The organism is Streptomyces sp. NPDC058678, from assembly GCF_042714835.1.
GTDB lineage: Bacteria > Actinomycetota > Actinomycetes > Streptomycetales > Streptomycetaceae > Streptomyces.
Genome location: NZ_JBHXSG010000060.1, coordinates 1 through 42,381 on the forward strand (window position 1 = coordinate 1; position 42,381 = coordinate 42,381).

The 42,381-nt window shown below is 68.3% G+C and carries 37 protein-coding genes and 10 pseudogenes; 32 read left to right on the plus strand and 15 right to left on the minus strand.

Features of this window, described 5'->3' with window-relative positions:
* Nucleotides 1–230: 230 nt before the first annotated feature.
* Nucleotides 231–974, minus strand: a complete 744-nt coding sequence (locus ACFWWR_RS37605; RefSeq protein WP_384308231.1) for an IclR family transcriptional regulator — start codon at nt 972–974, stop codon at nt 231–233.
* Nucleotides 975–1,479: 505 nt separating this feature from the next.
* On the opposite strand from ACFWWR_RS37605, the gene ACFWWR_RS37610 reads away from it, so the two are divergent.
* Nucleotides 1,480–2,496 (plus strand): aminotransferase class V-fold PLP-dependent enzyme, encoded by a 1,017-nt coding sequence (locus ACFWWR_RS37610; protein WP_384308107.1) that lies wholly within the window; start codon nt 1,480–1,482, stop codon nt 2,494–2,496.
* A gap of 91 nt (nt 2,497–2,587) precedes the next feature.
* On the opposite strand, the gene ACFWWR_RS37615 is transcribed toward ACFWWR_RS37610, so the two are convergent.
* Nucleotides 2,588–3,334, minus strand: a complete 747-nt coding sequence (locus ACFWWR_RS37615; protein ID WP_384308234.1) for an IclR family transcriptional regulator — start codon at nt 3,332–3,334, stop codon at nt 2,588–2,590.
* Between the two features lie 262 nt (nt 3,335–3,596).
* On the opposite strand from ACFWWR_RS37615, the gene solA reads away from it, so the two are divergent.
* From solA to ACFWWR_RS37695, 16 genes are all read left to right on the plus strand, one after another.
* Entirely contained in the window at nt 3,597–4,739 is a 1,143-nt protein-coding gene (gene solA, locus ACFWWR_RS37620; RefSeq protein WP_384308110.1) for an N-methyl-L-tryptophan oxidase, read from the plus strand.
* A gap of 5 nt (nt 4,740–4,744) precedes the next feature.
* Nucleotides 4,745–5,734 (plus strand): succinylglutamate desuccinylase/aspartoacylase family protein, encoded by a 990-nt coding sequence (locus ACFWWR_RS37625; protein WP_384308113.1) that lies wholly within the window; start codon nt 4,745–4,747, stop codon nt 5,732–5,734.
* Nucleotides 5,735–5,866: 132 nt separating this feature from the next.
* On the plus strand, nt 5,867–6,940 hold the full coding sequence (locus tag ACFWWR_RS37630) for an extracellular solute-binding protein (RefSeq protein WP_384308116.1): 1,074 nt from the start codon (nt 5,867–5,869) through the stop codon (nt 6,938–6,940).
* The gene (locus ACFWWR_RS37635) at nt 6,933–8,078 is read left to right on the plus strand and encodes an ABC transporter ATP-binding protein (protein WP_384308119.1); all 1,146 of its coding nucleotides are present in this window, start codon (nt 6,933–6,935) and stop codon (nt 8,076–8,078) included. Before ACFWWR_RS37630 ends, ACFWWR_RS37635 begins: the two co-directional genes overlap by 8 nt.
* A gap of 5 nt (nt 8,079–8,083) precedes the next feature.
* Complete coding sequence (locus ACFWWR_RS37640; protein WP_328778066.1) at nt 8,084–9,007, plus strand: ABC transporter permease; 924 nt, start codon at nt 8,084–8,086, stop codon at nt 9,005–9,007.
* Nucleotides 9,004–9,873, plus strand: coding sequence for an ABC transporter permease (locus ACFWWR_RS37645; RefSeq protein WP_384308123.1), 870 nt, complete (start codon nt 9,004–9,006; stop codon nt 9,871–9,873). The genes ACFWWR_RS37640 and ACFWWR_RS37645 overlap by 4 nt, the downstream gene beginning before the upstream one ends.
* A complete protein-coding gene (locus tag ACFWWR_RS37650) occupies nt 9,870–11,279 on the plus strand; it encodes an aminotransferase class III-fold pyridoxal phosphate-dependent enzyme (protein ID WP_384308126.1) in 1,410 nt (469 codons plus the stop codon). The genes ACFWWR_RS37645 and ACFWWR_RS37650 overlap by 4 nt, the downstream gene beginning before the upstream one ends.
* 25 nt (nt 11,280–11,304) lie before the next feature.
* Entirely contained in the window at nt 11,305–12,258 is a 954-nt protein-coding gene (locus ACFWWR_RS37655) for a succinylglutamate desuccinylase/aspartoacylase family protein (protein ID WP_384308129.1), read from the plus strand.
* Nucleotides 12,255–13,709 carry an aldehyde dehydrogenase family protein gene (locus tag ACFWWR_RS37660; protein WP_384308132.1) on the plus strand — a complete coding sequence of 485 codons (1,455 nt, stop codon included), beginning with the start codon at nt 12,255–12,257 and terminating at the stop codon, nt 13,707–13,709. The genes ACFWWR_RS37655 and ACFWWR_RS37660 overlap by 4 nt, the downstream gene beginning before the upstream one ends.
* A complete protein-coding gene (locus tag ACFWWR_RS37665; protein ID WP_384308135.1) occupies nt 13,706–14,644 on the plus strand; it encodes an aldo/keto reductase in 939 nt (312 codons plus the stop codon). Before ACFWWR_RS37660 ends, ACFWWR_RS37665 begins: the two co-directional genes overlap by 4 nt.
* Nucleotides 14,645–14,689: 45 nt before the next feature.
* Nucleotides 14,690–15,355: a haloacid dehalogenase type II gene (locus tag ACFWWR_RS37670; protein ID WP_384308138.1), complete on the plus strand. Its 666-nt coding sequence runs from the start codon at nt 14,690–14,692 to the stop codon at nt 15,353–15,355.
* A 50-nt stretch (nt 15,356–15,405) separates the two neighbouring features.
* Entirely contained in the window at nt 15,406–16,689 is a 1,284-nt protein-coding gene (locus ACFWWR_RS37675) for an NAD(P)/FAD-dependent oxidoreductase (protein WP_384308141.1), read from the plus strand.
* Between the two features lie 112 nt (nt 16,690–16,801).
* The gene (locus ACFWWR_RS37680) at nt 16,802–17,206 is read left to right on the plus strand and encodes a RidA family protein (protein WP_384308144.1); all 405 of its coding nucleotides are present in this window, start codon (nt 16,802–16,804) and stop codon (nt 17,204–17,206) included.
* Nucleotides 17,203–18,330 carry a DegT/DnrJ/EryC1/StrS family aminotransferase gene (locus tag ACFWWR_RS37685; protein ID WP_384308147.1) on the plus strand — a complete coding sequence of 376 codons (1,128 nt, stop codon included), beginning with the start codon at nt 17,203–17,205 and terminating at the stop codon, nt 18,328–18,330. The genes ACFWWR_RS37680 and ACFWWR_RS37685 overlap by 4 nt, the downstream gene beginning before the upstream one ends.
* A gap of 503 nt (nt 18,331–18,833) precedes the next feature.
* Nucleotides 18,834–20,246: an aspartate ammonia-lyase gene (gene aspA / locus ACFWWR_RS37690; RefSeq protein WP_384308150.1), complete on the plus strand. Its 1,413-nt coding sequence runs from the start codon at nt 18,834–18,836 to the stop codon at nt 20,244–20,246.
* Nucleotides 20,247–20,357: 111 nt separating this feature from the next.
* On the plus strand, nt 20,358–20,711 hold the full coding sequence (locus ACFWWR_RS37695) for a cupin domain-containing protein (protein WP_384308152.1): 354 nt from the start codon (nt 20,358–20,360) through the stop codon (nt 20,709–20,711).
* A gap of 121 nt (nt 20,712–20,832) precedes the next feature.
* On the opposite strand, the gene ACFWWR_RS37700 is transcribed toward ACFWWR_RS37695, so the two are convergent.
* Complete coding sequence (locus tag ACFWWR_RS37700; RefSeq protein WP_384308155.1) at nt 20,833–21,051, minus strand: hypothetical protein; 219 nt, start codon at nt 21,049–21,051, stop codon at nt 20,833–20,835.
* A 139-nt stretch (nt 21,052–21,190) separates the two neighbouring features.
* Here ACFWWR_RS37700 and ACFWWR_RS37705 point away from each other — a divergent pair.
* Together ACFWWR_RS37705 and ACFWWR_RS37710 are read left to right on the plus strand one after the other, a co-directional pair.
* Nucleotides 21,191–21,307: pseudogene (locus ACFWWR_RS37705) on the plus strand (IS5/IS1182 family transposase); the annotation flags it as partial.
* Between the two features lie 95 nt (nt 21,308–21,402).
* The gene (locus ACFWWR_RS37710; protein WP_384308158.1) at nt 21,403–21,684 is read left to right on the plus strand and encodes a hypothetical protein; all 282 of its coding nucleotides are present in this window, start codon (nt 21,403–21,405) and stop codon (nt 21,682–21,684) included.
* A gap of 275 nt (nt 21,685–21,959) precedes the next feature.
* Here the strand turns inward: ACFWWR_RS37710 and ACFWWR_RS37715 are convergent, their stop codons facing one another.
* The 3 genes and pseudogenes from ACFWWR_RS37715 to ACFWWR_RS37725 all read right to left on the minus strand — a co-directional run bounded on the left by ACFWWR_RS37715 (nt 21,960) and on the right by ACFWWR_RS37725 (nt 23,582).
* Nucleotides 21,960–22,721: a ZIP family metal transporter gene (locus ACFWWR_RS37715; protein WP_384308161.1), complete on the minus strand. Its 762-nt coding sequence runs from the start codon at nt 22,719–22,721 to the stop codon at nt 21,960–21,962.
* 229 nt (nt 22,722–22,950) lie between these two features.
* A pseudogene (locus ACFWWR_RS37720) lies at nt 22,951–23,261 on the minus strand (DNA-directed RNA polymerase subunit alpha C-terminal domain-containing protein); the annotation flags it as partial.
* A gap of 9 nt (nt 23,262–23,270) precedes the next feature.
* Nucleotides 23,271–23,582: a hypothetical protein gene (locus tag ACFWWR_RS37725; RefSeq protein ID WP_384308164.1), complete on the minus strand. Its 312-nt coding sequence runs from the start codon at nt 23,580–23,582 to the stop codon at nt 23,271–23,273.
* Nucleotides 23,583–23,662: 80 nt separating this feature from the next.
* On the opposite strand from ACFWWR_RS37725, the pseudogene ACFWWR_RS37730 reads away from it, so the two are divergent.
* Nucleotides 23,663–23,902 (plus strand): annotated as a pseudogene (locus ACFWWR_RS37730) (ATP-binding protein); the annotation flags it as partial.
* A 74-nt stretch (nt 23,903–23,976) separates the two neighbouring features.
* On the opposite strand, the gene ACFWWR_RS37735 reads toward ACFWWR_RS37730, so the two are convergent.
* Nucleotides 23,977–24,852 carry an aldo/keto reductase gene (locus ACFWWR_RS37735; protein WP_383878189.1) on the minus strand — a complete coding sequence of 292 codons (876 nt, stop codon included), beginning with the start codon at nt 24,850–24,852 and terminating at the stop codon, nt 23,977–23,979.
* A gap of 147 nt (nt 24,853–24,999) precedes the next feature.
* A pseudogene (locus ACFWWR_RS37740) lies at nt 25,000–25,329 on the minus strand (IS5/IS1182 family transposase); the annotation flags it as partial.
* Nucleotides 25,330–25,587: 258 nt separating this feature from the next.
* Here ACFWWR_RS37740 and ACFWWR_RS37745 point away from each other — a divergent pair.
* From ACFWWR_RS37745 to ACFWWR_RS37755, 3 genes and pseudogenes are all read left to right on the plus strand, one after another.
* Nucleotides 25,588–25,893, plus strand: coding sequence for a hypothetical protein (locus ACFWWR_RS37745; RefSeq protein ID WP_383878191.1), 306 nt, complete (start codon nt 25,588–25,590; stop codon nt 25,891–25,893).
* Between the two features lie 477 nt (nt 25,894–26,370).
* On the plus strand, nt 26,371–27,543 hold the full coding sequence (locus tag ACFWWR_RS37750; protein WP_384308167.1) for an MFS transporter: 1,173 nt from the start codon (nt 26,371–26,373) through the stop codon (nt 27,541–27,543).
* A 942-nt stretch (nt 27,544–28,485) separates the two neighbouring features.
* A pseudogene (locus tag ACFWWR_RS37755) lies at nt 28,486–28,869 on the plus strand (sensor histidine kinase); the annotation flags it as partial.
* Nucleotides 28,870–29,554: 685 nt separating this feature from the next.
* Here ACFWWR_RS37755 and ACFWWR_RS37760 read toward each other — a convergent pair.
* The 3 genes from ACFWWR_RS37760 to ACFWWR_RS37770 form a co-directional block, all read right to left on the minus strand.
* Nucleotides 29,555–29,971, minus strand: coding sequence for a universal stress protein (locus tag ACFWWR_RS37760; protein ID WP_384308170.1), 417 nt, complete (start codon nt 29,969–29,971; stop codon nt 29,555–29,557).
* Nucleotide 29,972: 1 nt separating this feature from the next.
* On the minus strand, nt 29,973–31,466 hold the full coding sequence (locus tag ACFWWR_RS37765) for an APC family permease (RefSeq protein ID WP_384308173.1): 1,494 nt from the start codon (nt 31,464–31,466) through the stop codon (nt 29,973–29,975).
* A gap of 1,082 nt (nt 31,467–32,548) precedes the next feature.
* A complete protein-coding gene (locus ACFWWR_RS37770; protein ID WP_384308175.1) occupies nt 32,549–32,842 on the minus strand; it encodes a hypothetical protein in 294 nt (97 codons plus the stop codon).
* A gap of 433 nt (nt 32,843–33,275) precedes the next feature.
* On the opposite strand from ACFWWR_RS37770, the gene ACFWWR_RS37775 reads away from it, so the two are divergent.
* The 5 genes and pseudogenes from ACFWWR_RS37775 to ACFWWR_RS37795 all read left to right on the plus strand — a co-directional run.
* Nucleotides 33,276–33,929 (plus strand): condensation domain-containing protein, encoded by a 654-nt coding sequence (locus ACFWWR_RS37775; RefSeq protein ID WP_384308178.1) that lies wholly within the window; start codon nt 33,276–33,278, stop codon nt 33,927–33,929.
* Nucleotides 33,845–34,054: a M15 family metallopeptidase gene (locus tag ACFWWR_RS37780; protein WP_384308181.1), complete on the plus strand. Its 210-nt coding sequence runs from the start codon at nt 33,845–33,847 to the stop codon at nt 34,052–34,054. The genes ACFWWR_RS37775 and ACFWWR_RS37780 overlap by 85 nt, the downstream gene beginning before the upstream one ends.
* A 139-nt stretch (nt 34,055–34,193) precedes the next feature.
* Complete coding sequence (locus tag ACFWWR_RS37785) at nt 34,194–34,481, plus strand: transposase (protein WP_384308183.1); 288 nt, start codon at nt 34,194–34,196, stop codon at nt 34,479–34,481.
* Between the two features lie 173 nt (nt 34,482–34,654).
* A pseudogene (locus tag ACFWWR_RS37790) lies at nt 34,655–34,747 on the plus strand (hypothetical protein); the annotation flags it as partial.
* Between the two features lie 221 nt (nt 34,748–34,968).
* A pseudogene (locus ACFWWR_RS37795) lies at nt 34,969–35,337 on the plus strand (DDE-type integrase/transposase/recombinase); the annotation flags it as partial.
* Between the two features lie 27 nt (nt 35,338–35,364).
* Here the strand turns inward: ACFWWR_RS37795 and ACFWWR_RS37800 are convergent.
* Nucleotides 35,365–35,568 (minus strand): annotated as a pseudogene (locus ACFWWR_RS37800) (IS5/IS1182 family transposase); the annotation flags it as partial.
* A 540-nt stretch (nt 35,569–36,108) separates the two neighbouring features.
* On the opposite strand from ACFWWR_RS37800, the gene ACFWWR_RS37805 reads away from it, so the two are divergent.
* Entirely contained in the window at nt 36,109–36,444 is a 336-nt protein-coding gene (locus tag ACFWWR_RS37805; protein WP_384308186.1) for a hypothetical protein, read from the plus strand.
* 457 nt (nt 36,445–36,901) lie between these two features.
* Here ACFWWR_RS37805 and ACFWWR_RS37810 read toward each other — a convergent pair whose 3' ends face one another.
* Complete coding sequence (locus ACFWWR_RS37810) at nt 36,902–37,564, minus strand: HAD family hydrolase (protein WP_384308189.1); 663 nt, start codon at nt 37,562–37,564, stop codon at nt 36,902–36,904.
* 261 nt (nt 37,565–37,825) lie between these two features.
* Between ACFWWR_RS37810 and ACFWWR_RS37815 the strand changes: the two are divergent.
* Both ACFWWR_RS37815 and ACFWWR_RS37820 read left to right on the plus strand, forming a co-directional pair.
* Nucleotides 37,826–37,951, plus strand: a pseudogene (locus ACFWWR_RS37815) (hypothetical protein); the annotation flags it as partial.
* A gap of 62 nt (nt 37,952–38,013) precedes the next feature.
* Nucleotides 38,014–39,396, plus strand: a complete 1,383-nt coding sequence (locus ACFWWR_RS37820) for a transposase (RefSeq protein ID WP_384308192.1) — start codon at nt 38,014–38,016, stop codon at nt 39,394–39,396.
* A 73-nt stretch (nt 39,397–39,469) separates the two neighbouring features.
* On the opposite strand, the gene ACFWWR_RS37825 is transcribed toward ACFWWR_RS37820, so the two are convergent.
* Together ACFWWR_RS37825 and ACFWWR_RS37830 are read right to left on the minus strand one after the other, a co-directional pair.
* Nucleotides 39,470–39,694, minus strand: a complete 225-nt coding sequence (locus ACFWWR_RS37825; RefSeq protein ID WP_384308195.1) for a hypothetical protein — start codon at nt 39,692–39,694, stop codon at nt 39,470–39,472.
* Nucleotides 39,695–39,765: 71 nt separating this feature from the next.
* Nucleotides 39,766–40,614, minus strand: coding sequence for an RNA polymerase sigma factor SigF (locus ACFWWR_RS37830; protein WP_384308198.1), 849 nt, complete (start codon nt 40,612–40,614; stop codon nt 39,766–39,768).
* 1,349 nt (nt 40,615–41,963) lie between these two features.
* On the opposite strand from ACFWWR_RS37830, the pseudogene ACFWWR_RS37835 reads away from it, so the two are divergent.
* A pseudogene (locus ACFWWR_RS37835) lies at nt 41,964–42,381 on the plus strand (hypothetical protein); the annotation flags it as partial.

Genomic DNA, 42,381 nt, shown 5'->3' on the forward strand with positions numbered 1-42,381 from the left:
GTGGAAACCGGGGACGCCACCGTAGGACGGAGTCCCCGGTTTCCACACCGGGCGGAGCTGTCTCCGATGCCGGGTGCGGCGTCCAGGCGGAACGAGCGTGAGCTCTTGGGTGTCCGGCTTGTCGTGGAGGCAGGCACCGGTTTCTCGGCTCCACCTCGATGCGGAACAAAGCGCGGCACCTGCGCGGCACCTGCCCCTGTTCCGACCAGGGGCGCGCAGGGGAGCGGCTGTCAACCCAGGCGGCGAGCGGTGATCTCCGCTGCGGTGTCGGCGACCAGCCGGCCCAGCTCGGGCAGCCGGTCCGGCGAGAAGCGGGAGTCGGGAAGGGAGACGGCCACGGCGGCCAGCGGGCTGGCGTCGCCGTCCAGGACGGGCGCGGCGATGGCGCAGACGCCGGCCAGGTACTGGTTGCGGTTGACGGCGTAACCGTCCTTGCGGACGCGCCGCAGTTCGGCGCGCAGTTCCGCGGGGTCGGTGGGGGTGGAGTCGCTGTAGCTCTCCAGTCCGCGGGTGACGATCTCGTCGATGTCCGCCTCCGGCAGATGGGCGAGGACGGCGTGTCCGGTGGCGGTGGCGTGCAGGGGCGAGGTGTCGCCGATGGCGTGGTAGGTCCGTACGGCATGGTCGCAGTCGACTCGGTCGACGACGACCATGCACTGGGGTGCGTCCGGTACGCAGAGGTGGATGGTCTCGTTCACTGTGTCGCGGAGGCGGACCATGGGTTCGCGTGCGGCGGCGTAGAGGCTGGATCCCTGGAGGGCGGCGGGTCGTACGGCTAGGACGCGGGCGCCGATCTCCCAGCGGGTGGTGTCCTTGCGGTTGGCGCGCAGCCAGCCGGCTTCGGCCAGGGTGACCAGGGTGCGCTGCACGGTCGACTTGGGCAGCCCGAACAGCTTGGTGAGTTCCCCCACGGTCACCGGTTGATGTTGGGCGACCGCCTCCAGCATGCGCAACGACCTGGTCACGCTCTTCATTTCCATCTGGTTTCCCCCCGTTGGTCCTCGAAATTTTCGGACGACACCCTCTTGACTCCCTCCCGGGTGGCTGCCATTCTCGTGCCAGATTTCAGCATAACATGCCACTATGTGGCATGGCGAGGGCGAGAGGGCTGGCCTCGCTCACTGAGAAGTTCCTCGGCACCTTGTACCTCGCGATGCCGCTGCGAGGACGGCGGTCACGCCCTGACCGCGCCGTCTCGCGCATCGCGCGGGGCCGTCCCGCGCCCAGGTCTTCCCCCGGGCCGGGCGCGGGGCTGCGGCTTCCTCGGCGGCCCTGTCACAATGTTCAAGACCATGGAGGTGCCCTCGTGGGCAGCCCTGATACCGCTGGTGACGACTTCTGGGAACGCGTCCGTGCGGCCTACCCGGAGCAACGGCCGTTGCTGAACCTGAACAACGCGGCCGTGAGCCCGCCGCCGTTGGTCGTGGAGCAGGTGACGATCGACGCCTACCGGCTGGTCAGCCGGAATCCCGACTCAATATGTGGCAGAAGCTCGATCCCGCGCTCCCCGACGTCAAGGCACAGTTGGCGCAGCTGATCGACTGCGAGCCGGACGAGATCGCGCTCAACCGCAACTCCACCGAAGGACTGTGCACGGCGATCTTCGGGATTCCGCTGTCGGCGGGCGACCAGGTGGTGGTGTCGGCGTGGGACTACCCGAGCGTGCTCGCGGCCTGGCGGCAGCGGCAGGAACGCGAGGGCATCGAGGTGGTGACGGCCGACTTCGATCTGATGGACAGCGACGACGACGTTGTGGCGGCGTACACCGCGGCCCTCACCTCGCGCACGCGGGTGCTGCAGCTGACCCACATGTACCACTGGACGGGTCAAGTCGCGCCGGCCGAGAGGCTGTGTCGTCTGGCGAGGGAGAACGGCACCCTCACGGTGGTCGACGGTGCTCAGATCTTCGCGCAGCAGCCGGTCAGCTTCCGCGAGATCGGCTGCGACTACTACGTGACCAGCCTGCACAAATGGATGGGCGCGCCGGTGGGCAACGGCATGCTCGTGGTCAGGCGGGACCGGATCGACGACACCTGGCCCCTGCTGGCCCCCTTCGACCCGCCGCCGCTGCGCGTCGACAAGTTCGACCACTGGAATCTCGGCACGTACAACTCGGCCCTTCAAGCGGGGATCGCGCCGGCCGCCCGGCTGCACCGGGAGATCGGTGTCCAGAGGATTCATCAGCGGCTGCGGGAGTTGACCCGCTACTGGGTGGATCTCGCCCGGGACATCCCCGGATTCCGGCTGCACACGCCGCTGGACACCGAGAACCTGGGCGCTGTCACCCTGTTCTCGATCGACCACCTCGACAACAGGGCCGTGGAGCGGGAGCTGAGAGACGTCCACCAGGTCCATACGAAATACCGCGAGGTACGGCATCTGCGGGGGCTGCGCGTGTCACCGCACATCTACATGCGCAAGGACGAGCTCGACCGCTTCGTCGCGGCGCTCTCAGAGGTGGTCCAGAAGGAGTACTCGGCGCGCGGGCTCCGCTGACCTCCGGGTCGGCTGATGGTTCGCCGCCCGGCGGGTCGCTCCGCCTGCGCGGCTGCCTGGCCGCGTGCCGGGGCCAGGCAGCCGTCCCTTCTCAGCCGCCCAGGCGGCGCGCCGCGATTTCCGTCGCCGTGTCAGCGACGAGGCGGCCCCACTTGGGCAGCCGGTCCGGCTCGAACCGGGAAGCGGGCATCGAAACGGCCACCGCCGCGAGCGGCGTGCCGTCCGTGTCCAGGATGGCTGAGGCCACCGCGCACACGTCCGGCCGGTACTGGTTGAGATTCACCGAGTAACCGTCCCCCCGCACGCGGTCCAGCTCCGCCCGCAGTCCGGCGGCATCGGTCGGCGTGGAGTCGTTGAAGCGCTCCAGTCCACGCTCGACGAGTTCCTCGACGTCCGCCCTCGGCAGGTGCGCGAGGATCGCCCGCCCGGTGGCGGTGGCATGCAGCGGCGAGGTGTCGCCGATGTTGATGAACGTCCGTACCGCCTGGTCACAGTCCACGCGGTCGACCACCACCACGCACTGCAACGCGTCCGGCACGGAGAGGTGGATGGTCTCGTTGACCGTGTCGCGGAGGCGGACCATGGGTTCGCGTGCGGCGGCGTAGAGGCTGGATCCCTGGAGGGCGGCGGGGCGTACGGCGAGGACGCGGGCGCCGATCTCCCAGCGGGTGGTGTCCTTGCGGTTGGCGCGCAGCCAGCCGGCTTCGGCCAGGGTGACCAGGGTGCGCTGCACGGTCGACTTGGGCAGCCCGAAGATCTTGGTCAGTTCGCCGACGGTCACAGGCTGGTGCTGCGCGACTGCTTCCAGGACGCGCAGAGACCTGATCACGCTCTTCATTTCCATCCGGTTTCCCCCTGTTAATCCTCGAAATATCTGGTCGACACCCTCTTGACTCCCTCAGGAGCGGCTGTCATTCTCGTGCCAGATCCTAGCACATCGTTCCACAATGTGGCACGGGCTAGCAGAGGGCAATTACGAAGTCCCCTTCCCCGGACAGTGCAGACGTGGTCATCGACCCGGCGCCGCGGTCCATCCGGAATCCAAGAGTCCGCAACCGGGCGTTCAGCATCCACGCCCCGGGAGACGAAAGGAACCCCTTGTGTCTGCCAAGAAGCGCGTCGCCGTCGTAGGCGTCGGAACGATGGGCAGCCAGGCCGCCTGGCGACTGGCCGCCCGCGGAGCCGAGGTCGTCGGGTACGACCGCTTCGCCCCGGGCCACGACCGCAGCGCCGCCGGCGGCGAGACCCGGATCTTCCGCAGCGCGCACTTCGAGGACTCCCGGTACGTCCCGCTGCTCAAGCACGCCGACGCCCTGTGGGAGCAGCTCCAGCAGGACACCGGCCGCGAACTGCGCCGGCTGACCGGATGCCTGCTGATGGGGCCGACCGAGCACCAGCAGATGGCCACGGTCCTCGAGTCCATCGCCGAGCACGGCCTGGACCACGAGGTGCTGGACGCCGAGGCGCTCGCCAAGCGCTTCCCGCAGTTCCGGATCGAGGACGGCGACGCGGCCGTACTCGACCGCCGCGCGGGCTTCATCCGGCCTGAACTGACGATCCAGACCGCCGCCCGCCGCGCCGAAGAACTCGGCGCCCGCATCCACCGCTACACCACGGTCCGCGAGATCGTGCCCGTCGCGAACGGTGTCGAAATCCGCACCGATGAGGGCAGCGAGCACTTCGACACCGCCGTCGTCACGCCCGGCCCGTGGGTGAACGACCTGCTCCCTGACCTGCCGTGGGAGGTGGACATCCGCCGGCTGATCAGCGCCTGGTACGTGCCCACCACGGACGCCTGGTTCGGCGAGGAGCGCCCGGCGTTCATCCGTACGGCACCCACCCACTGCTACGGCCTGCCCTCCCCGGACGGCGTCTCCGTCAAGCTCGGCCTGTCCCGTGCGCTGCACCGCCCGGCCGGCGACCCGAACCAGCTGGACCGGACCGTGCAGCCGGAGGAGCTGGAGGTCTTCACCGAGCTCATCGGCCGGTACATGCCGGACCTGAACCCCGACCCGACCCGGCTCTCCGTCTACATGGAGGGCTACACCGAGAGCAGCCGTCCGCTGGTCGGACCGCTGCCAGGCGGGCAAGGGAATGAGCATGTTGTCCTTCTTGCCGGATTCTCCGGCCACGGTTTCAAGCTCTCGCCCGCCTTCGGCGACATCGCGGCCGACCTGGCGCTCGACGGCGCCTCGCCGCAGCCCATCGACTTCATCTCGACCCTCGACCGGACGGAAGCGTAACGACGATGACCACGAACACCCCCCTCCTCGTCGGCACGCTCAGCGCCGAGCCCGGCAGCAAGACCCGCGGCACCCTGCCCGCCGACCTCGGCACCCTCACCGTCGACATCCCGCTCACCCTCGTCAACGGCACCAACCCCGGGCCCCGCGTCCTCATCACGGCCGGTGTGCATGGCGGCGAGTTCAGCGGCATCGACGCGGCCACCCGGCTCGCCGCCCTACTGGAGCCCGGCGAGGTGCACGGCCAGGTCGTCATCTGCCCCGTCGCCAACCCCCCGGCCGTCTACGAGGGACGCCTCGGCGTCTCCCCGGTCGACGGTGTGAACATCAACCGGGTCTTCCCGGGCGACCCGGAGGGCGGTCCCACCGAGCGTCTCGCGGCGTGGCTGTTCGCCAACCTGGTGGACGGCGCCGACGCCTACGTCGACCTGCACTCCGGCGGCATCGACGAGGTCCTGAAGAACTTCGTCGGCTACCGCCTCACCGGCGAGCCGGAACTGGACGCGAAGACCGCGGACATGGCCGGCGCCGTCGGCATCGAGGACGTCATCTTCGGACTGAACGCCGACGGCGGCAACAGTCACGCGGCCGCCGCCCGCCAGGGCGTCCCGGCGATCCTTGTGGAGACCGGCCAGCTCGGCGAACGCGACGCGGACACCGCCCGTCGTCTCGTCGACGGTCTGTACGGGGTACTGGGCCGGCTCGGCGTCCTGGAGACCAAGCCCCAGGACGACCCGGCCGTCCGCGCCTGGGTCTGGGCCGCCGGCGTCGTCTCCGAGGCGACGGGCCTGTGGTACCCGGAGTTCGGCGTCGGCGACGACGTGACGGACGGACAGCTCCTCGGCCGGGTCATCGACCCGGTCGACGGCACCGAGCACAGGGTCCACGCCCCGGCCACCGGGCGGATCTTCTACGGCATGCGCGGCCTGACCGTCGCCCCCGGCGCCGAACTGGCCGCCATCGCCGCCCCCGCGCCGCGGGACACCGGCCACTGAGACCCCACCCCCCAAGCCCCCCGCACGGCAAGAACCGCACCAGCCCGCACCCCCCGCGCACATCCCCTCCTTTCTCCCCTCGTACCGCACCCTCAGGAGTCTCCGGTGAAAGATGTTCGGATAGACCGCAGAGTGTTCCTTCGCGGAGTCGGCGGCGTCGCCGCAGGCATCGCCGCGACCTCGCTCACCGCCTGCGGCACCGGCAGCAGCCGCTCCGTCGGCAGCGGCGGCAAGAGCTCCAAGACGCTCGTCGTCCGCGACAGCGGCGGCACCTACGGCGAGGCCAACCAGAAGGCGATCTACGAGCCGTTCACCAAGGAGACCGGCATCCAGGTCAAGGTGGTCAACATCGCCTACGCGCAGATGCTCGCCCAGATCAAGCAGGGCCGTCCGCAGTTCGACGTGATCGACGACTCGATGGCCGACTACGTCCTGTTCAAGAAGGAGGACGCCACCGAGGAGCTGGACTTCGACCGGCTGAAGAACTTCAAGAACGCCGGCATAGTCAAGTCCCTTGTGACCTCCAACGCGGTCGGCAAGAACTACTGGGCCAGCGTGATGGCGTACCGAACGGACGCATTTGGGGGGAAGAAACCTTCCTCCTGGGCCGACTTCTGGGACACCGGATCGTTCAAGGGCAACCGTGCCCTCCAGGCGCTTGACGCCGACTACCCGGAGCTGGAATTCGCCCTCCTCGCCGACGGCGTGGCGCTGGACCAGCTCTACCCGCTCGACGTGGACCGGGCCTTCCGGGTTCTCGACGAGATCAAGGGCTCCGTCCGGAAGTTCTGGGACACCGGCGCGCTGCCCGGCGTGCTGCTGGGACGCAAGGAGGTCGTCGCCTCCAGCGTGTGGCACGGTCGCCTGGACGCGCTGATCAAGGGCGGCGCCCCGCTCGCCTACCAGTGGAACGGCGCCCGCCGGCAGAGCAACGCGTGGGGCATCCCCAAGGGCGCCTCCAACCTCGACGCCGCCTACCAGCTCATCGACTTCTCGCTCCGGCCCGAGGTGCAGGCGGCCTACGCCGAGATCTACCCGATGGCCCCCACGGTGCCGGCCGCCTACAAGAAGCTCTCCACGACCGCCGCCGAGAACCTGGCCAGCTCGCCCGGGCACCTGGAGTCCGGCTTCGACCTGGACGTCGAGTGGTGGATCAAGAACCAGGACGCCGTGTCCAAGCGCTGGCAGGAGTGGACGCATGCCTGACATCGACCTGATGCCCTCGCGGACCGCGCCGGCGCCGGCGACCGGCACCGGAAAGCCCTTGTCAGTGAAGGCACTGCGCAAGACCTACGGCGGCGTCACCGCCGTCGACGAGGTCTCCATGGAGATCGCCGCCGGCGAGTTCGTCACCTTCCTGGGTTCCTCCGGCTCCGGCAAGACCACCACTCTGATGATGATCGCCGGGTTCTGCGAGCCCGACTCCGGCAGCATCGTCGTCGGCGGCCGGGACGTGACCCGCCTGGCCCCGCAGAAGCGCGGCCTGGGCTTCGTCTTCCAGCAGTACCTGCTCTTCCCGCACATGACGGTGTGGGAGAACGTCGCTTTCCCGCTGCAACTGCGCGACATCCCGAAGGCGGAGCTGCGCCGGCGGGTCGGCGAGACCCTGGAGATGGCCGGACTGTCGGCCATGGCCCGCAGGCGACCGCGCGAGCTCTCCGGCGGCCAGCAGCAGCGCGTCGCCCTGTGCCGGGCACTGGTCTACCGGCCCCCGGTGATCCTCATGGACGAACCGCTCGGCGCCCTCGACAAGAAGCTGCGCGACCAGCTCCAGACCGAGATCAAGCGCATCCAGCAGGAACTCGGCCTGACCGTCATCTACGTCACGCACGACCAGGAAGAGGCCCTCGTCCTCTCCGACCGCATCGCGGTCATGCGGGACGGGCTGATCGACCAGTTCGACACCCCGCAGGAACTCTTCGAGCGCCCCCGCACCCCGTTCGTCGCCGACTTCCTCGGCGCCGCCAACTTCCTCCCGGGCCGCCTGGAGGACCAGTCGGCGGAGCACACCCTCGTGCGGCTGGACACCGGTGGTCTGATCACGGCCCGCTCGCAGGCCGTCCCGGACGGCGCACGGGTACGGGCCGCGGTCCAGCCGGGCCGGCTCGCGCTGTGTCCGCCGGGCGACGGGTTCTGTACCGGGACCGTCGAGACGGTCACCTACGTCGGCACCCTCGTCCGTGTCACCGTCCGCCCCGTCGGCGGCGCGGCCACCGAACTCATACGCCTGGAGCTGCCCGCCGGACGCGCCCCCGCACTCGGCGAAAACGTCGGCCTGACCGCGGACCCCGCCAACGTCAGTGTCTTCCCCGACGTGCTCCCCGACCCGGAAAGCGGGGGGTGACAACCATGGCCGTGCTGGCTCCCGCACCGAGCTCCATCGCCCCTGTGCCCCACAAGAAGCGACGCACCCGCGTTTCGCTGTCCGACCGGCGCACCCGCTTCGGACTGCTCAACGCCACACCCGTCGTCGTCTACCTCCTGATCCTCTTCGTCTATCCGATCTTCAGCACCCTGATGCTGAGCCTCAAGGGCGACAACGGCGGCTTCACCCTGCACTGGTACGCCGACGCCTTCGCCGGCGCCAACCTGGAGATCCTGCTCACCACCCTGCGGATCTCGGCCGAGACCTCCCTGCTCGCCCTGGTCGTCGGCTTCGCACTGGCCTCCGCGATCTCCCGGCTCAAGCCGCTGTGGGCCGGCCTCGCAATGCTCGTCGTGGTCGTCCCGCACTTCATCAGCGCCCTGGTGCGCACCTACGGCTGGATCATCCTGCTCGGTGACAACGGCGTCGTGAACAACACCCTGACGGATCTTCACTTCCCGGGCGCGCCCTTCGAGTTGCTCTACAACGAGATCGGCGTCGTCATCGGCACCACCGCCGTGATGCTCCCCTACACAGTCCTGCTGCTCTACGCCGTGATGAAGGGCATCGACCGGCGGCTGCTCGCCGCGGCGGCCAGCATGGGCGCCGGACGGATCACCATCTTCCGTCGCGTCTACGTCCCCCTGGTGGCCCCCGGCCTGGTCAACGCGGGCGTCCTGTCCTTCATCCTGTGCCTCGGCTACTACCTCACCCCCGCCCTGATGGGCGGCGAGAAGCAGACGATGGTCGCCTCGCTCATCGACGAGCAGGTCATGAAGCAGAACCAGTGGAACGGCGCCTCCGCACTCGGCATCATCCTGCTACTCCTCACCTTCGCCGGACTACTGCTGCTCAGGCTGCTGAAGTCGGCCGGCGAGGCCCTTCGGAACCGGGGTACGGCGTCATGATCGAGCTCCGCTCCACCCTGGCCGGCCGCATCACCCTGGCCGTGCTGGCGACCCTGATCCTGGTGTTCCTGGCCCTGCCGATCATCGTCATCGTCGTCACTTCCTTCGGCAAGGACGCCTTCGGCAACTTCCCGCCGGCCGCCTGGACGTTCGGCTGGTACAAGCAGCTGTTCGTCGAGGGCAGCAAGTGGCCGGCCGCGCTCTCCCTGAGCGCCCTGATCGCCGCCATGACCACGGTCTTCTCGCTCGTCCTCGGCATGACCGCGGCCACGGCGCTGGTCCGCAGCGAACTGCCGCTGCGGACGGCGGTCTACGGCCTGGTCCTCGCCCCGCTGGTGATCCCCCAAGTGGTCATCGCTCTCGGCCTGTTCCTGCTCTTCGAGCCGGCCTCGATGCTCGGCAGCCCGGTCGCCATCGCCCTCGGTCACACCGTGCTCGCCTCACCGATCGCGGTGATGATCCTCATGGCCACGCTCAAGGGCATCGACGAACGGCTGGAGGACGCGGCCGCCAGCATGGGCGCCGGCCGGCTGACCGTCTGGCGCAGGATCACCCTGCCGTTGGCCATGCCCGGAATGGTCGCGGCGGGCATCTTCTCCTTCATCACCAGCTTCGACGAGTTCTTCATCTCGCAGTTCCTGTCCTCCGTGGACACCGTGACCCTGCCGGTCCAGGTGTTCAACGTCCTTCAGTACGACGTCGATCCGTCGGTGACCGCGGTCAGCGCGATCCTCATCGCGGTCGCCGTCGTGGCCCTCGGCCTCGTCGGCGTGGTGCGCAAGCTCAGCGGCTTGGGCAAGCAGGGCGGCCTGCTGCCCACCGAGCCCGCCGTGGGCCTTGCCGCCGGAAGTGAGACCGCATCATGAGCACGAGCACGAGCACGAGCACGAGCACCCGCACCCCGGCCGGTGAACTGTCCGCCACGGCGGCCAGACACCTGCTGCTGAACATGACCCCCAACGGCTCGCTGGGCCCCGAGGGAGAGAACCTCTTCGTCGTCCGGCGCGGCGAAGGGCCGTACGTGATCGACGCCGACGGCAGGCGCTACATCGACGGCCTCTCCGGCCTGTACTGCTGCCAACTCGGCTACTCCTACGGCCCCGAGTTCGCCGAGGCGGCGGACAGGCAGCTGCGCGAGCTGTGCTTCAGCCCGCTGTGGTCCTCCTCCGCGCACCCGGCGGCCATCGAGCTCGCCGAACGCCTGTCCCTGATCGCCCCTGTCGACGTCGAACACACCTTCTTCGCCGGCGGCGGTGCCGAAGCCGTCGAGACGGCCTGGAAGATCGCCCGCCGCTACCACTCCCTGCGCGGCGAACCGGGCCGGGTCAAGGCGATCGCCCGGCGCGGCGCCTACCACGGCCTGACCGTCGGCGCCCTCTCCCTCACCGACGACCCCGGCCTGACGGATCCGTACGGACCGCCGGCCATCGACACCCGGTTCGTGTCCAACACCAACCGCTTCGGACTGGCCCCCGAGTTCGCCGACGACAGGACCTACACCGCCCACCTGCTTACCGAGCTGGAGGCCGAGATCCTGGCCGAAGGCCCGGAGACCATCGCCATGCTGATCGCCGAACCGGTGCAGAACCGGGGCGGGTGCATCACACCTCCGGTGGGTTACTGGGAGGGACTGAGGGCGCTGGCCGACCGGTTCGGCTTCCTGCTGGTCGCCGACGAGGTGATCACCGCCTTCGGACGGCTGGGGGAGTGGTTCGGCGGGGACCGCTACGGCGCCCGCCCGGACATGGTCACCGTCGCCAAGGGCATCACCGCCGGATACGCCCCCATGGGGGCGACCCTGGTCAGCACGCGCGTGGCCGAGGTCATCAACCGGCCCGGTGCGGTCCTCAACCACGGCTACACCTTCGCCGGCCACCCGCTCAGCGCGGCAATCGCGCTGCGCAGCCTGGAGATCATGGAACGGGACCGGATCCTGGACAACGTCCGAGGGCTCCAGGACCACCTCGCGGTACGGATGGCGTCCCTCGCCGACCTGCCCATTGTCGGCGACGCCCGCGGCGCCGGATTCTTCTACGCCTGCGAACTCGTCGGAGACCTCGACGGCGGCGGCTTCAGCGACCGCGCCCGGGCCGACCTCGTCGCCGACCTGATCCCGCGCCGCCTGCGCGAGGCCGGACTCCTGGCCCGCGTCTACAACCGGTCGGCGCCGCTGGTCCAGATCGCGCCCCCGCTGATCAGCGACCGCCCACTCCTCGACCGGATCGCCGACATCCTCGCCGACACCCTCGTCGAGGCGTCCGCCCGCCTGTGACCCACCCGTTTTCGAAAGGAACGACATGTACTCCATCGGTCCGCTGACCGTTTCCCCCGGCGAACGCGCCCAGGGCCTCATCCCGGTCGGCACCAGCAGCTACGGCGTCGAGCTAGGCATCCCGCTCATCGTCGTCAACGGCGCCCAGGACGGCCCGGTGCTGTGTGTGGACGCGGGCGTGCACGGCGACGAGTACGACGGCCAGGAAGCCATCCGCCGCGTCCTCGCCGACATCGACCCGGCCACCCTGCGCGGCACCCTCGTCGGCATCCCCTGCATGAACACCCCCGCCTTCGAGGCCGCCGCCCGCACCAGCGGCCTGGACTACCTGAACCTCAACCGGATCTTCCCGGGCGACGCGGACGGCTCGTACTCCCTGCGGCTGGCCGCCACCTTCGTCGAGCAGGTCGTCCCCGCCATCGACGCGCTCGTCGACCTGCACACCGGCGGCACCTTCGGCGAAATCGCCCCGCTCGTCATCCTCCAGGGCGGCTACGAGGAGCTCGCCGCGGACCTGGCCCTCGCGGCCGGTCACGAGCTGGTCTGGAAGGGCGGCAAGTGGGGCGGCACCGTCCGCCACCCCACCCTCGCGGCGGGCAAGCCCGCCATCACCATCGAGGCGGGCGGCGGCACCTACCGCGAGGCCAACGTCGAGCTGCACATCGACTCGATCCACAACATCATGCGGCAGCTGAAGATGATCGACGGCGAGGTGAAGCTGCGCGACAGCTACACCGCCACCTCCGGCACCTTCGCCCGTTCCGCGGCCGGCGGATTCTTCCTCGGACACGCCGAGCCGGGGGAGACCTGCAAGGAGGGCGACCTGATCGCCCACATCGTCGACCACTACGGCAACACGCTGGAAGAGGTGATCGCCCCGCAGGACGGCATCGTGCTCTGGGTGCGCCGGATCCGGACCGTCCGTCCGGGCGACGAGGTCGTCATCTTCGGTGAGGTGCAGGGGGAGATACGGCCATGAGCGGCGACACCCAGTTGCTCCTCGTCGACGGAAAGCAGATACCCGCCGCCGACGGCCGCACCTTCACCGTCCTCGACCCGTCCGACGGCACGGCCATCACCACGGTGGCGCTGGCCGGCAAGGCGGACGTGGACCAGGCCGTGGCCGCGGCCAGGGCAGCGTTCACGGCGCCCGAATGGGCCCGGATGCGGGCAGCCGACCGTGGCCGGCTCCTGTACCGGATCGCCGAGGCCATTCGCTACCAGGGCGAACGGCTGGCGCGGCTGGAGAGCCAGGACACCGGCAAGCCGCTCAGCCAGGCCAAGGCCGACGTCGAGGCCGCCGCCCGCTACTTCGAGTTCTACGCGGGCTTCGCCGACAAGCTGGGCGGTTCCACGATCCCGCTGGGCCCGGGGCTGCTCGACTACACCGTGCGCGAGCCGATCGGCGTCTCCGGCCAGATCATCCCGTTCAACTACCCGCTGCAGAACACCGCGAGGGGCTCCGCTCCGGCGCTGGCCGCGGGCTGCACGGTGGTGCTCAAGCCCTCTCCCGAGGCGCCGCTGACCCCGCTGGAGATCGGCAGGATCGCACTGGAGTGCGGGCTTCCGCCGGGTGTCCTCAACGTCGTCCCCGGCGACGGCGGGACGGGAGCGGCCCTCGCCGGACACCCGGGCATCGACCAGGTCACCTTCACCGGATCAGTCCCCACCGGCATCAAGGTCGCGCAGGCCGCGGCCGCCAACGTGGTGCCGTCGGTCACCGAGCTGGGCGGCAAGTCGCCGTTCGTCGTCTTCGCCGACGCCGACTTCGACCTGGCCCTGAAGGCGATCCTGGGGGCCTCGTTCAGCAACGCGGGACAGATGTGCTCGGCCGGGACGCGCCTGCTTCTTCAGCGTGGCGCGGAGGAGTTCCTGGACCGGCTGGTGGAGAAGATCGCCACCCTGCGCGTCGGCCCCGGCCTGTCCGACCCGGACATCGGCCCGCTGGTCGCCGCCCGCCAGCGCGACCGGGTGCTGGGCTACCTCGACCTGGCGCGCGAGGAGGGCGCGACGGTCCGTGTCGGTGGCGGCGCGCCGTCCGACCCGGCTTTGGCCGACGGCTACTACATCGAGCCGACCGTCCTCACCGGCCTGACCAACCAGGCCCGTTGCGCCCGCGAGGAGATCTTCGGCCCCGTCGTCACCGTCATCGACTTCGACGACGCGGACCAGGCCCTGGACATCGCCAACGACAGCCCGTACGGCCTCTCCTCCTACGTCTGGACCCGCGACATCGACAAGGCGATGCGCCTCGCGGAGGGCATCCGCGCCGGCCAGGTCTCCGTCAACGCCACCGGCGTCGGCACCGGCGTCGAGCTGCCCTTCGGCGGCTACAAGCACAGCGGCTGGGGCCGGGAGAAGGGCCTCGAAGCCCTGGCGAGCTACACGCAGACGAAGAACGTCTGCATCGGGTTCGGGAGCCGGTCATGAGGTACCGCACCCTGGGCGAACGCGGACCGACCGTCTCCGTCGTCGGAGTCGGCGGCAACAACTTCGGCTCCCGCCTGGACGAGGACGGCACGAAGGCCGTCGTCCACGCGGCCCTCGACGCCGGGGTCACCCTGTTCGACACCGCCGACATGTACGGCGGGTTCGGCGAACAGGGCGGCACGCGCGGTGACGGCGAACGGCTGCTTGGCGCCGCCCTCAAGGGCCACCGCGACGACGTCGTCCTGGCCACCAAGTTCGGCATGGAGATGGGGCCGGAAGCCGATCAGTACGGTCGGCGAGGTGCCCGCGCCTATATCCGGTACGCCGTCGAAGCCTCCCTCCGCCGTCTCGGCACCGATCGCATCGACTTGTACCAGTACCACGAGCCGGACGGCGTCACCCCGCTCGACGAGACGATCGCCGCCCTGCGGGAGCTCGTCGACGAGGGCAAGATCGGGTACATAGGCTGCTCCGCTCTCCCGGCCGAGGACCTGAGCGACGCCTTCGTGTCCACCCAGGCCCGCTACCACCTGCTCGACCGCAGCGTGGAGGAGGACCTGATCCCGGCCTGTCTGCGTCACGGCCTCGGTCTCCTGCCGTACTACCCGCTGGCCAACGGCCTGCTCAGCGGCAAGTACCGGCGCGGCGAGCAGCCCCCGCCCGGCAGCCGGCTGTCCTGGCGGCAGGGCTGGCTCACCGACGCCGCCCTCGACCGAGTCGAGGCGCTCACCGCGTACGGCGCCGAACGCGGCCTGACCCTCCTCCAGGTCGCCGTGGGCGGACTGGCCGCCCTGCCCGCCGTCGGCTCCGTGATCTGCGGCGCCATGAACCCCGGACAGGTCACCGCCAACGCGGCGGCGGCCGACTGGATCCCCGACGCGGCCGACCTGGCCGCACTGGACGCGATCGTCATCCCTGGCGAACAAGTCGTCTGAAACACCCGCCCTTCTCCACAGCACCCAGAATCGAGGCTTGACACCATGCGAGAGATCGTCACCTTCGACGCCTACGGCACCCTGGTCGACTTCCAGCTCGGCCCCACCACCCTCAAGGTCCTGGCCGACCGGCTCGACCTGGACAACCTGGACGTCGACGAGTTCCTCGACGACTTCCGCGTCATGCGCTTCCAGGCCGTCCTCGAGGCGTACCGCCCCTACCACGAGATCCTGCACTCCAGCCTGCGGATGGCCATGCGCCTGCACGGCCTGGAGTACCGCACCTCCGACGGCGACGCCCTCGTCGAGGCCGTCCCCACCTTCGGTCCCTTCCCGGAGGTCCCGGAGGCCCTGCGCGCCCTGAAGAGCAGGTACGAGATCGCCATCATCACCAACAGCGACGACAACCTGATCGCGCGGAACGTCGAGAACATCGGCGTCGAGTTCGACTACGTCATCACCGCCCAGCAGGCCGGCGCCTACAAGCCGGACTTCCAGACCTTCGAGCACGCCTTCAAGACCATGGGCGTCGAGCCCTCGCAGGTCATCCACACCGCCCAGGGCTGGGAGTACGACCACATCCCGACCCGCGACCTCGGCCTGAAGCGCCGTGTGTGGATCAACCGCTTCGGCCGCCCCGGCAGCGCCGACTACCAGCCCTACGACGAGCTGACCGATCTGTCGGGCCTGCCGAAGCTGCTCGGCTGCTGACAACACGGCGACACGGCGACACAGGACAGAGAACACAGAGGACGCACGCCATGAAGCAGATCCCTTACTGGCTCGACACCGCTCCAGCCCTGCCCGACCGGTCCGGAAAGGACCTGCCCGACGAGGCGGACCTGGTGGTCATCGGCGGCGGCCTCACCGGCCTGTCCACCGCGTATCACGCCGCCCGCAAGGGTGCCCGGGTCGTCCTCGTCGAGAAGGACAAGGTCGGCTCGGGCGCCTCCGGCCGCAACGGCAGCATGTGCACCCAGGGCCTCACCATCGGGGTCGGCGAGGCCCGCAAGCGCTACGGCCAGGAGCGCGCCCGCGAGCTCTACGACTCCTTCCGCGAGGCGGTCGACGTCGTCGAGGAGCTCACGCGCACCGAGAAGATCGACTGCGACTTCAACCGCTCCGGACGCCTCGGTGTGGCCTTCAAGCCCCAGCACTTCGAGTCGATGAAGGCCACCCAGCGAGACCTGGCCGAGAACTTCGACCACGAGACCCAGCTCCTGACCCGCGGCGACCTGAAGTCCGAGCTGGGCTCGGACTACTACCACGGCGCCCTGCTCGACCCGCTCAGCGCCGCCCTGCACGTGGGCAAGTACGTCCACGGCCTGGCCGAGGCCGCCGAACGCGCCGGCGCGGAGATCCACGAGCGGAACGCGGCCACCGGCCTCACCCGCCTGCCCGGCGGCGGTTTCCTGGTCGAGACCCTCAACGGAACCATCCGTGCCAAGCAGGTGATGGCCGCGACCGACGCCTACACCGACAAGGCGCTGCCGTGGTTCCGCAAGCGGCTGATCAACGTCGGCAGCTTCATCATCGTCACCGAGCCGCTCGGTGAGGCACGCGCCAAGGAGTTGATCCCGAACGCCCGTCTGGTGGTCGACTCCAAGAACATCGGCCACTACATCCGCCTCACCCCCGACAACCGCCTGGCCTTCGGCGGCCGGGCCCGCTTCGCGCCCTCCGACCCGGCCTCCGACGTCAAGAGCGGAGACATCCTCAAGCGGGAGATGACGGAGATCTTCCCGCAGCTTGCGGGTGTGCGGGTCGACTACGTCTGGGGCGGCATGGTCGGCTTCTCCTGGGACCGTCTCCCGCACGCGGGCGAGGAGAACGGCCTGTACTACTCGATGGGCTACTGCGGTCACGGTGTCCAGATGGCCACCTACATGGGTAGGGCGGTCGCCGAGATGATGGACGGCAAGCCGGAGGCCAACCCGCTGCGCGGCCTCGGCTTCCCCAAGGTCCCCGTCCCCTTCTACAACGGCACGCCCTGGTTCCTGCCGTTCGGCGGCGCCTACTACAAGGTGAAGGACCGCCTGCGCTGAGGCGCGCCGAAAGCGGTGACACTGCGGGGGCCTTCCGCGAGTGCGATGCGGGAAGGCCCCCCGCCGGGTCCACCATCCGACTCTGACACTCCGACAGCAAAGAAGTTTCCTGATGCTCAGTCCAGTCGAAACCTCCAGCCCCGATGACGTCGCGCCGGGCCTGACCTACGATCACGCCGCGCGAGCCGGGGATCTCATCTTCGTGTCCGGCCAGATCGCCAAGGACGAAGCCGGTTCCTGGGTCGGCGGCGACGCGGCGAACCAAGCCAGGCAGGTCTATCGCAACCTGGATCGCGTGCTGACTCACATGGGCGCCACGCGGTACGACGTCGTCAAGGTCACGACCTTCCTTACCGACGTGAAGGACAAGGATGCCGTGACGAAGGTGCGGCTCGACTACTTCGGGGATCACCGTCCGGCGCATACCGGAATGACCGTCGCCGCCCTGGGCTTTCCGGAAATCACGATGGAAGTCGAGGTCGTGGCCTATCTCCCGAAGGACAGGATCGCCCCATGAGAGTGGCGCTCTACGATCACGCCAAGCTTTATCGGGAGCACCGCGGGGAAATCGACGCCGCGATCGCCCGAGTGCTTGAAAGCGGACAGTTCACCTGGGGCGAAGAGGTGCCGGGTTTCGAGGAGGAGTTCGCGAGCTGGGTCGGCGCGCGGCACGCTGTCGCCGTGGGCTCTGGTACCGCCGCCCTGACAACCGCGCTGCGCGCGCTCGGGATCGGACCGGGAGACGAAGTCATCACGGTGGCGAACACCGATCTCGCCGACTCGGCGGCGATCAGCGCGGTCGGTGCGTCCCTCGTCTGGGTCGACATCGACCCCGAGTCACGATGCATCGACCCCACCGCATGCGAAGCCGCGATCACGCCCCGGACACGCGCTCTGCTGCCCGTCGACATGTACGGCCATCCCGCCGACATGATCGAGCTGCGGCGCATCGCCGATCGCCATGGCCTCGCGCTCGTCGAGGACGCCTGCCTTGCGCTCGGCGCGGAGATCGACGGCAGCAGGCTCGGCAGCCTGGCCGATGTCACCTGTTTCAGCTTCGCCCCGGGCAAGCACCTCGGCGCCTACGGAGCTGCGGGCGCCTGCACGACACAGGACGCCGCTCTGGCGGAGCGGATCCGTAGGCTCGCGACCAACGGTCAGGCTCGTGAACGGAACTACGGGCCCAAGCCGAGCCTCGGCCTGCACCACGAGACGGAGGGGCACAACCAGCGGATGGATGAGCTGCAGGCGGCCATCCTGCGCGCCAAGCTGCCCCGTCTCGACGAGGCGCTCGCGGTGCGCCGCGCCCAGGCCGACCGCTATACCGAGCGCCTCGCCGGCCTGGCCGATCTGCCCGGCCAAAAGACAGGCTTCCGTCATGCCTGGCGGAACTACGTCATCGAGCTCGACCGACGAGATGCGCTGGCTGCTCATCTCTTCGCACAGGGGATCGGCTGTAAGGCGCTCTATTCGCCGCCGATGCATCTGCAGCCGGCCTACGGGGATCGCGGCTACGCCGCCGGCAGCCTGCCCAGAACGGAGCGCTCGGGCAATCGGCTTCTGGGCCTGCCGCTGGGACCGCATCTGAGCCTCCACCAGATCGACATGGTCGCCGAGGAGGTCCGCGCCGGATTGGCCTGATCCACGGCGCCGGTTCCTGTGCGTGATCAGGCGTTGTAGCCCAGTGTGCGCAAGGGATGTGTGGCGCGAGCATGACCCGCCGGGGCCGCGTACGTACGAACTTCTCGGTCAGCCGCGGTCAGCGTTGTCGAGTAATTCGCCCTGCAGCCGGTTACCTGTGCGGCTCACTTGAGCCGCGTCCCGATCATGAGCTTCCTGGCGTTCGGTGGCGCCTACTACAAGGCCGGCATCGACTGCGCTGAGGTGACGGTGCGGTGGTGCTGCGGGGCTTCCTGGTACGGCCTTGCTGCCTCGGAACCCGAAGGCGTGGCAGGTCGTGCCGGGCTGGCTGACCAAAGGACTGCTTCAAGGACGGCCCATTCCTCGTTGCTTCCTTCGACGAGGAACACCGACAGTCTTCGACTGTCCCGCGCGCTCGACCCGCTCCAGCAGCTGACGTACACCCACGACTGACCTCACGTACACACTCGTCTGAAACCGTCCGAGAGAAGGCCCGCTCAGCCATGACCGCCGCAGCCAAGCGAAGTGAACACGACCTGCTCGGCGACCGGGACGTTCCCGCCGAGGCGTACTGGGGGGTCCACACCCTGCGTGCCACGGAGAACTTCCCCATCACGGGCACGCTGATCCGCGCCTACCCGCACCTGATCGACGCTCTGGCCGCCGTCAAGGAGGCCGCCGCCCTGGCCAATGAGGAACTCGGCCTGCTGGAGCCGAGGAAAGCCGCCGCCATCGTCGCCGCCTGCCGCGAGATACGTGACGGCAAGCTGCACGACCAGTTCGTCGTCGACGTCATCCAGGGCGGCGCCGGCACGTCGACCAACATGAACGCCAACGAGGTCGTCGCGAACCGGGCGCTGGAACTGCTGGGCCACGCCAAGGGCGAGTACTGGCACCTGCACCCCAACGAGGACGTCAACCTCGGACAATCGACGAACGACGTCTATCCGACCGCTGTCAAGGTGGCCACCGTCTTCGCCGTGCGTGGGCTGCTCAAGGCGATGGCCGTGCTCCAGGACTCCTTCGCCCGTAAGGCCGTCGAGTTCCGCGACGTGCTCAAGATGGGCCGTACACAGTTGCAGGACGCGGTCCCCATGACGCTCGGCCAGGAATTCTCCGCATACGCCGTCATGCTCGACGAGGACCGCAGCCGACTCGCGGAGGCGGTCGAGCTGATCCACGAGATCAACCTGGGCGCCACCGCCATCGGCACCGGCCTCAACGCCCCCTCCGGATACGCCGAGTCCGCCCGCCGCCACCTCTCCGCGATCACCGAGCTGCCACTGGTCACCGCAGCCAACCTGGTCGAGGCCACCCAGGACTGCGGCGCGTTCGTCCAGATGTCCGGCGTGCTCAAGCGGATCGCCGTCAAGCTCTCCAAGAGCTGCAACGACCTGCGCCTGCTGTCCTCCGGGCCGCGCGCCGGCCTCGGCGAGATCAACCTCCCGCCTGTGCAGGCCGGTTCGTCCATCATGCCCGGCAAGGTCAACCCGGTGATCCCCGAGGTCGTCAACCAGGTCGCCTTCGAGGTGATCGGCAACGACGTCACCATCACCATGGCCGCCGAGGCCGGACAGCTCCAGCTGAACGCCTTCGAGCCGATCATCCTGCACTCCCTGTCGGAGTCCATCACCCACCTGCGTGCCGCCTGCCTCACCCTCGCCGAACGCTGTGTGGACGGCATCACCGCCAACACCGAGGCCCTGCGGGCGAGCGTGGAGAACTCCATCGGCCTGGTCACCGCCCTCAACCCGCACATCGGCTACACCGCGGCCACCGACATCGCCAAGGAAGCCCTCGCCACCGGCCGCGGAGTGGCCGAACTCGTTCTGGAAAAGGGTCTGCTGCCCGCCGAGCAACTCGCTGACCTGCTGCGCCCTGAGGTCGTGGCCGGCAGGGGCCAGGCCCTGGTCTGACACGCCCTGCGTACCGGCGCACCAGCTCCGCGGGCAACAGGCGGCTTCGGCGGGGAGGCCGTGACCGGTGCCGCGGCTACCAACTTCTCAAGCCCGAGAATGGAAAAAGGCATGTCGCTCCTGAAGACCATCGACACCGATCCCTCCTCCGCTCCGCGCGAGTCCGCCCCGCTCCCGGAACGCCTGATCTCCGGCAATCCCGACTTCAAGACCTGGGCCCAGGACGTTGCCCGCGGGGAGATGATCCGTACGGGCGTCTGGGAAGCGACGCCCGGCGAGACGCGCTCGATCAAGGGCGAGACCTTTGAGTTCTGCCACATCCTCTCCGGCATCGTCGAACTCACGCCGGAAGGCGGCGAGCCGGTGGTCTACAAGGCAGGCGACAGCTTTGTCATGAAGCCGGGCTTCGTCGGTGTCTGGAAGACCATCGAAACCGTGCGCAAGGTCTACGTGATCGTGACGTGATGCTGATGCCGCGCGACTCGGCCGTAGCCCGCGCAGTTCGATGTGGCGGGGGCTGTAAACGTAGCGGACGTATTCCGCCACCGCGCCAGCCCCCGACCCTGCACGGCAGTCGGCGGTGAGGTCAGGGCAGCGCGATGCCGTCCAGCTTGCCGGCCTTGGCGTCGTCGACCAGGTTCGTGAACTGGTCGAAGCTCATCTGGACGCGCTGGCCGAAGTCGTCCGTGAGGATGACCCGCTGCTCGGCCGGGGCACTCGGGTAGACGAAGAGCTGGGGACAGCCGCAGTTGCAGTTGCCGCAGAAGGTCGCGACGGGTTCCGGTCCGTTGGTGTGGTCGGGCATGGCGCTCCACCTCCGTGGGTGTGGGACTGCCCGGGGGATACCCGGCTTGCGCCGGGCGGACGCGCGCCTTGGGTGTGTGCGGGGGCGTGGTGAGTGGCGGGCGTGCGCCGGTGCTTCTTCAGGTGACTCCGTTGCTTCGCAAGCCATCGCCACCCTCAAGTCCTGGCGGCTCCTCCGCAAGCTCCGCTGCTCGACGACCCGGATCACGAGCCTCGTCCAAGCCGTCCTCACCCTCCATCTGGCCAGCTCAGACTGAAGTTGGAAAGGGCTCAGTGGCGAGACGAATACGAAAGGGACCCTGAGTACCAGCGCATCCTGGCGAGACTGGAGCTGCCGTAGTGGAAGCGGCCAATGGTCCAGGTGGCTGTCGTCGCTTCTGCCGCAGCGTTCGTCGTAGGGGCCTTGATCGGAAGCGCCAAGGACGGTACGGACAGCCCTTCGCTGTCGTCCTCGAATCAGTTGGAGTCACAGAACTACCGGCCCACCGGACTGACATACCAGCAGAAGCAGCAGACTCTCTTCAAGTTCTGCACCTCGGACCAGATGCGCGGGCCCGTTGCGGACAGTTCGGAGTTCCCGACGTGTATGGGCGACTGCTACGTGACGGACCAGGGGATGGTCATGCCCAAGTAGCCGAGGATGCGCGTCCTGGTCCGGCCAGCTTGCAGCGGTCTGGCCGGAGGCGCGGAAGAAGCCACGGCCGCGCGGATGACTACAAGCCGTTGATCGACCAGATGCTCCGGGATCCGCTTGTTGCCCAACCCGTCCACTCCATGGCACAGCAAGTGCCACACCAGGGATGACAGATGCGCCCCTGTGGGCACCTACACGGCATTCGACGACGCCAAACGGTGCACTGGACTCACGCGACACGCCACCGCACGGTCCTCCCGCTCCCAACCCAGCGGTCAAGCGTGGGAGAGGGCGAAGGAGACGAGGAAGCCGCTCACGGTGATCAGTCCGATGGCCAGGTGAGCCTCCTCGAACGCCTCGGGAATCATGGTGTCGGCGACCATGGCGAGGATCGCCCCGGCCGCCACCGCGGTCACCGCGGCGATCACGGCGGGGGAGAAGGAACCGACCACCGTGTAACCAAGGACGGATGACAACGTGCTGGCCGCGGCGATCGCTGCCCATACACCGAAGACGTAGCCCCGGCTGCGGCCGGCCTTCTTCATCCCCGCCGAACTGGAGAGCCCCTCAGGGACGTTGCTGATGAACACAGCAGCCACGGTCACCAGGCTGACCGCGCCGCCATTCAGCAGGCCGACTCCGATTACCGCGGACTCCGGCACACCGTCGAGCAGGGCGCCGAGCGCGAGCGCCGTCCCGGATCCGCCCTGCTCGGCCTCGGAGGGTTGTGCCTTTGCTCGTTCGTGACCGGAGCGCTTGCGGTGGCGCGCGCCCCGGCGGGCCAGCCACACGTTGCCCCCGGTGTAGGCCAAGGCGCCGATGAGGGTGCCGATGGCCGCGGGAGCGAGCCCCGCCTGCTCGTACGCCTCCTCGACCAGTTCGAAGGAGACCGCTGATATCAGCACCCCGGAACCGAAGGCCATCACGGTCGCGATCACCTTCTGCGGCACCCGCAGCCCGTACCCCAGCGCGGCACCGAGCAGCAGCGCCGAGCCCGCCACCAGCCCCCACAGTCCAGCCTGTACGACTTCAGCCATGCCGAACCGCCTACCCGCAATGGATGTGGATCAACGGGCCAGCGCGGTCGTGTCGACCTGAGTGAGCCATGCACCCGCGTAGAAAGGGGGGAAGGCACAGGGCGGGCGCCTGACGCTGTACCCACCTGGCTGCTGTGGGCGGGTGAGGACCCGGTTGGTCGCCCAGCGGGCAAGGACAGCGTGGAAGTCTTCCCGCCCCCGTACGCGAAGTGTCTGGCCGGCGCAGCGTTCAGTATTGCTCGGTCTTCACCCGCGCCGCGTCGTCGTCGGCGCCGAGGGCGTCTCCGGCGGTGGGGTCGAATCCGGGCGGGCTGTCCTTGAGGCCCAGGCCGGCGAGCTTCGCTTTGACCTCGTCGATCGACTTCGCACCGAAGTTGAGGATTCCAGGAGGTCGGCCTTGGAGAGGACGACGAGTTCTCCCACGGGGTGGATACCCTCGCGCTTGAGGCAGTTGTACGAGCGGACGGTGAGGTCGAGGTTCTCGATCGGCACGACCAGGTCGGCGGCGAGGGCGGCGTCCGTGGGGGAGGGGCCCATGTCAGGCATTCGTCAGGTCGTGGCCTCGGTGCGGTGGCGACCCTTCGGTAGTGCCGTCTTCGCAGTCAGTCCGCGGGACTGCCACGCGTTGTCGCGGAGCTTGAACAGTGCCCAGTAGCGGGTGGGGCACAGGAGCACGATGTTCATGAACACGGCCGTCGGGGTTCCGACGAGCCACGAGCGCCACCGCTGGCGTGTGGTCATGTCTGGCCGCATGAGGACGTACAGACCTGACTGGCCGTATCTGACCACGAGGTATACCCCGAGGTAGATGAGGGCTACGCCGGGGTTGTGGTACCGGCCGCCCAGGGTCATCAGTGTCATCACGAGAGTCCAGGCCAGCATCACGGGGGTGATGACGAGCTGGAGCAGGCCGAAAGTCGGCGATATGAGCTGCTTGAGGGACCAACAGCGTGGTGCACGGCGGAGGCCGCGGGACACTCGCCATCTGGGCCGAGCAGGGGCAGCTGGTGTGTGAGGTCCGTGATGCGGGCCGGCTGATCGATCCGCTGGCCGGCCGCCGGCCGCCGGAGCGCGGCCAGCTGGGCGGCCGGGGCCTGATGCTGGTCCACTACGTGGCCGATCTGGTGCGCGTGCACACCGGCGCCGACGGCACGACCGTGCGCTTCTACCTCGGCTTGTGACGGCGCGCGTGGGCGGCCACCTGTCCGGGTGGCCGCCCGCTGCAAGGGACAGAGCGAGGAGCGGGTGGCGTGGGTCAGGCGGTCGCCTTCGACAGTGCTTCGAACTCGTCGTCGGTGAGTTCGATGGTCGCGCCGGTGAGGTTGTCCTCAAGGTGGGCGACGCGTGAGGTGCCCGGGATGGGGAGCATGACCGGGGAGCGCTTGAGGAGCCAGGCGAGGGCGAGTTGCGACGGTGAGGCGTTGTGCTGCTTGGCGAGTTCGGTGAGCGGGCTGCCTTCGCCGGTGAGCTGTCCAGTGGCGAGGGGGAACCAGGGGATGAAGCCGATGCCCTGTTCGGTGGACCAGTCGAGGAGTTCTTCCGAGGAGCGGTTGGTGAGGTTGTAGAGGTTCTGTACGGAGACGATCGGCGCGATCTCCTGCGCCGCCTCGACCTCCGCAACGGTGACCTCGCTGAGGCCGATGTGGCGGATCTTGCCCTCGTCCTGGAGCTTCTTCAGCTCGCCGATCTGGTCCTCGAGCGGAGTTTCGGGGTCGATGCGGTGGAGCTGGAACAAGTCGATGCGCTCCACGCCCAGGCGGCGCAGGCTCATCTCGGCCTGCTGGCGCAGGTAGGCGGGACGGCCGACGGGCGTCCAGAGGTCGGGGCCCTGGCGGGTGAGGCCGGCCTTCGTCGCAATGACGATGTCGTCGCCGTAGGGGTGCAGCGCCTCGCGCAGCAGGGGCTCGGCGACGTCGGGGCCGTAGCTGTCGGCGGTGTCGAAGAAGTTCACGCCGAGCTCGACGGCCCGCTTGAGCACGCGGACGGCTTCGTCGTGGTCCTTCGGCTGGCCCCAGACGCCCTTGCCGGTCAGCTGCATCGTGCCGTAGCCGAGACGGTTGATCTCGAGGTCGCCGCCGAGGCGGAAGGTGCCCGAAGCCTCTGCGGGACGGGCGGTGTCGGTGGTGGTCATCTCGTGTCATCCCTCAAGGTGGTTGGTGATGGACGGCACCGGATGGTGCCGTGGGGTCTGGCCGGACGGATGGTGTGTCAGCACAGCAGGTCCGGCCGGAGGCGGATGGTCTGGGCCGGTCCGTCCTCGTCGTGGGCGTGCGCGCCGATCGAGGTTCAGATGCGTCAGCCCGGCCGCCTTCGCGCGTTCTAACGTGGTCGCGAGGTCAGGCGCCCCGGCAGCCAGGACGGTCAGCCCCTCGTGGAGGTAGCGGTAGGCGGTGGAGGCCGACACGCTGTTGTCGCAGGCGAGTTGGGAAATGCGGGTGCCGTCGATGAACCAGCGCGGGACGAACACCGCTTGACGGAAGCAGCCCAGCGCACGCCTGCCCTTGCGGGTTCCGGCCGCGATCCGGTGGTCGCGCAGGAGGCCGGCCAGATGCTCGGCGGTGGACCGCTTCACATCGAGCACGGCCGTGTATGTGACACTGATCGGCACGTGAGGCCCCTCGGTCGGATCTTTCCTTCGCAAGATCGTTCCTACCAGTGGCCCTACGACTGCCCGGACTTGGGGGCCGCACGGACCGCAGCGCCAGCATTGCGATCACAGCGATGACGGGCGCCTACCGGGAGAGGCTCATGCGCAAGCAAGCGCGCCGTGTGGCCTGCAGAAACGTGGAAAGCCCCCCGCCCGCCGCTGTATGCTCCCCACCCAGCTGCGGCCTACGCAGAGACGTCTCGACGTACAAGGGGCACCATGCTGCAGGTCCAGGACTGGCTACTTGTCGGACTCGGCGGGGTATTCGTGATCTTCGGCCTTGCCCTCCGCTTGACGTCCCGCGGCAAGGCGGAGCTGGCAAACACGGCTTCCAAACACCGTTTCGGCGGTCCCATCCGGTGGATATACCCACTGTTTAGCGGGCTCTGTCTACTGTCCGGTCAGCTTCCGCGACTTCTCGGCGCGCCTTACGTGGCACTCGAAGTCTTCGACGCCATGGGCCTTTCGCTGGCGATCGCCCTGTTCGTCCTCATGATCCGGCAGCTGCGACTCAGGGAGAGGTGACGGAACTGGGATCAGGCGTGAAGTGACCTGCGCTGCTTGCGGATTACTGGACGTGGAGAGCGGTGCACCGGTTCTTCACCGCTGGCGGAAGCAGAGGCTGACCAGCGAGTTGCTCGACCGGCTCCGCGCGACCCGTGAAGTAGATGGCCGGGATGCGGAGTCGACGGCGGGGGTGATCGACTCGCAGTCCGCGAAGGGCACTGCGACGGTCGAGGCCGCGACCAGCGGCATGAGTTCAACCTCGACCTGTGCGGCGGCGGAGCGGGATGAGGTTGTTATCACCGGCCCGGTGTCGCCGTCGGTGGTCACCGCGCGGGTGTGGCCGTCGGACGGGCCCTCCCAGTGAGCGTCGACAATGCACTACCCCCGACCGAGGCCCCGAATTACGCCGCCCGGACCACACGCATCGCAGCGCCAGCCTCGCCATCACAGCGAGCGACGGGCGCTTACCGGGAAAGGCTCAATGGATTCGCTCGGGTGGCCTTGGCCTTCTCTGTGCTGGCACTTCCCGGCGCTAGCCCCGGGAAGCTGTCGTTGGTGCTCGCCTGCCAATCGCTGCCCCAGCTGGTGTTCATCTTGCTCGGCGGCGTGATCGCTGACCGGATGTCACGGTCTCGCCTCATGGTCATCGCCGATGGCGTCGGAGCGTTTGCCTATACGGGCCTGGCGGCCATGACCCTGACCGGTCACGCACCCTTGGCTCTCATGTGCGCGCTTGCGGTGATGGCGGGGCTGGCGACCGCTCTTTTCGCTCCGGCTATGGAGGGTGTCGTGCCGCTCGTGGTCCCCGCGAACCGGTTGCAGCAGGCCAACGGTCTCCTGCGGATGAGCACGAACACTTGCCTCTTTCTCGGGCTCGCACTGTCGGGCGTGGTCGTCGCGTGGGTCGGTGCAGGTTGTGCCTTGGTCCTTAACGCCGTCTCGTTCGTGGTCAGTGCAGTGCTGACGGGCCGACTGCGGTTGCCCGCAAGGCCGGTCAAGACGTCATCCGTGTGGACGGACCTGCGTGAGGGCTGGCAGGAGTTCACCTCACGGCAGTGGCTGTGGGTGGTTGTCGCCCAGTGCACGGCCGTAGTCGCCGTCTTCAGTGCGACCCTCGGAGTTCTCGGGCCGTTGGAAGCCCAACAGCATCTGGGTGGGGCCAGGTCTTGGTCGATCATCGTGGCTGCCCAAGCTCTGGGAGCCATGGCCGGCGCCGGACTGGCTGTGCGGGTCCGGGTCAACCGACCGATCCTGGTCGCGGTTCTCGCCACTTTCCCGGCAGCTCTGCCCATGGTCTTCCTGAGTATCTCGGCACGGGTCTGGCTGATCGCCGCCGCCACCTTCTGCGCAGGTGTGGCCAGCGATGTCTTCAACGTGCTGTGGGTCAGCACTTTGCAACGCGAGATTCCAGAACAGGTACTTTCGCGCGTCAGTTCCTACGACTCGTTCGGATCCCTGGCCTTCGCCCCGCTTGGTCTGCTCGCCGCTGGCCCTGTTGCTCAAGGTGTCGGTTCGGGCACGGCTCTGGCCGGCTGCGCAACTGTCGTCGTACTCGCCACTCTTGCCGCCCTGGCGTCTCCGCAAGTCCGGGCACTTCGGCCCTCTACATCCCCGCTCCAGGCATCTGCAGCTACAAGCGATCAGACTGGCGAAGAAGTCGCCCGCTGATCCCTGCCCGTCTGAGACACCGCGCACCTGAGACACCCGTGCAGGTCACATAACGCCGTCCAGCGGGTCGCGTCGGCAACTGCCCGGCCAGGCCACGATTTCTGGGAATGCCGGCGCCATCTCGGTGCCGCGCCTCGAGCGCAGCACGATCCGGCTTGTGTGGTGGAGAGCAGAGCCCTAAACCCGTCCCACTTCGGCTCCGCGGCCCACCCCGGCGTCAGCTCCGTCCCGGGCGTGGGGGCGGTGAGCATCGGTTCCGGCAGTGTCCACATCACGCGCCATGCCTTCCCCGCCAGCGGTCCGCCGTCCGGGTGCTGCACCGGTCCTGCCCGTGCCGCGCATCTGAGCCGGGCGTCGCGGTCAGCCCTACGGGCGGGTGCTGGTGTAGCGGACGGCTGTGCCCCAGTTCTCCTGGACCGGGGTCATGCACCACTGGCACAGGGGCCGACCAGGCTGCCGGAGCAGGCGAAGGTGGAGGGGGCCGGCTCGATGATCGGTGGCGGGGGAGTACTGGTCATGAGCAGGGTCCTGTTTTCTGGTGATGTGGGCGGATCACCGCACGCAGCTGACATCGCTCGCGATCGGCGTGTGCAGCAGCGAATGCAGATGCCATGACCAGGCGGGCCGTGAAACGGCGGCCCCGCCGCCAAGACTCCGGTGCGCCACGGCTCGCCAGAAGCGAACCTGCCTGACAGGTGCCGACGCCGACAGGCAACGGCCCGTCCCGACGGCAACCAGAATGGTGGGCAGTGAAGTCCCATGGTGGATGCGTCAGTTTAGACGGCGACAGCGCAGGAGACAGCAAACGAGAGCCCGACCGCGCGGCTACCGATGATCTCGAGTGAAGTCGCCTGTGACTCGCACATCGCCGCAGCTCCAAGGACTGGCGCCAGCGACATCGCGCGACGAATCTCAGTGCCCCATCGCAGGTGGTTGGTGGTGATCCCCGAGACGCTGCCAATGGTGGCGGTCGACGCGGGGCTCCTTGAACGGTCCGTGGCCAACTTGGTGGAGAACGCCGTGGAGTACGGCCCGCCGGGCGAGCGCGTGCTGGTGTCCGCCAGTTCCCTCGCCGACCGGGTCGATGTGCGCGTGGTCGACCGGGGCCCGGGCGTCCCGGACGAGGCCAAGAGGCTCATCTTCGAACCGTTCCATCGCTACGGGGACCCGCCCTGCGGCGCCGGAGTCGGACTGGGTCTCGCGGTGGCGCGGGGCTTCGCCGAGGCCATGGGCGGCACCCTCGATGCCGAGGACACCCCGGGCGGCGGGCTCACCATGGTCCTCAGCCTGCCGGTCGCGCCCGGCGTCCAACCGACTCGACAATGATCCGTCATCGACGCGCCAGCAACGCGGCGCCCCGCGCCGCAGTACCACGATTTGTTTCTCCAGCCGCGCTTCACCATCGAACTCTCGCCGTTGGAAGAGGAGGAGGACAGCTTCTCGCCGCCTCCGCCCGTACAACGGCGGCGCGGCGTGGCGCGAAGCCGTTGACTGCCGCCCGGTAGGCCCCGCCGAGTCCAGAGATCGGCCCGGTATACCGGGCTGCGCCGACCTGGGGAGAAGGGGCACGCTGGATGTTGTGGAAAGCGCCTTGATCGTTGTGCGTCGGCCGTCTGAAAGTGGCGGTCGGAGGGTGAGCGTGAACCGAGGCGGCCGGGACGAGATTCTGGGCGTGGCTTACTCCGACCACGACCTGGTTGTTCCTTGAGGCCGCCGGACTGTCCGACCCGGACGGGACGACCTGCTCGACGATCCCAGTCATATGGAATGGCGGGGAGGCCGCCCTCATCAGTGGGACGCTGGACCTGACGCCGCCTTGACCGGCATCACGTCCGCTCTGTGCGGCACCCCACGCAGGCTGGTGTCCTCGACGGTGATGTCCGGCGCCGGTAATCGGGGCGACGGTCAATGGGGCTGGCTCTGGGTGATGTCCATGCCGACTTGGCGCGTAGATCCGCCGGCTGTCAGCGGGATCGCACCGTGAGGTATGGAGGGGTGATGCTCGGATGGCTCATTGTTCGGTCGGCACGCAGAGGACCGGGATGCTCGAGAGGTGCAGAAGCTTGTGGGGAGTCGAGCCGAGCAGGGCTCCGCGCATCGGGCTCTCGCCCCATGTACCCACCACGATGAATCTCGCCCCATGGCGTGACGCGGCGTCGATCAGCGCCTGTGCCGGCCTTTGGTCGAGGATTTCGACCGTTGTCGGGACGCCGGCCTCGTCTGCCGCCGTGACGGCGTGATCGAGCGCGATGCGTCCGGCTTGGTGGATGGCCTCGCGGTGAGCCCTGTACTCCTCGCCCACGGCACCTGGGGCGGCGGCGCCGTAGACGAGAACAAGGGGCTCGCCGAATGCGGTCGACACCTCGATCGCTGCACGCAATGCTCGTACCGCGCCCGGCGACTCGTCGTATCCGAGGACGACCGTCATCTTAGGACTCCTTGCCGTGGACAAGCTCGGGATCGGCCACGCCCGGGCGTTCGGACCAGAAGACGGGTGACCTCAGCCGCCACGCGATCATGAGAACGGCACCGGTGACCGTGATGCCGATACCGATGACGAGCGGCGGGCCGAGGCCGAACCACGAGACGCCGCTGTAGGAGTTCGCGGGGTCGGACATGTCGGAGACCGACTCCACCAGGAGCCACGCCAGCAGTCCGGCGCCGACCAGCGGGCCCAGCCCGACGAGTACGAAGTAGTGGACGCTCTGTGTCAGGTGGCGGCGGTAGTAGATCGCGCAGGCGACGCCTGTGAGCGCGTAGTAGAACGCGATCAGCAATGACAGTGCGGTGAGTGAGTCGAAGAGGGCGTTGGTGCTGATCTGGTTGACGACGAGGTACCAGGCGACGGCGATGCCGGCGACCCACCATGTGCTGACATCCGGTGTGCGGAAGCGGGTGTGGACGTGCGCGAAATGCGCGGGCAACGCGTGTCGGCGTGCCATGGACAGCGCCGTGCGCGACGCCGGGATGATTGTCGTCTGCGTCGAGGCCAGCGCGGACGTCGAGACGGCCAGCAGGACGACCCAGTCCCAGTCCCCCATCACCTCGCCGGCGAGCAGAGCGAAGATGAATTCCTCCTCCTCGGCGTTTTCGGTCAGGAAGGCGGTCCCGGCGTAGGCCACGACCGCGAAGCCGGTCGAGACGTAGGTCAGCAACAGCACGACCGTCGACCAGACGCCCGCCTTGCCGGGAGCGGTGGCGGAGTTTTCGACCTCCTCGGTGAGGTTGACTGCTGACTCCCAGCCCCAGTAGATGAACACGCCCAGCAGCAGGGCTCCCGTCAGCGACGCGCCTCCTGCCCCGAAGGGGTCCAGCCACTTGATGGACGGTTTGACGGAATCGATTGTGCTGGTGCCCGCGTACACGCGGTAGAGCGCCACGACCACGAAGGTCAGGAGGCAGCCGACCTGCGCGAGGATGAGGAGGTTCTGGATCTTTGCCGACATCTCGGTGCCGATGACGCAGATGGCCGTCATCACGAGGATGAGGAGAACCGCGAGGAGTTGGCGTACGAAGGTGTTGTCGGCCCAGCTGTCGAGGCCGAAGGCGAGCAGGGCAAAGCTCACGGCGACGTCAGCCAGCGACCCGATGACGAGGACTCCGGTCATCGCGATGGCCCATCCGCCCAGCCAGCCGGCCCACGGTCCCATGGCGCGCGTGACCCACGAGAAGGTCGTGCCACAGTCCTGGTCCACCTTGTTGAGGTAGTAGAACGCCGATGCGATCAACAGCATCGGCACGAAGGATGCGACCATCACGCCCGGAGCGTAGATGCCAACGAGCGCCACGATCGGGCCGATGACCGCCGCCAGCGAGTACGCCGGGGAAGTCGAGTTGAGCCCGATGACGAGCGCGTCGACGAAACCGATCGCATTGGCTTTCAGACCATCAGGTGGGCGTGCGTCTGCAGTGTCGTTGGCCATGACTCCTCGCTCCGGTTGTAAGTGAACCCATACAACATGGAGATTTCAGGCTTTCGTCACAATGGGTATCGATCTGAATATATGTGTCACCCAAGTGAGCATGCAGGGTGGGTCGGTGCCAGCGGCGGGAGGTTGGTGCCCGGCGTGTGCCACTTCCACGCCCAAGGGTCGAGCGTGACCTGGCGCACCACCGCCATCACCCGTTCGGCCACCCGTTCGACGCCGCCGGTTCGGTGTGGCCGCAGCGGCGGAAGCGGCGGACTCGTCCCGCCCAATGGAGGGCGATCATCCTGGGCCTGGTCAGCGGTATGCCCTGGTCGGCAGGGCCGGCGTGCCTTGGTGAATCCTCCACTGCACTTGCCGTCTTCGGCGCCGCCGAGAACGAGGGTGAAGGCGGCGACGGAAATCGGCTCGTACGAACCTGGGAGCGAGTCGCCCATTTCCAAGCCGACCCGAGGCCCGGCGCATCGAAGGTGACGTTGTATGCGTTGGGGCTCCAGCGACTGATCGCGGACACGTCACTGACCAGGTCATACACCCGCTGGGCTTGCGGCCGGAGGACCGCTGTGGCCGGTCACGATGTTCGTGCACTGCGGAAGGTTCGTCGAGGGATCCGGCCGTGACCGCTTTACGGCGGAGCAGCTTTGGCCCGCGAGGGCGTCGTACTGATCACCGTCGAAAGCTGCCATCTCCTCAGGGCGCGCGGGCGGTCGGCGGCGTCGCTCAACAGGCCCTACACGCATAGCAGTTCGGCCACCGCGACGCTCCAGGGAAGCCCGCAACCCCGCCTGTCGGAGGAGGTCGGTGCGGGCCAGCATCGCGGCGCGGGCCCTGTGCGTTCGGACGGCCTGCCCGAACGCTTCCAGGGGGCCGTCTCCAGGCGCGCGGTGTTCTCCACGTCCCCACAGGCGCCCAGCAGCTGCTCGGTGGCGGCGGCAATGGCCGGGTCGGGGCAGCGCATCAGAGGGGCCGCCGCGTCGGCGGCCCGGGCGAGCGGCTCCCGTACGGCGCCACGGTCTGCTTGGTCGACCGTCGGCCCCAGCTCAGCAGTTCCGCCGCCTGCCCGAGGCCGACCAGGCCGCTCAGCCCGTCCGTGCCGCCAGCGATCCGGGCCCGGGCCGTGCCTCCGGCGAGGGCGAGTAGGGCCAGCAGGAACGACCGTGCCCGTTCAGCCGGGCCTTCCCACAGCAGGCGGTGGCGGCGGCCGCGCCCTGCAGTTCCGCCACCGCCAACGCCACCGGCAGCGCGTCGGCCTGCACGCGCAGGGCACCGATCTCGGTCTGCTGCTCCTGGCGGTTGCGGCAGCGGTTGGTCAGCCACGCCGCGAGGACGGCGATGAACGCCCCCGATACGAGCGTGCCAGCCAACTCGGTCAACTTTCCATGCCCGCAGGCTGATCGTGCACCTGCCCCGGCGACGGGCTCGTTGCGTATCTGACGCACAACCCATGCGGGCCTGTTGCCCGTCGGTATCAGTCGGTGTCAGCCGGGGGCTGCGGGTCTTCTTCGGCTGGTGGGTTGAGCACATCCGAGGCGCCCCCCAGTCTTCAGGGTGCGAGACGGGCAATAGTCGAAACTGCTGTGCGCGTGTGCTGTCGTAAGGGGTGGCAGCGGACTTCATTCGAGTGTGGTCGCTGATGAGCAGCATTTCGATCACACGCGCGGCCGTTTGCAGGTCGTCTGCCGTCGTCCCCGCTGGGAGAGCAGTGCGTGACGGTGCCGTTCGCGTCGCGGTCGACGTAGAAGTGCTGTCAGCGGCTGTCGATGCCCGTTGTAACGCCAGCAGGATCACCCGAACCCGGCTTCATTGGTGGGGTTCGTCGCACACCACGCTGCCTTTGACGGCTACTCGGAGTCGGTTATCGCCGAGGATCTGGGACAGCTCTATCGAAGCCACATTGGCATGCAGACTCCGCCACTGGTCAAGCCCGTGCCGCTTCAAACCGCTTTCGAAACGCTCAACACGACGCGGACTCTCCCCGACTTCAAACGGCAACGTTCCAAGGCCGCGTTCTACCTGTCCGAACTGCCTGATCTCCTCCTGGACGAAGCTGGCGACACGAACAGGCCCCGCAGCGCAGACGCTCGGGCACTCCGAGCTGACATACCCAACGGCCTGCAACTCCGTCAGCGCGCAATGGAATTCGGCATCTCCTACTTCACGCTGCTCGCGACTGCCTACGCTCGCACGATCCGGACCTGCACCGGCTCCTCGGACGTGGTTTTCGGAGTCCCCGTGAACCGGAGGATGGGCCTGCCGCTCGCCCAGACTGTCGGGAATTTCGTCTCGATGCTCCCCATGCGGATCAAGCTTCCAGAAGGCAGGCCGTTCGATGAGGTCATCCCCGTCGGACACTCAGGCGTGCTCTCGGGCTTGGAATGTATGGACCTCGAATTCGACGACATCCTGGGGCTCCTCCCTCCCACCAGCAAAGGTCGGGCATTATACTCCGCAGTGCCCTGACTGCAGTCGGTATGGTGAACTATCCGACTGAGTGGTGGCATTGGTCTTTCGGGGACCAGTACTGGGCGCTGGTTTCAGGGGTTGATCACGCCGTCTATGGACCAACACATCCGGATGGGATCTGAATTCCGAGTCAAGCTGTCCTGATCCACCCCCTGCGGTAGTGATCATTGGCAATTGGGGCCAGTCTAAAAGCGGCTAACACAATGAAGTGTCCCTCCCCTCGTAGCGTGAAGACCGTGACTGCAGGGGAAATTGGGAGTCATGGCGGAGAAGCGACGGAAGTTCGATCCGGAGTTCCGTGAGGGGGCTGTACGGATCGTCACGGAGACCGGTAAGTCGATCGCCGAGGTCGCCGAGGACCTGGGGATCAACGAGACCACCCTGGCGAGCTGGGTCTCCCGCGCCCGTCGGGCAGGGACCGCACCGGCCGGCGGGAGTGACGAGCTGGAGCGTCTACGGCGGGAGAACGCCCAGCTCAAGCGGGACAACAAGGAACTGGTCATGGAGCGTGATGTCCTCAAACGCTGCATGGTCCTGTGGGTGAAGTAGCCGTGGCGGACCCGGCGTCCGTCGTCGGGGTGATCAGCGACTTCAGGACCGAGCACGGCATTTCGCACCGCGTCTCCTGCCGCGCTCTGGGCGTGAGCGAGGCGTGGTTCTACAAGCACCGCACCCGCCAGCCCACCCGGCGTGAGCTGCGCAGACAGCAGCTGACCGAAGCAGTGAAGGGAGAGTTCGACGACTCCGGCGGCACCTACGGCTCGCCGAAGATCTGGATCAGGCTGGTGCGGCAGGGCTGGCGGGTCTCGGTGAACACCATCGCGAAGATCATGGCCGAGCTCGGCTTGGTCGCGCGGAAGGTGTGCAGACGGCGGGGGCTGACCCGGCCGGGGAAGCGGCCGGCCGCCCCGGACTTCGTGCGCCGCGACTTCACCGCCGAGGCGCCCGACCTGGTCTGGTGCGGGGACATGACGGAGATCGAAACCGGTGAGGGCAAGCTCTACCTGGCCACGGTCATCGACCTGTCTCCCGCCGCCTGCTCGGATATGCGATGGGTGCCCGTCACGATGCCGAACTGGTGGTCGCCGCCCTGCACATGGCCGCGGCGACCCGCGGCGGCGACGTGCACGGTGTCATTTTCCACACGGACCGCGGCAGCGAGTACGGCTCACGGAGGTTCCGCCGGGCCTGTCGCCGGCTGGGCGTCTTCCAGTCCATGGGCCGGGTCGGCTCGTGCTTCGACAATGCCGTCAGCGAGGCGTTCAACAGCGTGCTGAAGGTCGAGTACGTCCACTGGCACACCTTCGCCACACGCACCGAGGCCCGGATCCGGATCGCCACCTGGATCACCGACTTCTACAACAGCCGTCGGCTACACAGCGTGTGCGGCTTCAAGAGCCCGATCGACTACGAACACAGCTACCAGGCCAGCCTCACCGAGGAACTGGCTGGGCCGGGTGCGCGGATGCCCGCCACCCGGGCGGTGGACACGGATGCGTTCCATGACCGGGATGAGCTGCGGGGCGTCGCCCCACTGGCCCGGCGTGATCAGCAGCGCCAGCGGGCGGCGTCCGCCTTCACCGGCCAGGTGGATCTTGCAGGTCAGGCCGCCCTGGGAGCGTCCGAGTCCCTCGTCCGTGGTGTAGGCGTGGCTGAGGTGCACGTGGTGCTTCTGCTCGGAGTAGGTCAGCCACATGTCCGACCGTTCGCTCTCGGGGAGCCGGTTTATGAGGGCGTCGGCGGCCGTGAGTGCGGCGCGGGCCTGCTCGGGCTGGTGGTTGACGGCGTAGGCGCGGGCGGCGACGGCGGCCGCCGCTTTCAGGGCGCCGTTTCGGACCGGGCGCGGCCCCCGTGGCCGCCTCCTTCTCCGTCGCGCTGGACCCCCAGCGGTTTCCGACGTCAGGATCGTCGGCGCCCGGCTCGACAACAAGGTGCACGACGCGGGGGCGCGGCTCCTCTCGGACACCCGGACCGCGTCGTTGTTCGAAACCCGCTAGATCACGCGAGTGACGCTCAAGTCCGGCGACCGGCTCGACCTGGGACTTGAGGTGAAGACTCGGAAGCCGACAGGTGACCTGCCGACCGTCAAGCACCCGACGGTAGGCTTGATCAACATGGGCGACCACATCACCCAGCGGCAGACCGGCCGGACCTCGATTTCGCGGAGCGATTCAGAGTGGACATAGTCCCCGGTTACGTGTTCATCCTGCCGGCGGTGATCGTCGTGGGATGGATCCTGTCGTGGTGGGGAGCCCGACAGGTCCGGTGGATCCTGCTGTCTGCCGCGGCCGTCGTCTCCGTGCTCTGCGTCGTCATCGGCTGGCATGCGATGGGGCCGCCGGCGGACCCGCGGACCGTCAGTTGCTCGTCCACCTGGGCGTGCATGGATCCGCGTTCGCTCTACCTGTTCGCGGCCGGGCTGCTCGGTTTCGGATGCTGCTTCGTGCTGTTGATCCTTGCGATCGTGGGCGAGGTGATTCTGATCTGGAGAAGACGCCGGATCTCCGACTGACGGTTTATCAGCTGGATCAGGCGTGGAGCCAAGCCACGAGGCTGCTGCGGTGACGGTTTCGCGGACCTGGACGCGTGCGTCCTGTCTGGTCGTGACGGCGCTGGATGTGGCGTGACGGCCGCAGCGCCGGCCGCCGCAGGCAGAAGGCGCGCCACCGATCAATACGGTGGTGCCGCCTTCCGGTCTGTCCCGGTATCTGCGTGAGGCCGACCGGATCCACAGTGCCTACCTGCTCAGACGTGGCATTCGCTGCACCATCCCGGAGAAGGCCGACCAGGCCCGCAACCGAAGGAGACGCGGCTCCCGCGGCGGCCGGCCGCCGAAGTTCGACCCGGAGGATTACAAGGCCCGGCACGCGGTCGAGTGCGGCATCAATCGCCTCAAAGGCACCGCGCCGTGGCCACGAGGTACGACAAGCTCGCGGTCCGCTACGAGGCGACCGTCCTCGTCGCGGCCATCAACGAGTGGCTGTGACCAAGCGGCTCAAGGCAGGGAGCACGCCTCGCAGATCGTCGCCATCCACCATGACGGTCGCCGCCGCCCGTGCTCCTGGCGAGGCATTGAACGCCACGCTCAGCGCTACGGAAGCGAACAAGGGCAGGTCGGAGCGGCTGTCTCCGATGGCCCCACACGAGCGGGGAGCCAACCCCAGCTGTCGGGCTTGTGCGAGGGCGAAATCACGTTTGTCGTATTCATCGAAGTGGCAAGCGACGCGGCCCGTGAACCGGCTGCCGGTGGTCTCCAGCCGAGGTCCGCTGAACGCGTGGAAGCCGAAGCGGTCGGTCAGGTAACTGCCGACCGGCGACCAGGCGAGAGTCGCCAGCATGGGCACCAACCCGTTCCGCCAGCACCAGCCCACGGTCTCCGTGACGCCCGAGGCCAAGGGAAGCCCATCGAGCCAGCCAGAGACTTGTTCTTCGGACACACCCGCCCAGCCCTTGGCATCCAGCTCGGAGACTTGTCGATTGTCCAGGTCACCGGAGGCGTAGGCGTCCTCGGCCTTGGCCAACTCGTCCCGATGGCCAAGGAAGCCAGCCAGAAAGACTGACGAACTCGTGCCTGGGACGAGGGTGCCATCGACATCGAAGAACACAGCGCCCACATGATCGGATGAGAACACTGACCAAGGATGTCACCGCCACGTGAGACCCCCAGATCCGGGGTGCCCCGCGTACTTCCGATACAGGCCCTAGCTTGACTCTGTCGGGGATCTTGGAGTTTGCCGGTGCGCCTGCGTGATCAGCGGGCATGCTCGTGGCTGTTTTGCAGGCCGATGCAGTTGTCGAGGTGTCCGTTGTCGCTCCGTCCCCGTTCCGGTGAGCAAGTCCCGTCTCTGACCGCGCGGATCGCATGGTCGAGCAACCCGGGCGGTACGACGGCGATGTGGGTGAGAGACCGCCTCGACGGGCTGTGGTGCGACGAGGACTTCGCCGACTGGTACCCGCGTGACGGTCGTCCGGGCCTGTCGCCCGCCCAGCTGGCCACTGTCTGCGTGCTGCAGTTCCTGCTCGGCCTGTCGGACCGTCAGGCCGCGGAAGCTGTCCGCTGCCGCATGACTTCAAGTACGCCATGGCCCTGGAGCTCGACGATCCCGGCTTCCACCACAGTCTGCTGGCCGACTTCCGCGACCGTGTCGCCGAGGGCGACCGCGCCGACCGCCTCCTCGACCTCGCGCTGGCCCGTCTCAAGAAGGCCGGTCTCGTGCGCGAACGCACCACGCAGCGCACCGACTCCACCCATGTCCTGGCCGCGGTGCGCGACCTGACCCGGCTGGAACTGGTCACCGAGGCCGTCCGCGTCGCCCTGGAAGAAGTGGCCCGCACCGCTTCGCACCTGTTGACCAGCCTGGTCGATGAGGACTGGGGGCGCCGCTACGGCCGTCCGGTCCGTCTGGGCAAGAACCCCACCCGTCCCAAGACCAGGATCCTCGCCGCCGGCGACGACGCGCACCGCCTGCTGGAACGCCTCCGCCGGCACGGGCCGGATTACCGGCCGGGCCCGCAGGCCGAGGCGCTGCGGCAGATCGTCGTGCAGAACTACTACCGCGATTCGGCAGGCCGCCTACGGTGGCGCACCGCCGACGACGGCGGCCTGCCGCCCTCCTCGTCGACGGTCGTCTCTCCTTACGACACCACGGCGCGTTACGTCCGGCACGGGCACATCATCAGCTGGAAGGGGTTCGCCGCGCATGTCACCGAGACGTGTGCCTCCGACAGCGTCAACGTGATCACGGACGTGGCCACCACGTCGGCCGCCACGAACGACGGGCAGGCCCTGCCCGGTATCCACACCCGCCTGGCGCGTCGCGGGCTGCTGCCCGCCGAGCACCTGGTCGACGGCGGCTACACCTCCCTGGTCCACCTGGAACGAGCCCAGCGCGAACACCAGATCACCGTCAGCGGCCCGCTGCCGGGCAACCCCACCCGCCAGCACCGCAGGAACGAGGGCTTCGACCGGGACGACTTCCACATCGACTTCGACCGCCGCCAGGTCACCTGCCCCCAGGGCCAGGTCAGCGCGGGCTGGCACAGCCCCTACCCGACCTCCTCGCCCACCGCCGCCCCGCTGATCGTGGCCCGGTTCACCAAGAGCCAGTGCCGCCCCTGCCCGGCCCGCACCCGCTGCACCACCACCGCCGACAGCGCCCGGACCGTGGGCTTGCCCCCACGAGAACTCCGCGACCTGCAACTCAGCGTCCGCGCCGAGCAGCAGACACCCGACTGGAAGACCCGCTACGCGGTCCGCTCCGGAGTCGAGGGCACCATCAACGAGTTCGCCCACGGACACGGAATGCGCAACTGCCGCTACCGAGGACAGCCGAAAACCCACCTGCAACACGTACTCACGGCCATCGCCGTCAACATCGAACGACTCAGCGGCCGGTCAGCGACCGAGGAACCCTCTCCGCCGAGACCGCCGACCGCCTTCCAGACCTTCCTCGACCAGAACTAGATCCCCCGGTCAAAGTCCTGGCGAACCCTCGGGAGCTGAGCCCGACCATCCAAGATCCCTGACAGAGTCAAGCTCAAGGCGCGCTCCACTCGTGTGGGCCGCCTCCGCGCCATTCCACCCACCGCGGATCATCCAGCACACCCTCGGGATCGTCTATGCCCGCGGCTTCGAGGAACACCACCAGGTCGTGATCGCTGTAAGCGGTGCCGAGGATCTCGTCCCGGCTGTGCGAGTGCACGGTGACACCACGGCCACCGGTGCGGGACGGGCGGTGTACGACGATCGGCGCGCTGCTCATGCCTCCCAGCGTCCTCCCGCCAGGGTCGTGCGGCGAACCACGGCCACGGCCACGGCCGCGAGGTGGCGGTGTCAGTGGGTGGTGAGCATGCCCTCGCGGAGTCGCGCCAGGGTGCGTGACAGCAGTCGGGAGACGTGCATCTGGGATACGCCGAGCCGTTCACCGATCTGGGCCTGGGTCGCTTCTTCGACGAACCTCCAGTGCAGGATCCTGCGCGAGCGCTCGTCGAGGTCGGCGATCATCGGGGCGAGCGCGTGGAAGTCCTCGACCAGTTCCAGCGCGCCGTCGTCGTTGCCGATGAAGTCGGCCAGGGCGGTTTCACCGTCCTCGCTGTTGCCGATGGCGGCGTCCAGGGAGGAGGAGCGGTAGCCGTTGGAGGCCAGACGCGCCTCGATGACCTCCTTTTCCTCGAGGTTCATCAGCTGGGCCAGCTCCGCCACCGTCGGCGTGCGGCCCAGGCGGCTGCTCAGCTCCTCGGTGGCGCGCGCCAGCTGGACGCGGGCCTCCTGCAGACGGCGCGGCACGTGCACGGCCCACGTGGTGTCACGGAAGAACCGCTTGATCTCACCCACGATGTAGGGGATCGAGAAGGAGGTGAATTCCACCTCGCGGGAGAGCTCGAACCGGTCGATGGCCTTGATCAGGCCGATCACCCCGACCTGGACGATGTCCTCCATCTCCTCCGGGTCCCGGCTGCGGAAACGGGAGGCCGCGTAGCGGACCAGGGAGATGTTCATCTCGATCAGCGTGTTGCGCGCGTACTGGTACTCCGGCGTGCCCTCCTCCAGCAGGTCCAGCTGCTGGAAGAACAGGCGGGTGAGCTCACGCGCGTCCTTCGGAGCGACCTTCGACGGGTCGGCCACCTCCGGCAGTGCAGCGCACTTCGCATCCGCCGTCGCCGCTGCCGTATCCGTAACCATGTGTCCCTCCCCTGCCGGCCAAGCCGACACCGGCCCGCTTCAACTCGCCGCTGGCGCGTCTACCCCTTCTCCTCGCCTTCATGCCTACCTCCTTCCGCCGGGGCGAGCAGGTCGGCAAGCGCATCACGGTCCCGGTCGCCCTCCAAGGAGTGGCACGACCGGTGTCCTTCGTGGTGCGTACCGTGCCCTCTCGTCGTGCCCCTCACCTTGCCGTTGGCGTTTGGAGGCGCGCCGGACCAGGGCGATGGACATGTGCCACATAGTGCGGGGTACGCGCAGGCGCGTGAACGGGGGAAACAACGTGCCCGCATCGCCCTGCCAGACGACCCTGGCGGGGACGTCGCCGGACGTCACCCGCACTAGCAGGCCAGGCCCCTCGCGCTTGCCTGACCACGAGCAGCACGCGGGACATGCCTTCCACCCCAGCGGCATCAGCCGGGCCTGGCGCCGTCACAGGGGGGCACGCTCGTATGCCGGCGGCTGGAGCTCCCCGTCATCTGCCGCTGTGGGGCGGGGGAAGAGGTGATCCTCGAGCGCGTCTATGGCAAAGAGGCACGCCATCATCAGGGCGGGCACGAGCAGGGCGAGCAGGATCACAGGACCTCCCGGGGGATGGTCGGCCTGTGCAGCCGATGGTGCCGCTTCTCAGGATGGGGCCGAACGGGGTAATGCGCATGTCATGCGCCCCGGCGCAGCGTCGCCTCCGCCGGGTCGGGCCGCCGTCAGTGCGGCGGCGACGTCAGGCCGGGCACCTCGGCGGGGGAGGGGGGGGCAGGGCGTGCGCGGTGCCAGCGTGCGGGACGGCGCCACCGCCCGGAGGCATCGCGGGCGAGTCGACCTCCGATTTCCACCACCAGCTCCGGACCCACAACGTGACGTCCAGCGTCTCCCGGCTGCCCCACCCGGCGGAAAACGACCAGCCCGTCCATGGATGACCGCGCCGCCGGGGCGAGTAGCTCGGCGACCGTGCTGCTCGCGTTCTGGGCGAGAGTGCTGGTGCGGTCGGCATACTCGGTGCCGCCGCCGCGCTGCTAACAGCGGCGGCACCAGGGCTTACCTGCGAGGCGACAGACGAGTCGGTGAGCCCGCCATCCAGCCTGATCCGCAGCCCAGACATGCGCCAGCGGGACACGGCCGAATGATCCAAAGGGTCCGGATGAGCGCCGTTGACTGCCCGCGTGACACGGGCAGCCGAGTGCCTCACCCATTTACCTGACATGCCTTCACCCGGATACCCGCCAGGGTGGTGGCGCGCGCACATCTGGGTTGACGTTAACCACGTCGCCGCTGCGGTTCTCACCAGCCGACAGCACGTCAGCTGACGCAGGCTGCGACGGAAGGAATCTCGCATGCCCTCTGCCCGCACTCTCTTCGCCGCGGCCACGGCCACAGCGGCCCTCGCCATCGCAGCCCCTGGCGCCTACGCCTCCAGCGCCGGTGACTGGGACAAGGACGACCACTCCTACAGCAGCGACCACGAGTACAAGAAGGACGAGTACAAGGACGCTGGTGGTGAGCACGACAAGCCGAAGGGCGGCGTGCACACCGGTGGTGGCCTGTTCGCCACGGTCGGTGGTGACGACTGGGACAAGCAGGACGACCACGAGTACAAGAAGGACGAGTACAAGGACGCTGGTGGTGAGCACGACAAGCCGAAGGGCGGTATGCGCACCGGTGGTGGCCTGTTCGCCACGGTCGGTGGTGACGACTGGGACAAGCAGGACGACCACGAGTACAAGAAGGACGAGTACAAGGACGCTGGTGGTG

What these genes read in the sequence shown, in the direction of transcription:
- ACFWWR_RS37605 (WP_384308231.1), bottom strand. Translation starts at nt 974, where the DNA reads ATGAAGAGCGTGACCAGGTCGTTGCGCATGCTGGAGGCGGTCGCCCAA.
- ACFWWR_RS37610 (WP_384308107.1), top strand. Translation starts at nt 1,480, where the DNA reads ATGTGGCAGAAGCTCGATCCCGCGCTCCCCGACGTCAAGGCACAGTTG.
- ACFWWR_RS37615 (WP_384308234.1), bottom strand. Translation starts at nt 3,334, where the DNA reads ATGAAGAGCGTGATCAGGTCTCTGCGCGTCCTGGAAGCAGTCGCGCAG.
- ACFWWR_RS37625 (WP_384308113.1), top strand. Translation starts at nt 4,745, where the DNA reads ATGACCACGAACACCCCCCTCCTCGTCGGCACGCTCAGCGCCGAGCCC.
- ACFWWR_RS37635 (WP_384308119.1), top strand. Translation starts at nt 6,933, where the DNA reads ATGCCTGACATCGACCTGATGCCCTCGCGGACCGCGCCGGCGCCGGCG.
- ACFWWR_RS37640 (WP_328778066.1), top strand. Translation starts at nt 8,084, where the DNA reads ATGGCCGTGCTGGCTCCCGCACCGAGCTCCATCGCCCCTGTGCCCCAC.
- ACFWWR_RS37645 (WP_384308123.1), top strand. Translation starts at nt 9,004, where the DNA reads ATGATCGAGCTCCGCTCCACCCTGGCCGGCCGCATCACCCTGGCCGTG.
- ACFWWR_RS37650 (WP_384308126.1), top strand. Translation starts at nt 9,870, where the DNA reads ATGAGCACGAGCACGAGCACGAGCACGAGCACCCGCACCCCGGCCGGT.
- ACFWWR_RS37655 (WP_384308129.1), top strand. Translation starts at nt 11,305, where the DNA reads ATGTACTCCATCGGTCCGCTGACCGTTTCCCCCGGCGAACGCGCCCAG.
- ACFWWR_RS37660 (WP_384308132.1), top strand. Translation starts at nt 12,255, where the DNA reads ATGAGCGGCGACACCCAGTTGCTCCTCGTCGACGGAAAGCAGATACCC.
- ACFWWR_RS37665 (WP_384308135.1), top strand. Translation starts at nt 13,706, where the DNA reads ATGAGGTACCGCACCCTGGGCGAACGCGGACCGACCGTCTCCGTCGTC.
- ACFWWR_RS37670 (WP_384308138.1), top strand. Translation starts at nt 14,690, where the DNA reads ATGCGAGAGATCGTCACCTTCGACGCCTACGGCACCCTGGTCGACTTC.
- ACFWWR_RS37675 (WP_384308141.1), top strand. Translation starts at nt 15,406, where the DNA reads ATGAAGCAGATCCCTTACTGGCTCGACACCGCTCCAGCCCTGCCCGAC.
- ACFWWR_RS37680 (WP_384308144.1), top strand. Translation starts at nt 16,802, where the DNA reads ATGCTCAGTCCAGTCGAAACCTCCAGCCCCGATGACGTCGCGCCGGGC.
- ACFWWR_RS37685 (WP_384308147.1), top strand. Translation starts at nt 17,203, where the DNA reads ATGAGAGTGGCGCTCTACGATCACGCCAAGCTTTATCGGGAGCACCGC.
- aspA (WP_384308150.1), top strand. Translation starts at nt 18,834, where the DNA reads ATGACCGCCGCAGCCAAGCGAAGTGAACACGACCTGCTCGGCGACCGG.
- ACFWWR_RS37695 (WP_384308152.1), top strand. Translation starts at nt 20,358, where the DNA reads ATGTCGCTCCTGAAGACCATCGACACCGATCCCTCCTCCGCTCCGCGC.
- ACFWWR_RS37700 (WP_384308155.1), bottom strand. Translation starts at nt 21,051, where the DNA reads ATGCCCGACCACACCAACGGACCGGAACCCGTCGCGACCTTCTGCGGC.
- ACFWWR_RS37710 (WP_384308158.1), top strand. Translation starts at nt 21,403, where the DNA reads ATGGTCCAGGTGGCTGTCGTCGCTTCTGCCGCAGCGTTCGTCGTAGGG.
- ACFWWR_RS37715 (WP_384308161.1), bottom strand. Translation starts at nt 22,721, where the DNA reads ATGGCTGAAGTCGTACAGGCTGGACTGTGGGGGCTGGTGGCGGGCTCG.
- ACFWWR_RS37725 (WP_384308164.1), bottom strand. Translation starts at nt 23,582, where the DNA reads ATGACACTGATGACCCTGGGCGGCCGGTACCACAACCCCGGCGTAGCC.
- ACFWWR_RS37735 (WP_383878189.1), bottom strand. Translation starts at nt 24,852, where the DNA reads ATGACCACCACCGACACCGCCCGTCCCGCAGAGGCTTCGGGCACCTTC.
- ACFWWR_RS37745 (WP_383878191.1), top strand. Translation starts at nt 25,588, where the DNA reads ATGCTGCAGGTCCAGGACTGGCTACTTGTCGGACTCGGCGGGGTATTC.
- ACFWWR_RS37760 (WP_384308170.1), bottom strand. Translation starts at nt 29,971, where the DNA reads ATGACGGTCGTCCTCGGATACGACGAGTCGCCGGGCGCGGTACGAGCA.
- ACFWWR_RS37765 (WP_384308173.1), bottom strand. Translation starts at nt 31,466, where the DNA reads ATGGCCAACGACACTGCAGACGCACGCCCACCTGATGGTCTGAAAGCC.
- ACFWWR_RS37780 (WP_384308181.1), top strand. Translation starts at nt 33,845, where the DNA reads ATGTATGGACCTCGAATTCGACGACATCCTGGGGCTCCTCCCTCCCAC.
- ACFWWR_RS37785 (WP_384308183.1), top strand. Translation starts at nt 34,194, where the DNA reads ATGGCGGAGAAGCGACGGAAGTTCGATCCGGAGTTCCGTGAGGGGGCT.
- ACFWWR_RS37820 (WP_384308192.1), top strand. Translation starts at nt 38,014, where the DNA reads ATGGCCCTGGAGCTCGACGATCCCGGCTTCCACCACAGTCTGCTGGCC.
- ACFWWR_RS37825 (WP_384308195.1), bottom strand. Translation starts at nt 39,694, where the DNA reads ATGAGCAGCGCGCCGATCGTCGTACACCGCCCGTCCCGCACCGGTGGC.
- ACFWWR_RS37830 (WP_384308198.1), bottom strand. Translation starts at nt 40,614, where the DNA reads ATGGTTACGGATACGGCAGCGGCGACGGCGGATGCGAAGTGCGCTGCA.